The sequence below is a fragment of the Tepidisphaeraceae bacterium genome (assembly GCA_035998445.1).
GTDB lineage: Bacteria > Planctomycetota > Phycisphaerae > Tepidisphaerales > Tepidisphaeraceae > DASYHQ01.
Genome location: DASYHQ010000018.1, coordinates 1 through 55,371 on the forward strand (window position 1 = coordinate 1; position 55,371 = coordinate 55,371).

The window sequence follows — 55,371 nt, forward strand, 5'->3', positions numbered from 1 at the left end:
TCGTCGGCATCCACGTGGATGTTGCCGGTGACGACGATGACCACCGGCACCGGGCGGGCCTGGATCGTGACCGGGGCGCTCGCCAACTCGCCATCGAACGTCTCGAACTGGTAGTCGTACCCCTTGGCCGGGTCGATGCCCGCGTCGGTGAAGGGCGTGGCCGTATCGGTCGCCAGCAGCACGTAGGCGGATCCGCCGGCATCGCGACGGCTGATGCGCACCGGGTGTGTCGCGCTGTAGACGATGACGATCGACGTGCCGCTGTAGGTCGCGGTGAAGACCTCGGGCGCGGCGGGCTTGTCCGGTTCCTCCACCGTTGGCGGAAGCGGTCGGGTGGCCCTCACTAACGCCCGTTCGGACTCGTACCCCTGCGCGTCGATCGACGACAGGTAATACCGCGTCTCCCGACCGGGCAGCGACGCCGTGTCGGTATAGGCCAGCGTGCCGGCGGGCAGGTTGATCGTCTCGGGGATAGTTTCGGGAACGGTCGCCGGTTGCCCGGTGGCGTCGATCGTCTGGCGGTCCAATGAACGTTCAGCCAGCACCCGCCAGCCACTGACCGTCTCGGCGTTCCATTCCAGCAGGTTGTGCATGGGCGTGGCCGTCGCGGTGAACCCGACCGAAGGTGCCGACCGCTTCGGCCTCGTGACCGTCTGGCTCGCGCTCGTTGACGACTTCCCCGTCGCCGCGTCGTAGGCCACCACGCGGTAGCTGTACTGCGTCCCAGGGGCGGGCAGGTCGGTGTACGTCGTCGCGTTCGCCGCCAGGGTGGCGACCAGCGTCGAGGCGAGGTAGACGCGAATCTCCGTCCCAGCGGTGGCCGCGAACGTCAGGACCACGCCGTCGGCGGTCGCGTCGAGCGACGACAGGACCGGCGCGGCGGGCGCGGGGGTGCCGAGCGAGGCTAATTTGATGCCGATGGTGGGCATTTAGTGTGGTAGAATCGGGGGATGAGCGACGAAAACAGCTACCTGCCGGACTGGGGCCGAAGCACGACCGAAACGGAAATATCGCTGATGCAACAATGCTGTACGATCCAACCGGGGAACGGTTATCAGATCGTGCCAGCCGATCGCCTCGCCTATAACCCTCTCACAGCCAAGGGCGACACGTCGAACCGCCTGCTCATCATCCGACACGGAAACATGGTGGCGGTCATGCTGGAGGATTCGGAATCGTTCAAGATCGCTGAGGCTCATCCACGCGATGCGCTGTTGATGATATTGGGCGGGCAAATGTGGCTCGTGCCGCCCAATTCAGGCAAGGTCATTCACAAAGGCGAGTCAATGACGGTCGTAGAATGGTCTACGCTTCCCGCCGTGTTTCCGCCCGACAGCACGCCAGATGGGATCAACCACCAGTCATCGCCACCTGATGCGTAGCACCATTCGTCCGATAGCCGCTCGACGGCCCATCGCGGCAGCAGCTTGCGAAGTTTCTTGACGACGTGCGTCGTTCGCTTTTCGGTGTTGCCGAACATCTGTTGGGCGATCTGCCAGTCTTTCAAGTCATCGCGGAACAGCATTACTTCCACCCGGCAACCACAAAACACCACAAGCCGATGAAAGCCCACCAGAACAGCGGGTCCGTTGGCGCGGCCTTGCGGCCCATCCGCACATTCTTGGCTGAGCGCATGGCCACCACCCAGAACACGGGCAAAGCGCATAGAGTGCCAATGAGACGCAAGACGTTTGCGACGAAATGCCAGAACTGATCATCCATCATCCCGCCACAACCTTGAACTGATTGGGAAATCGCGTCTTTCCATCGACCGACGTGACGACGCCCTCAAGGTTGACGGTCATCCCCACTTCGCGGGCCTTCTCGGTCGCCAACTGCTTCTCCAACTCCGCCACCCGTCCCCGCAAGTCCGGCTTCGGCGCCCCACCGCCCGCGATGGGCGGCCTTGCCTTCACCGTCACTTCAAACACCACCGGCGTCCCCCGCTTCCCCTTGGCATCGGCCGGCGTCACCTTCACGGTGTGGACGCCCTCGCTCATCGCCGGGAAGTTCGGCACGCCCCCGTCGTCACCGAACGCCCAGAGGGGCGATGCGCCTTCCAGCCGTTCCTTCCCGCCATCCACAGAGACGTACGAGCGGTCGCCGCCCTTCAGCCAATATTCGATGTTGAACGCACCGGCGACGGTCGCCTTCGTGCATCCTTCGAACTGCTGACCGTCCTGCGTGGACAGGGCGTGACGGATGACGGTGGGGTTTGACATGGGGGTTGGGTGTAGTGAACAGACCGGACGCCACAGCGGGCCGTCCTGCGCCTGCGCGGTGGCTCGGGTGCCGCAGACGTAGCACGGCAGCCGCCGGACGCCACGTTCGGTGTAGGGGCGACGGCGGCCGTAGCGTTTGAAGGGCATGACGACAACAGGTGTTTCCGCAGCCGTTGGTATCGCAGGGAATGGGAAGGCTACTGCTTCATCGCGCCGTTGCCGTTGCCGTTGCCGTTGCCGCTCCGGTTGCGGGCCTCGGATAGCAGGATGTCCAGCTTCGTCTCGATGCGCGTCTGATTCGTCTTGCTGGCGTCCACGTCGCGCTGCACCGTCTCGATGGTCCCCTGTTGCTTTGCCACGGTACTGGCCAATGTGGCGAGCACCGATTCCAGCCGCGACTTGTCGTTCGCGTACGGCGAGTGGCGATCGACGTAGGTCTCCATCTCCTGTCGGGAGATGGTCGACTCCTGCACGTATTCCTTCAGGTCCGCACGGGTGATGAGGTTGCGACCGAGCGCAATGTAGGCGGTCAGCCCGGTCAGCACGACGCTGACCATCGCCGTGAGGGCGATCTTCATCACGTCAAGTTTTCCGTGTTCGGTCATGTGTGTCATGCGTCAAAGGGTGTGCCGTGCCGAGACGACGTATGAGATTTGTGCGACGATGGTAGCGGAAGCGACGAGTTTCGCCGACTACCGAACCGGCTCATCCTGTACAGGTTCATCCCCCACCACCGCCACCGGCACGCGCGGGCGACCTTCTGCCGCAAGCTGCGCGTCAGTCTTGGCGTAGTCGGCCGTCAGCATCTCTTCGATCTCACGGTCGAACGCGGCATCCTGCTCGGGCGTGAGCGCGCCGGACATGCGGGCGGCCCGGCGCCATGCGTCGAACGCGGCGGCGGCGGCTTTGTAGACCTCGAACGACAGGGATAGCGCGGCTAGGGCACTCGTGGCGCTCATCGTTGGACTCCGGCTTGGGCCTTGGCGGCGTCGGCGGCCAACGCTTCCAGTTTGTCGATGGCTTCCTGCAACGGCCCATCCGCCGGCCGTCGCCCCGCCGCTACGTCTGCCTTGTACTCGACGGTCAGTCGCCGCACCTCACGGATGATGTCCGGTGCCTGCTGGCGAGTGCGATCGGCCACCTGTCGCACCAGCGGCGCGTTGCGCGTCAACCACTCCGCGTTGCGGTGGTCGAACTTCCAGAACTCTTTCAGGGTGCCGACGGCGGCGACCTGCGCCCGCTCCGTGTTGACCAGGGCGACGTTCTGACCCTTCTCGACGGGCGTGATAGCGCAGCCGCTCATCGTTCCGATGAACAACGTCCCAACGGCGGTAGGCAGCGCGACGGCCAGCAGCATGAGGATGCGGATTGCGAGGTTCTTCATTGGTTCACCTTGAAGATGTCGGCGGCGGTGGGCTCATCGGCGGGCGTTACTTCGACGACGGCGGGCTTTTCGGCCTTTGGCTTTTTTATCGCACCAGCCACCTTCTTGAGCTGGGCTAATTGCTTCAGATCCTCGTCATCGACCTTGAGCGCACCCGCCTTCAGCGTGGCGATCTCTTCGGCTTGCGTGGTGACCACGCGAGTGAGCCGGGCGTTCTCTTCCAGCACGGCCTTGATGTCGATTCCGATTTCGCTCACGTCGTACTCCAAAACGAGGATGCTCTTGCCCGTCGAACTGACGCGCGTCCGAATGCCATGCAAGGGAGTGCTCATTGGACGCGAGGGTATGGCTCGTCAGCGGGCGGCGTCGTGTTCTGCGTCACCGTCCCCGTCGCGTTCGTGCCGACGTTGACGGCCAGTTTGCCATCGACCGGCACGTCCCGGTTCTTCGCGTAATCGCGAACACCCTCGGCGGCGATGGTGATGCACCCGATGGCCGTCACGCACACCAGCAACCGCCAGTCGGCGGGGAACACACCAAACATCGTCGCCAGCAGCCCCAGCGAGAACTGGTACTTGCTGTCGGTAACGACGCGCAGGAATCGTTCGATGTTTTGGGGAACGGCCATAGATGTCACACCAGTTGCGGCGACCGGCGGTAGGCGGCCCAGCGGCGGCGGATGTCGTCGCGAGGGTTTACTTTCTCGTGCTCCACGAACGCGAGGAAGGTTCGGGGGCCAAACCTGTAGACGTCGTATTTCTTCACCGCTAGATACGGACTCACTTTTTGCCCGATGCGGGGTAGTTGCCGCGTGGCGTCCGTGAAGCTGTCAGCTTCGATGCGGATAACATTGAGTCCGTCGGGGGCCACCCATGCGGGGTTACATTCGGGAAGAGAATCGTCAGGTATCGGCGTTGGGTCGTCGGGCCGCAGCTGGACGTAGTTCAACGGGACGTACTTTTCGGCCGGTTCGCTCATCTCACTCCCTCAACAACACACCGCCAACGCCGCCATCAGCCACGCGACGACGACCCAGCCCAGGGCCGCGCCCGCGTCGTCCCCGAACGTGTTGGGCGGGTGGGGCATGGGGCGGTTACTTCTGCGAACGCTGGGCGTCGCGGATGTCCTTCAGCGTCTTCTCGCCGACGCGGACGGACTTGTCGGCCAGGATCTGCTCGTCGCTCTTGTCCGCAAAGTAGGACAACGGCTTGCCGGCGAAGGTGGGCTCGTCGGCGGGCTTGGATGGCGCCTTGCCCTTCGGCGCGTTAGCCTCGGCAATGCGCCGCTCGATATCGGCGCGGTACTCTTCGTGGGACGGGGGCGGGGTAATCTCGCGGGTGATCAGGTCTTTCATGGGGTCCTCGTTTGTTTAATCTGCAGCAGCAAATCGTCGATACGTTCCAGCAGCTCGGCGGCGTATAGGTCCGGGTAGCGGTTCCGTGGAACCGTCGCCGACCGGAACGTGATGCCCAGTTGGTGCGCAACTTCCGACGCGCTCTGCGCCAGCTTTAGTTCGGCCTGCGCGCGACGCACGGCCACAGCGGTAGGGTCTGCCACGACTAACGCTCCTTATCCGTTTAGGCGATCGGGAACGGGTAGGCCGTCGGCGCGGCGTACGAGGCATTGCCGACGCGCAGGACGTGGGCCCCAACCCGATTCTTACCGCCGAAGCCGACCGCGGCGACGTAGTTGTTCTGCTGGTACGGGAACCGGCTCATGGGCTCGCCCTGATTGATCAGGCCGCGCAGCGCCGGCTGGGGGTACTCGCGCAGCGCCAACGGCTTGACCGCCGCGTCGATGGCGACGTGGACGATGTACCCGCTGGGGAGGCTGCTCCACTGCACGATGTACGTGTTCTCGTGCATCCCAATGTAGGTCATCGTGCTCGCCAGCGGCAGGTTGAGCCCGGGGGCCTGCAGCGGGTCGATCGTCTCGTCGCCAGTCGCGGGGATGACGCTGATCATGTTTCGCGTCGCGGGGGCAAAGCCAGCCAGCAGGCGGATGGCCGCAACCTGATCGGACGCCACGAACGCCACGATGCGGCTGCCGTTCTGCGGGTGCTCGATCAGATCGTTGTAGATCGCGGTGAACGGGTTGGCCGCATCGGAGATGGCGGCAGCCTGTGCGCTATAGTGGCTATCGGTCGCGGCGCCGTTGCTCGACTGGTAGACCACGTCGTCTCCGTTGGCCAGGCCGTAGACGGTCAAGTCTTCGCCCAGGCGGGGGTCGGTGAAGTTGAAGCCTGCGCCGTTGTAGAACAGCGGCGCCAGCATTTGACGACGCACCCACTTCGCGTAGGCCGAGACCATCTGGTCGAGGCTTTCCGCGAAGTCGCGCAGCGTCATCTGCTCGAACGTCCAGAAGTTCCAGCCTTCGGCGGTCCCTCCCTTGAACAGCGGTACGCCGGCGATGTACGAACCGCCGCCCTTCACCGGCTGCGGGCGACCGTTTTCGTCGAGCGCCTGAAACTCGTTGTCGGCACCGAGCCGGACCGCCAGCTGCGACTTGGTCGTCGGGTCGGCGAAGACGCGGACGTGCCGCTGGATTTCCGCATTGGCGGTGGCGACGGTCTCGAGCTGGGCCTCCAGCAACGCGACGCGGTCCACCTCACTGGCGATCACGTCGCCGTTTTCGTTCAGGTCGAGGTCCTTTTCCTGCCAGATTCCGTAAATGGGCATGGCGTGTACTCCTAAAGGGGTGTTTGCGGGTCGTGCGGTACTCGCCGCCGTGCCCATTTGGGTTAATGGTTGTTAGTTCGGGCAGTCGATGCGGACGTTCTTGTCGTACGCGGTCCCGGGCGCGACGGCGGTGCCTTCCAGCACGCGGCCGACGACGACGGACGTGGTGCCGGCGGTGTCCGCCAGCGTTCCGGTATCGGAGAGGTAGAGCGAGGCGTTGTACGCCTGCGTCACGGTGTAACCCGAGACGACGCCGTTCTTCATGCCGGTCAGGGCCTCGCCCGCCTTCACGGTGCGGAGTGCCAGGCGAGCGCCGGCGGCGTTCGTGGCGCTCGTGGCGAGGGACTGAATCCACTTGCCGCTCGTGTCCTTGCGAACGAACGTGCCAGCGGTGATGTCGGCAGCGGCGACGCCGTTGTCCTGCTCGCCCCATTCGACGACTTCGATTCGACCTGCGGTGGTGGTGGCTACGGTGGCCATGTGAGACTCCTAAAAGTGAGGGTTAAAAGCGGCTCGACGCAACGCTTGCCGCGCCGCCGTAGCCATTGGTTCGCCTGGGAATGTTAGAACCCGCCGGAGCCTTGTGGCCGTGGCTGCCGGGCGTGCCGCCAAAGCCGCTCGGGCGTGGGTTGTCTTTGATGTATTGGTCGCAGGCGGCCTTGACCGCCTTCGCGATGGCCGATTGGTCGGCGCCGGGCTGCAGGTCGAGCGTGGGCCGCACGTACCGCTCCGCCACGCCCGCGTAATCCTTGCGCGTAGGGTCAGCCAGGTAAACGGCAATCTCGCGGTCGACGGCCTTATCGTGCCGTTCCTGCGCGAGGTCGCGTTCCAGCGACTCACGCTTCGTGCGCTCGTCGGTGGCGACCTTCTCCCACTCGCCCTTGGCCTCGGCTTCCTTCCGGTCGCGTTCCGCCTTGTCGGCCGCGGCCTTGTCGGCGGCGGCCTTTTCCCACTTCGTGCGCTCGGCGGCGATGGCCGCGGCGATCTTCGCGTCGGTGTCGTCGGCCTTGGGTGGCTCAACGGGTTTCCCGGCCGGCTTGTTCTCTCCCTGCGACTCGCCCCCTTCATCGGGCGTGTCGTAATGGATGGAACCCATCAGGCTACGGTGGAACGTGTACGGGTTGGGGATTGGCTTGAACATAATTGTTTAGGGGTGAACGGTTAGCGTCGATACTCAACGCGGCAACGGCATTGGAAGGAACAGCGGCGCCCACCGGGCAGGATCATGTCGTCTATCGGAATCCAGCCAGCCTCGGTCAGTTCGACGCAACCGGGCACTTCCGGCGTCCCATCGCTGCAGGACTCGCTCGCGGCGTCGAGCACGTTGAACGCGAATCGGTAGCCGACGGCGACGTGGGACGCGTACCGCGACGCCTCGTACTGCTGCCGCGCGTCGGCGGCGTAGTACCCCGCCCTTCGGAGTACCGCGTCAGGATCGGTGTAAGTCCCGTCGGACAACGCCCGGGCGAACACGCCAAGGCGGACCAACGCGAACGCGAGGGCGGCGGCAAGTCGGCGGTCATCTTCGTCCGTCAACTGCCCCACGCCCCCGCCTGCCACGGCTGCGAGTGCGATTTGGTAAGCAATGAGCGTGTCGCGCATCGCCGATTGCCACTGCGACAGCGTGATGGACCCAGCCATCATCGCCCGCGTTGTGCGTTCGATCTCGGCGGCCATCGCATCGCTATAAGCGTCGACCGTCGCCTGTACCGCGTCGGGCAGCACGAGGCGGCGGGTGCCGATGCCGTAACGCTGTTCATCCCGAAGGAACCACCACGCGGGCGGTTGCGGGGGGACGGCTTGGCGGACGGCGTACAGCGTGGCGTCAATCATCCCCGCGTATTCGGCGGGCACGGCAGCGGCCCACGATTGGCGGGCGGCGTCACGACGTTGGCCCAGCAGGAACGGCAACAGGAATAGCCACTCATCCTCTTCCCGATCGGCCTCGGGCGTGCCGACGATCTCAAGGTCGGGGATGGCGAGGGCTTCGGCCATTACATCTCTTCGGAGGGAATCGACCCCGGCCCCGCCTTGCGGGCGATGATCGTCTCGACGTCCTCGACCGGACCGCCGGCAGCGACGGTCAACCCGGCCTGCGGGTCGGCCAGCTTGGCGAGCGCCACACCGTCGGCGATGTCGCGGGTCCGACGGGACGTTTCCAGTTCCACCTGCTTCAGCTGGTCCCACATCGTCTGCGGCAATGCCGCGCGAGGCTTGAAGCTGCCATGAAGCAACCTGCGACGAAACGCAGCGTCGGCGGCCTGCGCCGTCCCCACGCCCGTACCGTAATTGCTGATGCCCAGCAGGATGCGCCAACTTTGGGCGATCCGCAGGGCGTCCCACAGTGAGGCTTCGTAGCGGGCGCGGGCCTTGAGGATCAACTGTTTGACCGGCATCAGCAGGTTGCTGATGGATTCGCCAGACAGGCCGCTGAGGGCCTTCATGTCGGCCAGGACCATCTCGGGATAGTTCCGCATGAGCTGGCCGATCAACGACAGCCAATACTCGCGGGCCTCGCCCTGCTGTAGCTGCGGGACGATCGCCTGCAGGAACGGCGTCGGATCGTCCTTCTGTAGCTTGACGTACTTCGCGTAATGGCGGCCCATCATGAAGTTCTTGGGCGGGTCGCCGGCGCCGGCCGCCAGCCATTCGGGGTAACCGTGGTCGTAGACGCTCCACCCCTGCGCAGTGGCGATGAGGTTGATCCAGTCGATCGTCTGCCACGCGCCGTAGTGGGCGGGCAGGCCGCGGTCGCTGTCGTCGTCACCGACGTGCATCGCGATGACGATCGGACAGACGCCCAGGCGGTTCACCTGCTCGGCCGGCGTCAGTCGCTCCACGCCGTCATACTTGAGCGAGAACGACGTTTTCGTCAGTCGTTCCTCAACCTTCACGACCCGGCGTTTCTCGCCCAGTTCACCGTTGAGGATCTCATAGGCCAGCAGCACGTCGACCGCGTGCCCGCCCTTGTCGGTGTCGTAATCCTTCAGCCGCCTCGGATGCTCGAATTGGATCGTCACCTTGCGCCGGGAAGGGTCGACGGCATCGTCGCGGGCGACGACGCGCTGAATGCACGTCCCGAGGTTGGCCAGGTAGTTCTGGTAACGCTCCTTGGCGATGTCCAGTTCCGAGTCCTGCCAGATCGCGGTAATACCATCGCGTAGCGCGTCGCTCGGCGGTTCGCCCTTGGCGTCGTCGGCCAGTTCGATCTCGTCACCGAACGCGCCGCTCAGGCACGCTTGATAGGGGTCGACAATCGACTTCGTCGTCACCTGCGCGACGATCTTGGCCGTCTTGTCGTTGTCGTCGGTGCAATCCAGCCCGGTCAGGTCCTGGTAGATCGCGTCGAGTAACCCGCCCTCTTGTCGCGTCCGGTAGACGCTGCCGTGGTAACGCAACTTCCACTCGGCGTAATGGTTCGCCCACGACTGCCAATCCCACAGGAACGGCTGGTCGCGGAACCTCGCACCGTTGTGCATCGCCGTCTCGGTGCCGTAGAAGAGTGGGGAAGGCATTGGATCGGGTTAACGGCGGTGGCCGGCGGCTGCGAAGGGGTCGTGCGGGATTGATCGGCCACGGACGGACTTGAAGGCGTCGAGGTCCCAGGGCTTGCTTTCGTCGGTGAGGAACGCATACGCACCGCTCGCCCCGTCCCCTTGATCGTCGTGCGGCCCCAGCGGGAACGCGATCAACTCTTCAATGAAGTCTTCGTTCCATGCGGCGCTTTGCACGAGGAACACGTCGCCACGCTCGCACGCGGCGTTGAACGGGCCCGACCGCGTCAATTTAGAGTTACGGGGAATTCCGGTGAACCGGGCGTCGAAGCCGTCCAACATCCGCTCAAAGTGCGACTTGACGATCTTTCCGGACGCAGCCCCTTCCTGTTCGATGCGAATGGCCACGTCGCGGCCATCGGTCATCGCGTATTGCTTGATGCGATCTTCGACCACCTTCGCTGAGACGCGGGCGCGATGAACGTGAAGGATGTAATAACGGCCATCGGCCGTCCGCCCCATCTTCACGCCTGCGAGCCAGTCGGGGTCGTCGTTGCCATTCTCGCCCTCGGCGGTAGCGGCCAAGTCCCAGCAGCGGACAACCTTCGTCAGCTGCGGGACGCGATCAGCCTCGATGACCTTGAACCACTCACGCTTGAAGTAGCCGCCCTCGGGGTCGGTCGGGCGCTGCTGGAAGAGCGCAGACCACGTACGCCCTTGCTTGCGGAACGTCTCGAAGTGGTCGGCGGTAAACCATTCCTTCCACAAGCGTTCACCAATGGATCGGCCCAGCGGGTCGTCAGCGCGCTCGGCGATGGCCGGTAGACAGATGACGTGCCACACCTTGCCGTCGCGGCACCCGATCGGCCCCGACTCGCCCGCCCATCGCTCGGGCAGGATGCGCCCGGCCAAATCCTTCTTGTTCCATCGCGTCTGGACGATGATCTCGAATCCGCCGGGAATCAGGCGGGTCCGCAGATCGTCCTGATAAGCCTCAAGCGTCTTCTTTTGGATCGTCTCGCTGTCGGCTTCCTCTCGCCCCGCTACCGGGTCGTCGATGATGATGCCGTGCCCGCGGTTGCCGGTCAGACCGGACAGGATGCCGCCGGCCATGAACTCCGATCCGTTCGACAGCGACCATTGGTCCGCGGCGCTCGACTCATCGCTGATCGTAGCGCCGAAGATCGGGACATAGCCGGGGGAGCGGACGATCTGCCGGGCCCTGCGGCCCTGCTTTCGGGCGATGTCGCTGGCGTAGGATGCTAGGATGATCTTGGAGCCAGGCCGCCAACCCATGTACCACGCGGGGAAGACGACGCTGGTATACGTGCTCTTAGCCGAGCCGGGCGGCATGAACACCATCAGCCGCTGAATCTCACCACGGGCCACCTTTTCCAGATGGTCCAGTAGCAGCAGGTGATGGGCGGCTAACGTCGTCTCAACCGGCTCGAACAGCCAACCCGTCGGGTCTTCCTCGGCGGGCTTGCCGGGAATGTTGACGGCGTTAGCGAACCCGGTCAGAGACGCCCGCGCCCGCCGGCGCCTCAGCAGTTCCCGCGCTGCTTCTTGTGGCGATACGGATAAGGTCGTCGTCGCTGGCACGGTTCACGGTGACGGTTACAGTGGGGCTGCCCGGCTCTTGCACAATGCCCAGTATGCGGGCCAGCAGTTGCAGGTACGGGGCGGGGTTGTGCGTCTCGATCTGGCGTTCGATGACCGTCACCTCGCCGCCCTGCTCGATCCCCCTCTGCTTGTACTTTCGGATCTGGACGAACGCCCCCATCCGCTCGGCCTGGCGCCAGTCGATGACGGGCTGTCCCTCAGCATCCAGCGTGAGGAACGAACCCATATTCGACGCGGCAAGAGCGGCGGTCATCTCTCGCACCCAATCGGGACTGAGATTGGCGCGGGCCAGGCGACGCCCTATCGCTTCCCTAACCTTGACAAAACTCAACGTACGGGAGGCGGTCGATTCGAGGTTCCGGCGGTTGTCCGCGGCATAGCCAGCCATCTCGGCGGCCTTGGTGGCGTTACCGCCAGCGGGGCCAATGATGGCGTCTACGAACAGGCGTTGCTTGACGGTTAGGCCCTCATCGTCCCACGCGCCGTCGTCGACTTCCGGCCTCGCCTCAACATCCGGCAGCACGTACGGCTTGACTTCCGTGGCCTGTACGAGCTTCTTGGTTGTTCGCTTACCGGCCACGTCTTCACATCACTTCCAGGGGGTCGAGGGGTCAGGCGACGGCTTCGAGGCGATGGGTACGCACCCGGCCACGGGGGCAATGCCGCTGGCGTTCCAACCGTGGATACTTCGACACGGCGGCGTGCCAGTGTTGGCGGACGGTTGATTCGTCCTTCTCCATCACGGTGGCCACCTGACGGAACGACGCGCGCTCATGGACGACCAGCAATGCCACGCGGGCCTGTAGCTGCGTTAATCCCGTCTTCATGAGCACGCGAACCATCTACCAGAGGGACGGGTGCGGGGTATCGTTTGGCGTAAGTACAGCAACCGCAAGGGGTAGAAAAATTGAATTGGTACACAACTACGGACACATCATGCCCCACCGGTGGCCGGTAGAGTCAATGTCGCGGCGACGCTTGCCCCGCAACCGGGCGATTCGACGATTGAGACGACGGCGGCGAACGGCAGACATGAGCCCCCACGGGCGGTACTGATTCTGGTACGCGTCGGCTATGTGCCTCAACGGGTATCCGCTGGTGCGACTGAGCAAGTGAACGTTGTTCAATTCGAGGTATGGCCGGGGCGTGCAGAATGTCCTCATCAACATTTCCCGCGCCCGCGCGAACTCAATACCCGGCACCAACGGCGACAGCTTCAGCGTCGGGCAACTCGCCGTCGCCTTCATGTAGAGGGTACTATTCAGCCCAAAATCTATCCGAGGCTTTCCGCTCATCCCATCACCTCTTTCCGTTCTCCGCGTCCCCAATTCCTTACCTCTTCCACGTCGCTGACCGCCCTGCCCAGAACCTCTTTCGGGTCGATCCGCTCGTCCACCTGATCGCCCGTCCGCAGCACGCTGGCCCGGCGCAGGTCCGCAAGCGAATCCCGCTGCTTGTCGCTCAGGGCGGCCCACCACGGCCAGACGCCGACGAACTCGCGCCGTAGCACGTCCCAGCCGCACCGGCGGGCCTGCCAGTAGGCGTAGTGGTCGAACATCTCGGGCGGTGCCGGCGGCCAGTTGTAGTCCCACGCGATGCCGAGGAACGCGGCGTAGGGCGGGCGCCACATGCGTTTGGTCATCCGGGCGACGACCAGCCGCTCGTGGCGCTGTCGCTCCTCCCGGGTGGCCTGCTGGCGTTCGGCGGCCTCCCGATCCTTGCGCAGCTTCTCCAGGCGGCGGATGTCTTTTCGGTTGGCGACGGCTAAGGGGCTTGCCATGCTTCAATTCTACGCTATATCTGGGGCGATTCAATTAAAAACCACTAGGGGTGGGGGTTAGGCGGCCTTTTCCTGCCCGTCGTCGCGCGAGTGGTAGACGGATGGGCGGATTTAATCTGGGTAGTATGAACGAAATCATCGACCGTAAGCATGGTAACCACAGAGAGATATAACAATGTATATTTAATATATACTCATATTACTTATTCTCTTTCTATCTTTCTCTCCCTGAAAACGAGGACACCTACAGACTCTCTGTAAGAGACTCTATAGGTGAGTAGTATTTAATTAATCGGAAAAAGGGAAACGACCCCTATGAGTATATATTAATTACGCGGCCACATAAACCGTTGCTGGTGCGCCCCTTGCGGCCTTTTTCTGCGTCTTAATGATTCTAGCATTAATTACTAGCTCGTTCAGAGCTTCGGTCCGTACGCGGGGCTGCATACCTTGGGTGAGCCGGGACAGCTGCGTGGTGGTGACCCCATCGGCGCCGCCGGTCCGAATTGCTTTCAGTACGCGATTGATCTCGCGTCCGAACTCTGACGACGAAACGTTATCTTGAACGGAAATGACGAGTTGGGTGACGAGGTGTTCGACCAGGGCAACGGCGTACGCTGCCACGTCGGCCGTGACGCGCGGGGAGGTGTACTCAATGCCGCAGGCCAGGATGAGTGCGACCTTGCGAGCATGTTCGACGGCCCGTGACCAAAGGGCGTCCAGAGAACTCGAGCGATGGGCAGCTTTTTGGTCCCGGCATCGAACGACGAATCGACGGAACTCCGCTTCTGCGTCCGGTTCAAAAGGGACCAGGATGGGATGCGTGCGAATAACGGCGTCGATATTGCCAGTGTCAGGCGGTGCCGGCAGCCGTCGGACGTGCCATGCTTTTACCATCGCGAGGATTTCGGAGGGAACGGCCCCGGAAACAACGTCGTCATGTTCCTTCGGATCCGGGTCATCCGACTCGAAGATGATCATGCGGCCCAGAAAGCCGTCAGCGATCTCGTCGGGGGAGAGTCCGTCGTACAGTCGCCCTGGGACGGTTGTTCCATACAGGCACACGTTCGGCTGGTCGACCTTCTTTCGCTCGTTGTTCTTTCGGTCCGCGAAGTCTTTGCCCAGCAGGACGGTGTTAGCGGAAGAGAACATCTTGGTGAGCAGGACCGGAATGGCGCGCTGGTAGTTCTGAGCGTACTTACTCATGGTCGCGCGGATCATGTGACCGATCTCGTCCAGCTGAAAAAGAACGGTGGGCTGTGCGTGAACGGTGGAGAACAGCGCAGAATCGGACGCGATGTCCTCGCCGCCAAGGATGGCGTCGACGATGCCGGCTTCAGCACAGATTTTCTTGATGCACTTTCGCGAATGATCTTTACCCGAGCCCGAAGCCCCTACGCCCAGGCAGTAGATGTTCGTTCTCAGATCCTGAGCCGTCGCCACCTTTCGGCCCAGCATGGTGCCAAAGAACGCGAGGCTGTTGGCTAAAGCGAATACAGGTTGCGGCTTGTACGCCGTCGCGTTGATCCAGCGGCAAAGTTCGCCGACAAAACCTGGGGGGTTAAGCAGGTCGGCAGGGAAAGGGGAACGATTCGGGAGCGTGGCCGACGGTTCTATCTCCGGCTCGCTCACGTACACCACGGCGCCGGGGTTCTTCGTAAGGTGCGTGCGGGCAACGCTCGCCGCCGTGCGGGCGAGTTCGGCAGCGGACAGCGGAGCAGGGTTGTTCTCGTTCCATCCGTTCAGTTTACGCATGACCTCATGGAGGCTATCACCGGCGGTGATGAACTGCCCGGCCAATGACGCGGCGGCGGTATTGCGTCCGCCAATAGCAACGGGGGAGCCGTCGGCTTTAACGGGGCCGGCCGTGAAGGCCAGATTGCCTGCCGCCAGCTGACCGATCTTAAGTGAACCGGGGCAAAGCCAGTCCGGAAGATCGGCCAGCGGCACGTCATCGGGGTGGGACGAGCTTTCCCATTCGTAATGGTTCCCGCTCATGTGCCGACTGGGCGGCGCCACGATGTAACCCCCTTCCCCGCGGGCATCGATGCCCGGAGCGATCGCGTTGTTCGAGTTGCGAAAGCCGGGGATGTAGTTGAAAAGCAGGTGACGCCCCAAACCGCCGGTTTGTGATTCGGGGGTGTGAGGGAGAAGGCCGTGAGACGTTTCTAACTCGTCCAGGCTCGCGTCGCCGCCATGACGCGGGTCCACGTCGATCACGATAAAGGACAGGCCGGTTCGAAGCCCGATGTTGGCGTCCGGCCATCGCGTCCACCATGCGGTGATCTGCGCGGCGTCCGTCGTCGCGTCAGACAATCCGTTCTTCGTGCGCGGGTGCTTGGCTGGACTGCTGCACTCGCCCTCTTTCTTCCCCTCTGGCCGCCCGCAGCTGCAGCGCAGCTCGCCCGCCTCCCCCACGGGGTTATGCAGTGGGAAGACGAGCCAGCCGCGAGCGGTGTAGGCTAGTGCGTGTTCAAGCAAAGATCGCATGCGGTTTATCCGTTCTGAGGGTGATCGAAGTAATCTCCGGGTACTTTGTCACCTGCCGAACCATGATTGATTCGGTCAGGTCAGTCAGCCGGTGGGCCAGGAACAATGAGCCCATGGCGTCGGCTACCGTGGCTGGCACCGGCTGACCGAACCGGCGTACCCACCACTGGTGGGCCTTTGTTTTGGCGTAACCATCGTGTTCCAAGCAGATGTATTCGCGGTAACGCTCGATCGGAGTGGGGCCGTAGTAGGTAACCCGCAGTGAATCGGGCTTGCCCGGCTTCGAATGCACGTCAACGATCACGCGAGCGACATGCACCCTGAAGGATTCCGAGGATCGCAGGATTGACGCGGAGTCGGCGTGCGCATCATGCTGGCCCTCACGTGGGGGGAACTGATGATGGCACGCGGGGCATTCAACGGCGGCCGCGTGAATGATCTCCTGGCATTCAGGGCATTCTTTCGTGGGGGCTGGTGCAGACGGCTTGCCCTCGCAGACGCTCGATTCTCTCATCCGGATCGCGTCGATCGGGCCGTGTCGACGAACGTTGCCACCGAAGTCGAGAACGAGGCAGTCAGTTTTGCCGGGATGCAGCCGGAATCCTCGGCCAGCCATCTGCACGAACAGCGACGTGCTCTTCGTGGGCCGTAACATCGCGATTAAGTCGATGCGAGTGACGTCGAGCCCGGTCGTAAGGCAGTTCACGTTGCAGACGGCTCGAACGGTGCCGGCATCGAGCGCGGTGATGATTTGATCGCGTTCTCCAGGGTTGGTGTCCCCCGTGACGACGGGTGCCGTGATTCTGTACGAGGCAAGTTCCCGGCTGACGTTCTCGGCATGGGTCACCGAGCAGCAGAAGATCAACCAAGACCCGCGATCGGCCCCACGCGAGACGATCTCGCGAACGGCACCACGGACCATGTCGTCCGTGTTTGCTCGAGCCTCTAGGTCCGACACGATGAAGTCGCCGTTCGCAGTGCCCACGCCGACGGTATCGATGGCAGAAGAGGTGCCTTTCGAGCGAAGAGGCGACAGGTACCCCGCCTTGATGAGCCTCGCGATGTCGGCCTCGTAGCACACCTCATGCAAGATTTTACCCGGTCCGGTAATGAAGCCCCCGGACAATCGGAACGGCGTGGCCGTGAACCCGATCACGATCAGGTTCGGGTTCATCTTTTTGCAATCGTTGATGAATCGGCGATACATGCCCTCCCCTGTCGTGGGGATCAGGTGAGCCTCGTCGATGATCAGAATGTCGAACGGGAAAAGATCGAAGGCCCGTCGATAGATCGACTGGATGGCGGCGATCGTGATCGGTGCCGATTCGCGACGGCGCAGCCCGGCCGAATAGATGCCGACCGGCGCCGCGGGCCAGACCTGCAGTAGCTTTCGTTCCGCTTGGGAAAGAAGTTCCTTAACGTGCGCCAATATCCCGACCCGCGGGGCCGGCCACTGTGGGTGGTTGAACCAGTCGTAAATCAACGACGCAAATACAACGGTTTTCCCGCCAGCCGTCGGGATGACGACGAGCGGGTTTGTGTGCTTCTCCGCGACGTGACGATTCACGGCGTGACGAGCTTCTAACTGGTAGTCCCGAAGGATCATACTTCGTTCATCCTCGCGACGGTGGCCATGCGATCCTGTCGTTCGGACCACTCGTTAAATCGTTCGCCGATGCGGACGTGAAGGATCTTCGACGCGGCCAGCTGCGACATGTCAGCGTCAGTCAGGTCGAACGCCGTTGCCAGCATGAACGCTGGCCGGCCGTACCCCTGCCAGTACTCGCGGTACAAATTGACTTGTCGAAGCATGGCGCCAACGGAGGTCGCCCGGGACTTCACTTCGATGATCAGTTCTTGGTCGAACGAGCCGGAAGATGACTGAAAGAAAATCTTGTACAGCACGTCGAGAAAACCGATGGTCTGCTTGTAGCTGCCCTGTCCTTTTGTGAGTGGCACTTCGGTCGCGCGAGCCACGGAGCGGACCGTGACTGGCGCGTGAGCGGGAATCATTGCAGCGACCTGCGTGGCGACGTCCGGCGTCATCAGGTACTGGCAAATCCGATCGTGCAGCCCGTCGGCCTTGTCGGGGTCGGCGAACCCAAGATTGGCGATCAGTGTCCTATCCGTCGCTCGCACGGTTCCTCCTTGAAAAGCAGATATGTTGCTCACTGCAGCACCTCCACGACTTCCCCGCCCAGCGTGGATTTAGCATCTTCCACTGCCCCGGCACCGACGAGCGAGGCTGGGAGGATGGAGAGTTCGACGGAGCGATAGCCGGGGGTCTGTTTCGTGTTCCGCCACGTCGTGCCGTCGAGATTGCGATATTCCACCCAATCGCCGTCGGGCGAGTAGCCAGCGTCGATTGCCTCGGCGAACGGGATGGTCTCGGGTATGAACAGATGATCGGGGCACGCGCGGGCCTGTTCGGCTTCAGCCAGTACGCGGTTGTGTTTGGCGCAGGTCCACGCCCCCCGGCCGGTCATCTCGGCCGTCGCGTGGACGCACGACCTGCAGGTGACGGCGGGCAGTTCTTCCCCAAAGCATCGCGCCCGGTGTGGGCAGTAAACGCACGGCGGCTTAGCGGCCGATTCGGCAATGCGTGCCGGCGGGTTCTTGGCGGCCACGACCTGCCCAGCAAAGGAAAGCAGTCGTTCGGCGTCCGCACGTACTTCTTCGATGCGAAGCCGCTCCGAATAGAGCTCGTCTGTGTCTTTGTTCACCGCCAGGTACAGCCCCCGGGGCAACTCGGCCAGGAGCATGCCGACCGACAATTGCGCGAAGTGCTCCGGCTTGGCTTCCCGCAGGCCTTTACGGCGTAGTTCCGTAAAAGACTTGTTCGAGTGCGTCTTGAACTCGCAGGCGTGCCACGCCTTTCGGGCCTCGGGGACGCCCAGGGCAGCGCCGTCGATCTTGCAGACGAAATGCCCGGCGACGGCGGTGTATTCGAACTGTTGCCCGGTCGCAGGGTCGACCGTGTGAACCTCCGCGCCGATGGTCCGGAGGTTGGCCGCGAATCGCTCCTCCGCCAAGTGGCCGGTTTCGAACAGCCGAAGCATTCGGCCAGCGAAGGCTTCCTTCCCGGCCCAGCGGAAATCGAACCAGAGCTTTCGCGCGCACGGATGGCCGATCTGGGACGCGCCCAGCCGTTGCGATAGGCGGGACTTTTCCGCCTTCTCATATGCCGCGTATATCGCGGCGACTGTGGCTGAATCTTCGGGCGGTTCGGGTAACTTCGCCATGCTTTCTCCTGCTAAAGCCGGCGGTGACTGTTACGCCACCACCGACCGAAAGGGGGACGGTTACGACGCCTTTCGAGCCCATGGCGGTTTGCCGGTAGACGCCGCCGCGCCCGCTGCCGCAGGCTTGGCGACCGGCGGCACGGTGCTGCGCGGCGCCGTGGCACCCGATAGGCTCGAATAGCCCTTGATCTCGTTGCGCGGCGAGTACTGCCCATCGCCCGGCTTCACGATGACGTGAATGATGCACGGGATGTTGTGCAGCTCCGCCGAGTCCGAAACCCGCAGCTTGCCGACGGCGTGACAGATGGCCGACAGGTCCTTCCGGGCGATCTCGACCGCCGTCGCGTTTGGGTTGTCCAGGTTGAGGTTCGACCAGACCTTACGGCCCTTGAACTCACCGTCGGTGATGGTCCACGTCATCGCGAGCCGCTGCCCGGTGCCCGCGGCGGTGGCCTTCATCTCCGATTCGGTGATCATCGCTTCGTACTGGTCGGGCGGGATCGGCGTCATCGGTGCCGAGGGTTCCACGTTGTTCGCGTCAAAGTCTAAGTTTGCCATGATGTTTTCCTTTTCTGAGAGGGTTACAGTGTCCGTGTCCGTTTCGGGGCTCACGCCCCGCGTCACGCGGCCGGTGCCGCCTGCGATGCCTTGGTGACCTCCGCCATGAACTCTTGCCAGTTCATGGGGATCTCGTATGGCAGTTGCCCGTACGCGCCACGGCCGCCGCCAGGATGCGCCGGCCGTTTTTGCGTGTAGATCTTTCGCTCGTTCGTGCTCGTAGCGCGGCTCGCCTTTTTGTTGAACCCCGCGTCCTGCTTGTTCACGATCGTCTTCACGTTCGCGAACAGGATGGAATCGGCCCAGCGAAACAAGGCGTTGCTGGCCTTCTCCTGTACATCGAACAGGTAGGTGTCGTACGGGTCCGCGAGCGGATCGTTAAACACCTTTACCTTGACGTGCCCGATGATGATCGTGGCCATGCCGCGTTCCTCGCGAAGCGCGTCGAGCCCGTCCATCAGTTCCTGCCAAAGCTTCAGGGCCTCCACGTAGCCCTTGCCGAACCCGCCACCGACACGCTCGATAGACGGGACACCGGCGTTCGCGCACGTCTGTTCCCAGACCAGCCGCTCGAGCGTGCTGGCGGAGTCGATCACGACCGTCTTGTGATCGTGCTCCTCCTGGTACAACACGCGGATCGCTTCGAGCACGTCCGCGTACGACCGGGCGGTGGGGAACTTCGCCACGTCCAGGTCGTCGATGCCTTCCTCTCCCTTGATCGGAATGAAAACAGGATTCTCGGCGCCGCCGGCGAACGTGGACTTTCCGATCTTTTCCACGCCCAACAGGACGATGCGAGGGGCCTTCAAAGCCCGTCCCTTACTGATGCTGGCCAAACTGAGTGCCATGCTGTCCCTTCCTTTCAAACTTCCCGCCAGCCGTTAGGCCGCCGGGTCGTCGTGTGCGGTGGTCGCTTGTCACAGTCGTGCCGTCCGCCCACTGGTTGTGTCGATCTAAGAGCCACCGCCGCGGGTTAGGCGGCCGTGGCCCGCTCGTGGGTTATTGCATCACATCCATCGTGACCAATCCGCCCGCGGGCTTTTCCGTTTCAACCACCTGCGCCGCTGCCCTGTTCTCGCGCCGGATGGTTCGGTAGACCTCTTCGCGATGAACGCCGACGTCTTTCGGGGCAGTTATGCCCAGCCGCACCTTGTCCCCGCGGACGTCGACGATCGTGATTTCGATGTCGTCGCCGATCATGATTCGTTCCAGTCGTTGTCGTGATAAAACCAACATGGCGGCGTCCTTTCCGGTTGATCCCCTCAAGTGCTGGCCGGGCCGTGGGTGTGAGCCCGGCCAGTTGGGGAGGGGGAAACGTTGCTTCGTTACTCGAACCGGTCGCCCGTATGCTTTGCGTCCCACTCCGCCTGCTCTTGCTCGTCGGTCTTCAGCTCCGGCCGGTCGATGTCGTCCATCAGGCGATTCAGGCACCGTGCGATGTGCTCGGGGTGGTAGTGCTCCTCCAGCCGGTGCCGCCGGACGACGACCGCGGCCTGCTCGAGCGTGGGCCGTTCGGGCGCCGGCTGGTGGATCGCGGTGGTTTCGGTTTGTTGTTTGGTCATGTTCAGTCTCGCTGGTTTGTTGTTGATGCCGCTGACGATGTCCGCGATATGGTCGATCAACGCAGCCGCTCCGCTTCCGCATGCCGCGTCTTCACGAGGTCCTTCTTCAGTTCCAGCAGCCGCGTGTAGATGCCGTCGGCGGTGTCGGCCTCCAGGTCGTCCATGATGTCGGTCAGCTCGTCGGCGATATCGACCCGCGCGCACCATCGGCGGTCGACGTGGACCTTGTCGGGCTGGTACGTGCCGAACGCCGGGACGAAACTCATGCGGGGCTCTCCGCTCTCGTCAGCGAATGCCGTTGACGACCATGGGCTGTGGGGGTTAGTGTCGATCATGTCGTACCTCTCTGTTAGGTGCGGCCGTGCCGACGGGTGCTACTAACACCGCGTCGGTTTTTGTTTGCCCTGCCGGAACGTCCGGGGAGGGCCTTCAATCGCCCCACCACCCCGTTAAGGCTGGCGGGCGAACACGTGGAGTCGTCCCTACACCACCTTCATTCGCTGCCGGGGCAGGTTCGCCTTGATCTGCTGCAGCGTCACAATCGCGTCCGATGCCAACGCATCAATCTGCTCGGATTCCGGCACCGTCACGTTGTTGTCTTCCGTCGCCGCGTGAACCGCCTTCAGCGTGGCGTGTGCCTCGCCGTTGGCCCTTACCGCGTGGGCCAGCATGTCGCCGCCGTCCGAGTCGGGCGCGAAGCAGACGATCAGCCCCGTGCTGGCGAACGCCGCCTGCCCGACGTGGAGGCGGACGTCGCTCTGCATGCGCTGCAGCCACAGGTTGACGGTTCGGTAGGTGGGGTCGGTGTTGCCTGCGAGGTAGTTGTAGACCGTGCGTTCCTCGCAACCGGCCCAATGCGCCAGCTGCTTCACCGTCAGCTCGCCCGCGTCGATGTAGTGCTGTAGGGCGGCGACCAGCGATCCGAAGTTCATTGCGTTCTTAGTCATGGAAGTGAAATCCGTTTCGTGGGCCTGCGGCTATCGTTAGATGCGTTACTTAGGCGGCGGCGTTCGGGTTACGAGCGTCGTTGGCGCTCACCGGTTGGTTGCCGGTGGCGGTGAGCTGCGGCCGAAGGGATTCCAGTTGAACGAATCGCTCTTTGGCCACGTCGCGCAACGTCTTCGTGAGGGTCTTGTGGCCCCGGCGCTGTCGCTCCGCCTCAACCTGTCGCTCGAACTCTTCATCACGAATGTTGATTGCCATGATGAGGCGATTATGTAGCGATTTAGTACCGAAGTCAAATATATTTGTAGCGATTTTGTATCGCATCGCTACGCATTGTTGCCTAAATCGTTACAGTGTCGTAACTAATGAGGGAATGCCGGTGTTTGGAGACGCGTTCAATAAGTTGGTCACCGAAGAATTGCGGTGGTCGATCCGTCGTTTTTCGGCACAGACAGGATTGAGCACCAGCACGTTCAATCGCATCAAAGCGATGGACTCGCCTCGCGAGCTCTATCCTTCAACGGTTGAGAAGATTACTGCGGGGCTCGGGTGGTCAACCGCGGAGTTCAATAGCTGGTGGGCCGGCGTGCAGTACGGCGACCCCGTGCGACGGCTGCGAGCGCGCATGATCGATATGCGGGTGAGCGTCGAACAACTGGCCGACGCGACGCAGCGCGGCTTCGATGCCGTTGGCGCGGCGCTTGAGAATCCGCGCATCATGAGCCGCGAACTGTTTGAGGAACTGAGGGCGGCGCTAGACCGAATCGGTAGGGAGCGTGCGGAAGGGACCGCCAAGCCCAAGGGGGACGCGGGGGCGGGCGGGAAGTCAAAGGCGGGGTGAGGGGCGAGGGGTACGGTCTTAACTTTTTGGGAGGGTTATGTCTGACAAAATCGGCCTGAACGCGTACGTGGTGAAGATGCGTAAGCGCATGACAGCTTCGGATCTGGAAAGTTCCCTCGGTGGCCCGCACGATGCGACGGCAGTGTTCTACGACTACCTGAACCAGCGACGAACTACCACGACGAAGGTTCAGCGAACATCGACCGCGTTCTCGGTGATCCGGCTGGAGAAGGACGAGACGATTCCATCTGTGCATGGCCTTATTGAGTTTGGAGAGTACGGCCGCGCGGCTACGCTGAAGGATGTAGAAAGCGGTTCCACGACACACCGAAAAGGTAGGAACGAAAGCGAGTTCTCCCCCCGTTATTTTCGAGCCCACTTCCCGAACGGGCGAACGCGCGGTGTGTTCCTCGTTCAGCAAAATGGCAGCGACAAGACCAAGGCTACGATCGAGAACGACCTTCGGTCTTACTGCGAAAATTGCGAGCTGACCTTGGCGATGAACCCGCTCACTCACCAGGAGGCGCTGGAGAAGTTTCTAGGCCAGGGCCAGGCCAAGACCCTTCGCGTTACTCGTTATGTTCGGAATCAATTTTCGGACGAGATTCTGAGGGGAATGAAGGTTGATGGCGAGCAGCTGGATCAGGGCGCCGAGGTGGAAATTGTGATTCGACACTCCAATCTGGTCAAGCGAATCGGAGCCGCCGCGCTCAGTGTGTCACAGCGGGCAACCGCCGCAAGGGATCTGATCGAAATCGCTGGATTGGACGGATACGATGATGTTGCGGTCGACGTCCAGCTGGCAGGAAAGACCCGAAAGATGAGTTTGACAAGTGCTGGTGGGACAGCTATGCGATACGACGTGACGAACGATATTGAACTGGACGGGGACGGACACCCAACCTATTCGTCAATAGACACTTACGCGAAAAAATTATGTCGAGACTTGGTGGACAAAATCGTCTAGAATCCATGCCATGACACGGTTCTTCAACATTGGACCGATTGTCTGGGACCATTTCCGTCCCTTCCGTTTTGGGGAGAAACGGCAAACGAGTTTCCAGCACATCGCCGTCTTTCTCGTGATTCCGATCCTATTCGGGGTCGCGCTATCGTTTTGGAAGCCGGCCGGAGCTCGCTCACAGCAGGCCGCGTTCATGACTGCCTACTCCTTGGTGGCGGCCGTGATGCTGGCTCTTTTGCCGGTCGTCCAAAGCATTCTTGGTTTTACCCCTATCGACCGAGAGCGAGTGTTTTTGGAGCGAGATAAGCCACTTTGGAGAGAACAGGTCATTCGCCTTCAGGTGTTACGAGAGCTCTACTCTGAGATCTCGTTTGCTGTCCTAATACTTGTCGTATCGTTGGCTCCAGCTATGGCTGCAGGCGCTAGCGCTCTGCCGCTTTGGGCTCTTCAGGGGTTGAGTGCTTTCGTCTACTCCGTCGGATTCTCTGCTGCGATCGCTTGCGTACACATAATGACCAATGTGTATCTGGTTTTGGATGCGCAAGCCAAAGAGGCGACTCGCTTTCTCGACAAGGCGAACCCTGACGCCGCTCATCCCTCTCAAGAGAATCGGATGTCGAGCGGTTCATCTGCGGCATGAAAAAGGCCGTTCCTCCCTGAACGGCCACTGCGTCAATCTACCCCGCCGCCACCCCGTACTTCTCCGGCTCCGACGCCAGGCAGTACAGCACCGTCGCCCAGAACCGCAGCGGCGGCACGTCCGGATCGCCCGTCAACAGGTGCGGGTATCGTTCCTCAAACGAGCGTACCAGCGCCTTGCGCGCCGCCTCGCTGCCCAGCCCGTAGACGTGGATCAACTTCAGTTCGAACTGCATGGCCGACGTCGGCGTTTCATCTGTCGGTTCGACCCCGCGCCGTTCGATGTCCTCGTGTGTCTGCACCGTTGAACGCGGCGTCCGCTTCATCCGCTCGGGGTTCAACTCCCCTTCCACGTAGATCCCGCCCAGCTGCTCGGGGAACGCCAGCCGCAGCACGCCGGCCTCGGCGCACTTGCCCAGCATCGTGTGGGGCATCGTCCGCCAGCAATCACTTTCCGGGTTCTCGCGTTCGCCCCATCGCACCGTGTGCGCGTACAGGAACCGCTCGCCGTTCAACAGCCGGTAAGCGTACGCGGTGGCGCTGACGAGCCTGCCCTCGCCGTCCTCCGCGAACTTCGTGACCTCGTTGCCAGCGTACTGGCCGGTGCGGTGCGCGATTGTGCGGATGCCCTCGATCGTCAGTTCGAACTCGACGACGCGATGCCCCGCGGCGCCGGGGCAGTCCCGGAATTTGGGGTAGACCGTCCTGCTCCAAGCGTTGAGGTTGTGCTTCGCGCAGAAGTCCAGCATGTGCCGGTATTCCTCGCGGGACAGTTCGGGGAACCGGCTACGGCGGTGCGCCTCTTCCGATTCCGTCAGTACCACCTTCACGCCATCGTCGGAACTCTTAGCCATCACGGCCTCCCGTTGTAAATCCCCATCCGTGGATGTGTTCGGTCTTCTACAGGGAGGGATTATACTCCATAAGTACGGGAAGTGTTAGGATAAAGTCACTTATCCCCACCCTGTCCACCAAGATTGTGTTTCTGGCCCGAACCGGGATAGGCTACGCCCCATGCTCCGCCGCCTCTGGTCGATCCTCGCCACGTTCGCCCGCGACGTCTACGACTTCGCGTTCCCGCCGTTCCACGAGCCCCCGCCGCCCGGCGGCTTTCCCGTCGAGACGCCGAAGAAATCCGAGTAGCCGATTTGCCTCCCCGCCGTTCGTAGCGTATCGTGACCCCGTCACAGTCACCGGAAGCGGGACTTGCGACTGCATACCCCGACCGAACGCCGTCCGCCTACCTCGCACAAGAGAGGTGGGCACGCGATGGAACCCTACTACAGCGAAAACGGAATCACGATTTTCCACGGCGATTGTCTAGAAGTCGCTGATGGGCTGGAGAGTGATTCCGTCAACCTGATCCTAACCGATCCGCCGTACAGCAGCGGAACGCGCCGTGAGGGTGCCAAGGGCGTCCGCAAGAGCATGAACCGTGAGACGGCGGACGACGCGTGGTTCGGGACTGACTGCCTTACAACCAACGGCTTTCTGTGGCTGATGCGAGGTTGCGCTCGCGAGTGGCGGCGACTGTTGAAGCCCCACAGCCACATACTGAGTTTCATTGACTGGCGGATGAATCCTGCGCTGGCCGGTGCGATCGAGACAGCGGACCTGCGACAGTCCGGCGTGGTCGTGTGGGACAAGATGATGATCGGCATGGGCGCGTGCTTCCGAAATCAGCACGAGTTCATCCTGCATTTTACATACGGCGTGGGACGCGAGCCATTCCGCCGGGACTGCCCCAACGTGCTGCGCTACCCCGCGATTCGCGGCGGCCTACATGACTGCGAGAAGCCCGTCGACCTGCTGTCGAAGTTGATCGAAGTGACAACCGACGCAGGCGAAACGGTCTGCGATTTTTTCGCGGGCAGCGGTTCGACTTTGGTAGCCGCAAAGGCTGTCGGGCGGTGCGCGATCGGCATCGAATCGGAAGAGCGATACTGCGAGATCGCCGCCAACCGCCTGCGCCAAGGCGTTCTCTTCGGATCGGAGGTGGCCTAATGGAACGGCTCCTATCGACAACCAAAGCAGGCGAGGCGCTGGGCGGCCTCCATCGTAACGACGTCTGTCGTTTGATCCGCGACGGCAAGCTCACCGCTAAGAAGCTGGTGGTCCGCGGCCGTGGTGGTAAGCCGCGCTACGCCGCCCCCCAATCCTCCATCGACCAGTTCATCCGCGAGATGCCCGACGCGAAGGGCGACGCGCGGCCGGTTCGGCGCGCGCCTCGTCGCGGGAACCTGCGCGACGTGATTGAGTTCGTTTGACGTCCCCGAACAACTGACGCTCCACATGACTCGCCACCTCTCCCAACTTCTCCCGCAGATCGCCGCGGATGTAATACTCGTCCACCGGGTAGCGGAACCGTCGGCCCATCACGACCGCGATCAGGTCGGAGTCGACGTTGGCGCCCACCATCAGCGTGCGGCCCATCGCGCGGAGCGTCTTGAACCCGGCGCGGTACCGCTCAAGTTCAAGCCCCGCCACGAACCGCTGGAAGTTCTTGCCGATCGTGTCGTTTCGCCCCGTCGTCAGCAGGCCCCGCTCGTCGCTGGTCGTTCGAGCCGCGTTGCACCGTTTCCCCTGCTCGCTCAGGAAGAACAGGTGCGGCTCGGCAGGCGTGATGCCCTTCAGCTTGAACAGTTTATCGCGATGCGCCGCGCTCGCGTCCAGCGCAGCCCACACGACCGCGGGCAACGCCGCGACGCGCGGCCTGTTGTTCTTCACGCGAGGGAAGACGACGACGCCCTGCTCGCGCTTGAACGCCTGCCGTGGGACGGCGGAGCAATCGTCCGAACCGAAGCCGGCGAACAGCGCCAGCAACATCTGCGCGTACAGGTGCGGATTGCGTTTCTTCCCCTTGGCGGCGGTCAACATGGTTCGCAGGTCGTCGACGGACCACGAACGGGCGCCGTGCTTCAGGTCGCGATCGTTGCGGTCGCGATCGATCCGCGCGGCCGTCGGCGGGTCGAAGTCGTCGCCGTAATCGGGGGACCGCATCAGGTGCTTTCGAGCGGCCACGTCCAGGGCGGCGCGAACGATGACGATGTGACGATGGGCCGCCTGCAGCCCACGCCCGACCGCTCGTGCCCGAATGGCGGTGAAGTGCTTGCCGGGCGCGGGGTCGCCGGGGTAGCCGGCGCAGAACTCTTCCAGGTCGGTGGCGAACGAGGTCGATTCCTTCAACTTGCGATCCAGCTCCATCCGGCACTTGGCGAATTGGACGGCGCTCAGTTCCCCATCGTCGAGCCGCTTCTTCTGCCGCGTCAGGTAGAGATTGACGGCGTCGCGCAGCGTGTACCGTTTGCGAGCGGCCACGACGCGGCCCATGCCCGTACGCTCGGCTTCCAGATCCGCCTTGTACTGGTCGTAGCTCTCCATCGCGTCGGCGGTGTACCGCAGTTCGCGACCGCGTCGCTTGCACATCCAGTAGCCGCGAACGTGCCAGTACAGGGGAAATTCGGGCCACGGCTTGGCGGGCTTGTTCGTGGTCGCGGGTGTGCGAACGGGTGTGCGATCGTCGCTCATGCCCTCATGTTGAACGAAATCGCCCGGAAAAACAACGCGCCTGCGAACGCTGCCAACGTCCCTGATAAGGACGAGGTCGATGGTTCGAATCCATTCGGGCCCATTTGTGGAAGCAGGCCGATCCCCATGGATCGGCCTTTTTTATGCGCCGGTGTTCCGCAGCCGCCTGCATCCTTACGCAAATGCTGGCTTGACCCTGGAACGGCACCCGCGAATCATGGGGCGGACGCGCACAAAGGAGCCGCCGATGTTGAAATCTGGCGTTGTCGTTTTAACCGCCCCATCGCCGGGCCAGTTGGCCGAGTCCCATGGCGCTTACGTGAAGGTGGACGGGCGCGAGTGCCTGTTGCGCAGCGTCGAGCTGTTCCTGAACCGCGACAACGTGAAACAGGTCCTGCTGGTGATCGATCCGGAACGGATGGATGAAGCCAAGCAAAAGTTCGGCGCGCACCTGGGCTTTTCGGGCGTAAAGGTGGTCAGCGGTGGGCCGCGCTGGTTGGACCAGATCGCCGCGGCCCAACCGAGCGTGATCGGCGAGGCGACGCACGTCATCGTGCACGACGCCGCCCGGCCGGTGGTGCCGTTTTCCGATATCGATTCCTTGATGGAAGCCGCGGCGCAGCACGAGGTCGTCGGCCTCTGCACACCCGTGCGGACGACGCTCGTGGAGACTGACGAGGGTGGGCACCCCATGGCGTACCACCTGCCCGACCGCTACGTGCAGTTGCTGACGCCGCAATGCTTCAGCGTGGGCAAGTTCGCCGAGATGGCCAAGACGAAGATGGAACTGCACGCGTCGACGGTACACCTGCTGAAGGGGTCGCCGTTCAACATGCGCGTGGGCCACGTGGGTGATGCGGTGCTGGCCAAGGCGTTTCTGGGCATGTTGCCGAAGCCGAAGAAGTCGCCTCTGAATAATCCGTTCGAGGAAGCGCAGTGGTGATGGGGTGCGGAAGAAGTGGGCGGTGGCGGTGGGCAGTCGCGAGTACATTCTCTGTACAACGCCCCCCATCGTCATCCTGAGAGGCTGTTAAAGAACACGCTCGCGTCCGTTTCGTCTGCCCGTTAACCACTCCCCTCCCCGCTCACTTGACAATTTCCGTGCCGCGACGACGCTTCGCCGCGTCGGTTTGGGACACGGAGATACGTCTATTTACCTGCTGCTTATCCAAATTGCGGTGATTTTAATCGCGAGCCGATTGCTCGGCATGCTCGCGCTGCGCATCGGGCAGCCGCAGGTGGTGGGCGAGATGCTGGCCGGCATCATGCTGGGGCCAAGCCTGCTGGGGCTCATGTCGCCAGAGACGTTTCAGAGCCTTTTCCCGGCCGACTCGGTGGGCGCGCTGAACGTGCTGGCGCAGGTCGGCATCGTGCTGTTCCTGTTCCTGATCGGGCTCGAGCTGGACCCGAAACTCGTGCAGGGCAAGCGCCGTAGCGCGCTAATCATCAGCACGGCCAGCATCGTCGCGCCGATGGCGCTCGGCATCGGGTTAACGTTCTACCTGTTCAACCGGCACTACGACCCCGCGACCGACGGCTTCCTGTCCGTGTCACTTTTCATGGGCGCCGCGATGAGCGTGACGGCGTTCCCGGTGCTGGCCCGCATCCTGACTGAGCGCAACCTGCACAAGACCCAGATCGGTGCGATGGCGATCACCTGCGCCGCCGCCAACGACATGATCGCCTGGTGCCTGCTGGCGTTCGTGGTCGCTATCACCACCGCCGACGGCACGCTGCTGGACGCCGGTCGGACCGTCCTGCTATCGCTGGTGTACATCACAGTCATGGTGATGCTCGTCCGGCCGTTCCTTCAGCGGTTGCAGGGGTTGCACGACAGCCAGGGGCGGCTGAGCCAAGGCGTCTTCGCGCTGATCCTGTCATTGGTGCTGGTGAGCGCGATCGCGACGGACCTGATCGGCATCCACGCGCTGTTTGGCGCGTTCATGCTGGGCGCGATTATGCCAAAGGGGTCGCGGTTCGTGCATACGCTCAACGAGAAGCTGGAGGACGTGACGGTCGTCTTCCTGCTGCCGATCTTCTTCGCCTCGGCCGGTCTTGAGACGAAGATCGGCCTGCTAAATAGCGGGGCGCTGTGGGTCGACGCGATGCTGATCATCGCGATCGCCTGCGCGGGCAAGTTCGGTGGATCGGCACTGGCGGCCCGCGCCTGCGGCATGCCGTGGCGCGAGGCGTCGGCGATCGGCATCCTCATGAACACGCGCGGCCTGATGGAACTGGTGATCCTGAAGGTCGGCCTGGACCTCGGCGTGGTCACCCCGCCGGTCTTCGCGATGCTCGTAATCATGGCGATCGTAACCACTGCACTCACGACGCCGGCCCTTGCGTGGGCGTATCCCAAGCGATTGATGCAGCCCGCATCGCCTCGGCCCGCGGAGCCAGCGGGGGCCAGCGAGACGCCGTCACCGCACAAGGGATACTCCGTGCTGATCCCGGTCGCCTCACCCCGCAGCGGTGGGCCGTTGGTGCAGTTGGCGAGCCTGATCACGGGGCGAACGAGCGGCCGGATCATCGCGCTGCACTTGCGCCGCCCGGTCGAACGCGACGCGTATCGCACCGGCCTGGATGACTCGATCACCCCCGCTCAGGACGAATCGCTGGAACCGCTGCTGGCACGGGCCAGCGCGCAGCAGATCCCGGTCGACCCGCGCACGTTCACCAGCGTGGACGTGCCCGGCGACATCGCGCAGGTAGCCTACGACGAGCGATCGAACCTCGTGTTGATCGGCTTCCACAACCCGGTCTTCGGCCAAGCGCTGCTTGGTGGCACGGTGGCGCGCGTGATGCACGACACCGATACCGACGTCGCCGTCTTCATCGACCGCGGCTTCCGCCAGCCGCGGCGCCTGCTGGTGCCCTTCCTCGGCACCTCGCACGACCGCCTGGCGCTGGAACTGGCCGACCGCATCGGCCGGGCGGGTGAGACGTCGATCACCGTGCTGCACGTGGTGGCCCCCAAGAGCGCCAACGCCACCACGCCCACCGGCGCACGGCACGCGGTCGAGCGCGTCTTCAACGATCCGACCCAGCCGCGCCCCGTGGAGGTGCGCACGATCGAGAGCGAGACCCCGGTGTCGGCCGTGCTCGAAGCGGCCGGTGAGTTTGACCTTGTCATTATCGGCGTTTCGGAAACGTGGGGCCTCGGCAGCCGCCTGTTCGGAATGCGCGCCGAACGCATCGCCCGCGACTGCGTGTCGTCGCTGCTCATCGTGCGCAAGCATTCCCATCAAACGGCTGAAGCTTCCAAGCGCTAGCGCCCAGTCCACAGCCCTTTCGCTACGTCGCCCCGATCGATCGCAGGTAGGCCGCCGCTGTGGGCTTGTTTTCGTGAATCGCCCAGCCCAACGGCGTGCTGTTCCAGAGCGTGTCGTACGTATTAAGGTTCGCGCCGCTGGCCACGAGCAGTTTCAGCATCTCCACATCGTCGTGGATCGCCGCCTGATGCAACGGCGTCGAGTGGACGTGCACGAGCAGGAACGCGTTCGCGTCCGCACCGGCATCCAGACAAAGCCGCGCCGCCTCATGCTGGCGGTTGATGCACGCCATCGATAACGCGGCGTGACGCTCCCCGGCGTCGGCAGTCGGCAGCAGGCGCGTAAGGTCGTCGTTGCGCCCAAGGCCGGCGGCGATCGAGGCGGTCATTGGTAGGCCCTGGTTCACCATCGCCTGCACCGGCTCGCGCAGCGCATGGCCAAGGGTGATGTGGATCGCGTGCGGCGTCACCTGCGCGCCGCGCGACAGCAGGAGGGCCATCAGTGGTTGCTGAAGGCCCTGGTCGCGGGCGGGGTCGCTGGTCATCACCAGTTCGAGCGTGTAATCGAGGTCCGCCCGCTTGGCGCCTGCGTCGATGATCGCCGCCGCGCAGTCGACAATGTTGGCGGGCATAACCGCCATCAACGTCGGGTTGTTCGCGACAAACCAGAGCAGCTTCGGGTCCTTGAAGTACCCCGGCTGATAGCACTCGGGCTCTTCCGCGGCGTCACTGGCCAGGTTCGGATGATCGGAGAGCAGCCGCTTCAATGTCGCTAGGTCGCCAGCATGAACGGCCTGTACCGCCGACTTGAAATGTGGATCGCGAATCACAGGGCGATCCAGCAGCTCGATAATCTGCTCGCGGTCCGCCGCGACGCCACCGTCCCGGGCGTAGTTGATCGGCGACTTGCCGTTCTTGTCACGCAGCCACTCCTTGGCATTGTGGCGGAGCAACAGTTCCACCATCGCCAGCGGCCCGCGCCACGCCGCGAAGTGGAGCGGGGTCGACCGGTCCTCGCACTCGCGTCGTGGGTTAGCACCGGCAGACAAGAGACGCGACGCGATGGCGATTCGATCCGCTTCGTTCGCACTCGACTGACACGCCAGCCACAGCGGTGTGTTGGTAACACCTGTTGGCGAGTCGGCGGCCACGCCCATCGCCAGTAGCGCATCTATGACGGCCACGCGCCCTGCGCGGGCCGCCGTCTGCAAGGCGGTGAATCCAATAGGCCCCCGTGCGTCGGCTAGCGCCGAGTCGTCGCGCAGCATTGCGATGGCCGCGTCGTCGTTGCCGAGGTAGATGTGCGTGAACACCGTATCAACCGCCCCACCTTCCCGAAGCACCTGGCGGACCGCCTCGACGTTCGGTGGCGTTGCCAACCCGCAGAAGGCCAATTCGTACGGCGTGATATTCTCGCCATCCACAACTTCCAGCCTCGCCCCGCGCGACATCAGCAGCCGCAAGACGTCGACCAGCCCCCGGTCGGCCGCCAAGTGCAGTGGCTTGCGCGGGGCCGAGCATTCGTTGGGGTCCAGCCCACTGTCTAGCAACAGCGTCACCATTTCCAGCGACTTTGCCTGAAAGATCGCCGGTGGCCAGAGCGCGGGCGTCAGCAGGTTCTGATCAGCATCGATCATCGTCCGTACCGCTTGCACGTCGTCTCGCGCAGCAGCCTGTGCTATGGCGTGACGGCGGTCCAACGCGCGCACGATCGTGAGTTCCTCGATCGCCCGGGGCTTGTAGTGGGCATGCTTGGGGTCAATATCTCGCGCTGCCTTCTCGGCGTACTCCAGCGGCGTCATCGGTGTCCTGGTCGGGTCGAAATCGCGAACCGCCCAGCCGGCGTGGCCGCGCCACGTCGCGCGAACGCTCATGTCGATGTGCTGCCCGACACGCGCGGCGAGATATTCCAACATGTACAGGTTCCGATCGCCGTTCGTGTTGATCGCGTGGAAGATCGGCGTTTGCCCCCCAACGCCGTCGATCATGTCGGCACGGGCATTGACGTCGGCGTATCTCTTGAGCAGTTCCTCACAGCACTCGATCTCACCGAACTCCACGGCACAGTGCAGCAACGTTGCCCCGGCCAGCCGGATGTTACCGTGGGGCATGTCGGTGATTCGCTTCGATATCAACGCCCGGTCCGCATTCAGCAGGTCGGCCAGTTGCTTTGCGTCGCCCCGATGGATCGCCAGAACGGGCGGCGACAGTTCCGGCGGAACGTACGCGCCGTGCTGCAGCAGCAGATCGATCCCACGGTGCTTGGCGTCGTTGTGACCTCGGACGTACGTGCCGGTCCACGCCACCAGCGGGCAAGTGGCGCCGTACTTCGTATCGACGGGTGGAAACGTGACGTCGCAGCCGGCGTCGAGCAGCCACTGCAACCCCAGCACGTCCAGGCCCTCGCCCACGCCGAACACGATCGGCCCATAACCGCTGCCGTACTGCCCGTCGGGGTCGGCGCCGTGATCGAGCAGCAGGTCGAACAGTTCCCGGCGGACCTTCACCACCTCCGGCGCGTCGCCGCCGTACCACACGGCGTTGGCCAGGCCGGCGTCCAGGTCGTGCTGCGTGAAGTCGCCACCGGTCAGGATCGCCCGCACCTTCGCCACGTCGCGCGCACGCACGGCCCTGGGCAACGGCTCGACCTCGCGCTTCACGTCGATCGTCTGATCCGCCCCGCGGTTCATCACCTCGACGACGCGCATCAGCTCGGCCCAGTTGCGGCAGCCGTAGCCGCGCGCCAGGCGGTGCTGCGCATCGGCCAACTGGATCGCCTCCAGCTTCGCCAGCCGTTTGGCCTGCTTCTTCAGATTCTCGATGGACGGTTTGACCGGCAGCCGTCTACGCGGCGGCGGCGGTGACGACGACGACGGACCGTTGGACGTGGACATGACGAACCCTTTCCGCAAGTTCGCCCGTGTCCGCTAATCGGGTGAGGAGGAAAAGGTTGTATGTACGAAACGCAGTACGGCAAGGCGGGCTTGGCCCTTCCCGCGGACGGGTGGCCGCCTGATCGGCCTCGGCTGTTGTACCGCGGTGATGAAGCGGTGTCGAACGAAATCGCGGGATCGATGCTCATGATCACCGCTTCATCCGTGCGGTGCACATACTTCGCCTGTACACTACGGCCGTGTCATCCTTCCTGGACCTCATCCGCGCCTTCAACGACGCCTCGGTCGAGTACGTCATTGTCGGTGGTTTAGCGACGATCCTGCACGGTCACCAGCGGTTGACGGGTGACGTTGATTTCGTCATCTCGCTTGATCCGGACAACGCCCGGCGTGCGGTTGAGGCGATCGGTGCGCTAGGATACCTCCCGCGCGTGCCCGTGAACCCGCGCGACTTCGCCGATGCCGATGTTCGGCAGTCGTGGGTGCGGGATAAGGGACTGATGGTCATGTCGTTCTTCGACCCGAAGAGCCCGCTGCTCGACGTCGACCTGTTCGTCGACTACCCCGTTCCTGAAACCGAGTTGTGGGCCGATTCGGAAGTGAAGGACGTCGGCGGTCTACCCGTGCGGGTCTGTTCAATCAATCACCTGATCGCGATGAAACTGAAGGCCGCACGGGCGAAGGATTTGGAGGACGTGCGCGTGCTGCGCATGATTCAGGCCGATGGATAACGTCACGCCTACGCCCGCACCCGACGCGATGGCCGAGCAGGAACGTCAGCAGATCCTGTACAAGGCTCGGCATACGACACCGTTGCAGCGCATCATTTGGCTCGAGGAGACGCGCAAGCTGCTGGCGCCCTATCTGTTGCGCGGAGAAAAAGCCCGCGCAAACGCAACTGGGGGGACGACGGCAGGTCACACTAGCGCGCCTGGATGATCGATTGCGGCTCAGCTTCTCCGCCGGGGGGACAAAGCTAAGCCGCAAGCGGTACTCGCGAGGCGCGGTCGGTTGAACTCTTCCGCGCCCTCGCGTATCCTTTTGCCACCTCCCATAGCCGTGGGCACGTCGTCCCGGCGGGAACCTATCAACGACCGACCCATACCGGCCTCGGCTGGGGGTTTGGTGTCTAGGAGTACGTTTCGATGTCGATCACCGCTGAACTGAAGAGCCAGATTCTGTCCGATCACAAGCTTCACGAGAAGGACACCGGTTCGCCGGAAGTTCAGATCGCGCTGCTTACCCGGCAGATCACCGAGCTCACCGACCACCTTCGCACGCACAAGAAGGATCACTCGTCGCGCCGCGGGCTGCTGAAGATGGTCAGCCGGCGTAACAGCCTGCTGAAGTACCTGACGCGCGAGGATCGCACGCGATACTTGGCGATCATCGCCAAGCTCGGCCTGCGTAAGTAAACTTTTCAAAGATCGGGGCACGCAACAGCGTGCCCCGATCTGTTTTATCACCCGCCGTTCGCCATCGGCTTCGTTCCTCTCGGCCTCGGGACGAACAGTGACGGCAACGATCGCGGGTCTTTTGCTTTACCGAGGGAGCGGACTGATCGAGGATCGAAGATAGGTGGTCTGGAATTGCGAATTGCCGATTGCGGAGTGCGGATTGAAAGACAGGCATGCAGCCCCTTCACTCCGCACTCCGCACTCCTCAATTTGCAATCTTCGGCTCCCCTCCCCTCGACCTTCGATTCATCCCTTCCTCGACCACACGACAACTTGAGGCCGCGGAGAATCCACACTTATGCCACAAGCCATTCGAGTTGAACGCCAGATCGGTGGACGGACGCTGTCGATCGAGACCGGCAGCTACGCCAAGCTCGCCGCCGGCGCCGTCACGGTGCAGTACGGCGACACGGTCGTCTTCGGTGCCGTCGCCACCGCCAACCCGCGCGAGGGCATCGACTTCTTCCCGCTGCAGGTCGACTACCGCGAGCGCCGCGCTGCCGCTGGCAAGTTCCCAGGCGGGTTCCTGAAGCGCGAAGGCCGCCCCACCACCAAGGAAATCCTGACTGCCCGCCTGATCGATCGTCCGCTGCGCCCGCTGTTCCCCAAGGGGTTCATCGACGAGGTGCAGATCCATTTGAACGTGCTGTCGTTCGATGGCGAGAACGATCCCGACATCCTCGCCGGCATCGCCGCCAGCGCGTGCGTGGCCATCAGCGAGATCCCGTTCATCACGCCGACCGCGCACGTGCGCGTCGGCAAGATCGAGGGCAAGCTGGTCATCCAGCCCACGATCGAGCAGGTTGAGTACAGCGACATGGACCTGGTCGTCGCCGGCACGAAGCACTTCGTGAACATGATTGAGGTCGGCAGCCGCGAAGTGCCCGAGGACGACGTCGCCGACGCGATCGAGTTCGGCCACAAGCACGTGGTCGAGATCGCGAAGATGATCGAGGAACTGGCCAAGAAGTGCGGCACCGTGAAGAACGAGAACAAGTACGCCGCCGATCCCAGCGTCGCCGAGACCGTGCGTGCCAAGGTCTACGATCAGGTGCGCGAGGTGAAGGGCAAGGCCGGCAAGGCCGACCGCGCCGAGGCAACCAGCGCCGTGCTGACGAAGCTGTTGCTGGAAATGGCCCCGCCGATCACCGATCCCAACGCGTCGTACGGCGCGATCATCGCCCAGAAGACGCAGGCCAAGAAGATCCGCGCCGCCTTCAGCGAAGTGGAAGAATCGATTACCCGCGAAGCCATCCTGTCGGGCGTCCGCCCCGATGGCCGCGGGTTCAACGACATCCGCCCGATCAGCTGCGAGGTCGGCATCCTGCCCCGCGTGCACGGGTCGGCCGTCTTCACGCGCGGCGAGACGCAGGCGATGTGCACCGTCACGCTCGGCACCAGCAGCGACGAGCAGATGGTCGACGGGCTGATCCCCGAGTACAGCCAGAAGTTCATGCTGCACTACAACTTCCCCAGCTACAGCGTGGGTGAGGTTCGCCCGATTCGCGGGCCCGGCCGTCGCGAGATCGGTCACGGCGCGCTCGCCGAGCGTAGCCTGATCGCCGTCCTGCCGCCGATCGACGTCTTCCCCTACACCGTCCGCATCATCAGCGACATTCTCGAGTCCAACGGCTCGTCGTCGATGGCTTCCAGCTGCGGCGGCTGCCTGGCGCTCATGGACGCCGGCGTGCCGATCACCAAGCCCGTCGCGGGCATCTCGGTCGGCCTGGTTCAGGAAGGCGACAAGTACGAGCTGCTGACCGACATCATCGGCGAGGAAGACCACTTCGGCGACATGGACTTCAAGGTTGTCGGCACGACCGATGGCATTACCGCCATCCAGCTCGACATCAAGACCGAAGGTATCACGCACAAGATCATTCGCGACACGCTTCACCGCGCGAAGGAAGCCCGCCTGAAAATCCTGGCCGAGATGGCCAAGGCCCTACCCGCCCCCCGTAAGGAGATCAGCGAGTACGCCCCGCGCCTGCTCACGATCAAGATCAACCCTGAGAAGATCGGCAAGATCATCGGGCCCGGCGGCAAGAACATCAAAGCCCTGCAGGAGTCGACCGGCGCTCAGGTCGACATCGAGGACGACGGCACGGTTTACATCTCCTCGGTGGACGGCGCCGGCGCCGAGAAGTGCCGCGACATCATCGAGGCGATGACCGCCGAGGTGAAGATAGGCAAGATCTACACCGGCACGGTCGTCAGCATTAAGGACTTCGGCGCGTTCGTCGAGATCGCCCCGGAGACCGATGGCCTCTGCCACGTCAGCGAGCTGTCCGACAAGTACGTCGAACGCGTGATGGACGTCGTGCAGATGGGCCAGGAGATCAAGGTGAAGGTGCTGCTGATCGACGATCAGGGCCGCATCAAGCTAAGCCGCAAGGCCGCGATGCAGGAACTGGGCGAGAGCGACCCCGATCCCGCTCCGCGCGAGCAGCGCGAAGGCGACGAAGCCCCCGCCGGTGACGGTGGCGGCGACCGACCCCGCGGTGGCGACCGTGGTGGCCGCGGTGGTGGTGGCGGTGGCCGCAGCCGCGGCCCGCGCCGGGACTAAGGCGCACACTGGCCGTGCCGCTTTAGCGGTTCGGTCTTAAGCTTTGCTACAAATCAGGGAGGACGCCCAACGGCGTCCTCCCTTTCTGTTCAGAACGCGCCACCGTTATTTGGAAGCTGGCCGCACTGTAAATGCGAAGGAGGCTGATTCGTGGCGCAGGAACTACCGTGGCGGAAGGCCATTGAAATCGTGTTGGCGTCGTCGCCGGCCCCCTTGCACTATCAGGAGATCACCAAGCGCATCATCGACCAAGCCCTTCGCACGTCGCTGGGAGCGACGCCAGCCGCCACAGTGAATGCGCAGATGGCCACGTCCATTAAGCATGACGGGTCAGCATCCCCATACGTGCGCGTAGCGAAGGGAACCTTCACGCTTCGGAACAGCTCTGCCGACGTTCCCATTGTTCCCGCGAAGCTAACGCCTGATGTTGTTGAGTCGGAGGAAACAGAGGAACAGTACGAGATTATCACCTCGTTCGGCATGTTCTGGCGCCGCGCAGGCGTAGAGTGGAGCGCGACACCCAAGCTGCTCGGCATGCAGCAGATCGGCACCACGCCGGTCGACTTCTTCAAGCAGTTGGGCATTTACTTGCTTTATGATGGCCGGGAGGTGATCTACGTCGGTCGCACTACCGATCGGCCGCTTGGCCGGCGGCTTTATGAGCACACGCTCGATCGCCTATCGACGCGGTGGGACCGCTTCTCGTGGTTCGGGCTTCTTCCGGTATCGGATAAAGGTCAACTCGGCCATCTGCCTGTAACTTTCGAGGCCGCCAATCTCATCCCTGCGCTGGAAGCCATTTTGATCGAGTCGCTCGAGCCGCGTCAGAACCGAAAGCGTGGCGACGATCTGGCCGCGGTGGAGTATGTCCAACGCGTCGACCCCGAAATTGAGAAAAGACGCATGAAGGCGGCGCTGGACGCCGTGGTCAACAAGCTATAGCCATCCAGAAGCTATCTCTCGTGAAGGGCATTTCCGCAACCTCGAACATGGTCATTGCCCGCATTAGCTGTTAGCCCTTTCTTCGCCTGCGGCTGAGCGAGGGGATGATCGCCCCACCCAAGTTGACCACGGTCATCTCCGGCAACGCGAACGCACGGTCGCCGCTGCGGATTGCGCGCACGAGGGATGCGGCCACCTTAAACGGGGCGACGAGGTTGCGGACGGGGGAGGGGTTGGCGGTGAGCGGGTTGGGGCGGAAGAGCATCAGCGTGGCGTCGTCGGCCTCGATGTGGTGCCCGCAGCGCGTCTCGATCGCGTTCAGCAGGCGCGGGATGAGCGTGGCGGCGTCGTCGATCGCAACGCGCTGCACGACGTCGCGCAAGCCCTCCAGGTTCAGTTGCTGGCCCGCGTCGTCGAGGATCTCCATCAGCGAATCCGTGTAGCACAGGACCAGGTCCCCCTCGTCCAGCGTAACGTCGAGCTGCTGGTAGGCCACATCAGTCATGATGCCCAGCGGGAAGTTCGTGAACGATCCGTCGTCGGCCATCTCGTGGTCCAGGAACTGCCACTGCCGGGTCGCCGCCCGATAGATGAGCGGTGGTGGGTGGCCGGCGTTGCAGAGCGTTAACGTCGACGTGGGGGCGAAGTACGTCGTAACGACCGCGGTGGCGAAGATGTTGACCGCCGACCGCGCGGCGAACTCGCGGTTCATGCTCGCGACGAACTGCTTCAGCTCGAGGTGGTTGACGTGCTGACGCATCAACTGCCGCAGCGCCTCGGCCAGATCGGCGACGCCGACGCCATGACCGGAAACGTCCGCCACGAGCAACCGCGTGATGCGCCCGGTGGCACAACTGGAGACGTAGTAGACGTCGCCCCCGGCCCCGGCGCCCTCATATGGCTTGGAGTAGACCCACGCGTCCAGCCCGGCCAGATGGACGCTGCTGTCGACGGCTTGGTTGCCGCCCCACACTTCCATGCATTGTAAAACGTGACCGTCGGACATGAGTTGCTCGGGCTGAAGTGCGATGCTACCCCATCGTAGGCAACCCGCGAGCGTCGCGACGCAGTTAAATCTTTACGCGTCCCAACTTCATATGTAGCGTTGGCCGTTTAGCCGCGGGCTTGCCCGCGGCTAAACGTGGCTCTAGTCGAAGGTGATGCGCTCGCTTTACCAGCTAACTCAGCCACTGGGTCTCGCGGCACCACTTCACGTACTTCCCAATCCCCTTCGTCAAGGGTGTCTGCGGGTCGTAGCCCAGCAACGTCTTCGCGCGGCTGATGTCGGCGACGTAGCGCGTCACCTCGCCCGTGAGCGGCTTCTCGTACGTCGCGATCGCGTCGCGGCCGACGGCGGTCTCGATCAGGTTCACCAGGTCGAACAGCGTTTGCCCTTGGCCGTAGGCAAGGTTGATCGTCTGGTTGGTGACCCGGCGGGAATGCAGCGCGTCGATGCCGGCCAGCAGGCCGCTCACGCAGTCGTCGACGTAGGTGAAGTCCAGCATCTTATCGCGCCCGTAGACGCAGATCGGCTCGCCGGCGGCAATCTTGCGCACGAAGAGCGGGATCACGCGCTCCATGCGTTCCAGATCGTTGTCGAACCGGCCATAGACGTTGCTAAAGCGGAAGACGAGCACCGGCAGGCCGTAGCACTTGGCGTAGCTGTAAAAGAACGCCTCGCCGGCGATCTTGCTGGCGCTGTAGGGCGACTCCGCGACGACGAAGTCGGCCATCGATTCGTCTGTCACGTGCCGCCGCACGTCGCCGTACACCTCACGGCTGCTGCCGAAGATGATCGGCGTCTTGTTGCGACGCGCCAATTCCAGCGCCGCGAACGTCATGTCGACGTTCTCCAGCGACTTCTCCGGCTCCTTCACGAGCTGGTGAACTTTCGCCCAAGCCGCCAGGTGAACGATGACGTGCGGCGTGGTCGGCACTTCGACCGGACGGTTCGCTCGAGCGGCCGCCACGAGGTCGACAGTGTGCGTAGGAAAGTCGTTGGTCCAGGCGTTGGGACGCTTGTCGATGCCCAGGACACTGTCGCCGCGCTTCAACAGCGACAGGGCGAGGTTGGTGCCGATCTGCCCCGACGAACCGGTGATCACAACGTTCATGGGTCGCATCGTCGGCGATGGCAATGGCAGCGTCAATTGGCCGGGCTCAGTGGTGGGTTAGGCGCTGTCGGACGGATCGGATTGAAGTGCCCAGCCATGGTAGTTGTCATCCCGAAGGGACGGTAGCGACCTGAGGGATCTCGAACGCTAAGCGATTGATGTCAGTGGGAGATCCCTCGGTTCGCTACCGCTCCCCTCGGGATGACAACTGCGGTTATGGCCACCTATGTTGATCGGGCGGAGAAGCCCCCGGTGACACAAGATTTCTGTACGGAACCTAGTGCTGATGGCCACCCGGCCCGTGCACGTGGCCGTGCTGAACCTCTTCGGGCGTGGCGGCACGCACGTCGACCACCTTCACGTCGAAGTTCAGCGTCTGCCCGGCCAGCGGGTGGTTGGCGTCGATCGTGATGTTCTCATCGTCCACCGCCACTACCGTCACCACCTGCGGGCCCTCTTCCGTCTTGGCTTGAAACTGCATACCGGGCTTGATGTCGGTGGCCCCGCTGAACATCTTGCGGGGCACGGGTTGAATCAGCTCCTGGCGCTTCTCGCCATAGCCTTCACCGGGCGCCACTTGCAGCTTGAAGGCATCACCGATCGCACGGCCCTCGAGGCCGCGCTCCATGCCGGGAATCAGGCCACCGTTGCCATGCAGGTAGACCAACGGCTGGCCACCCTGCGAGGTGTCGAGCACGTCGCCGGCGTCGTTAGTGAGCGTGTAGTCGATCGAGACGACCGTGTTCTTCGCGACCTGCATGGGGCGGCTCCAGTTCGAGTTTCGGCCAGCATAAAACGCGGCAATGCCAAAGTCGACTGACTGGCGCCTTCGCCAGAATGCGCCACTGCGGCGTCGCCCCAATAAAAACGACCTGCCCGAAATGAGCCGGGCAGGCCGAAGGAGGAGTTCAATTGTAGGACCTGCACTTACCGGCGACTGCCGAGGATGCGCAGGATCGACAGGAACATGTTGATGAACGCGATGTACAGCACCAGCGAGCCGACGATCGCGTAGCGACCGAGCAGTTCCGGCTGGCCGCGCAGTTGCTCGGCGGTCTGCTTCAGTTGCTGCGTCTGGTAGGCGGTTAGACCGATGAACACCGCCAGGATGCCGTAGGTGATGACCCACGACAGCGCGTCGTTGGCCCAGAAGACGTTCACGAGTGACGCGAGGAACAGGCCGATGAAGGCCATGATCAGGAACGAGCCGATGCCCGTGAGGTCACGCTTGGTCACGAAACCGTAAAGGCTCATGGCGCCGAACGTGCCGCCGGTGATCAGGAACGCGCCACCGATGGTGCGCATGTCGTACACGATGAAGATCGGGGCAATCAGCGCGCCTAATAGGGTGGCGTACAGCAGGAAGAGCGCAATGCCCGCCGCTGCGCTGATGCGCAGGGCGACGGTCTGGACCAGCATTGCGATGCCGAAGAGGGCCAGCGCGATCACCACGGTGAACGCGCGACCACCTTGGAAGATGTTCATGATCTGCGGCGTCTGCGAAACGTAGTACGACACTGCCGCCGTCAGCGCCAGGCCGACCGCCATCCAGGCGTACACGGTGTTGAAGAACGAGAACGTGACTTGGCTGTCGGTGCCGTAGTCGAGTTCAACTCGACGCGTCTGCGGAAACTGGCTCATCGTGCTCCCATTTTGTTCGATGTTCGAAGTTTGTAACCCGGCTGATTATAGCAGACCGTGCCGGACTACTCCACGATTTGAGCCGCGGGAGACATTATAGGCTATGGGGAAATTTCTACAGGGACGCGATGCGCTACTCGTGCCGGACGCCAACGCGCGGGGCAGTGGCGGGTTGGGCGGTCGGGGCAACGTTCACGGCCTGGCCGGCCTCGGCCTGCTTTAACTTCTGCAGCAGGCGCAGCTTCAACTCCTGCAGGTCCGCACGCGTGGAATCATCTTCGTTAATGCGTTCCAGCGATCGCTTCCACGTCGCCGTCGCGTCGTCCTTCTCCTGTTGGCGGTAAAACGCGTCACCAAGATGGTCGAGCACGATCGGGTCGGCCGTCTCCGATGCGTCGGCGGCCATCTGGAGGTACTGCTGGGCGTCGGTGAACCGGCCGCGCTTGTAAAGCACCCAACCGAGGCTGTCGAGGTACGACGCATTTGTCGGATCGGCGTTCACGGCAACGCGCACCATCGATTCAGCCCGCTCCAAGTTGCGGCCAGCGTCGGCCAGCGCGTAGCCCAAATCGTTATTGGCCGGCGCGTGCTTGGGGTCCTGCTTCACGGCAACCTCCAGCAGTTCCTCGGCCGTCTCGGGCTGGCGGATGCCGGTGTAGAGGCCGGCGAAGTAGTAGAGTGCATCCGCATCGGCGCCGCCGGCTTCAACGGCGTTCGTGCGGAGCGCGTCCAGCACCCGGGCGGCGTCGGGGAACCGCTGCATCTGGGCGTACGTTTCGACCAGCATCTCGCCGGCGACGTAGTTCGACGGGTCGGCGGCGCGCAGCGCTTCGAGCTTGCTCACGTACGCCTCGATGCGTCCGTTGCTCACGTAGAACCCGTACAGATCGGCCAGCACCGCGGAGTTGGACGGGTGCTCGTTCACCAGGTTCAGCAGCACCTCCTCGGCCGCCTCGTTGTGGCTGGACTGGCGGAAGACCGACGCCTGCAGCAGCCGGGCGTTCACGTTGCTTGGGTCGGCGGCGAGCCAGCGCGAGACGATCTTCACGGCGGCCATCGTGTCGCCCCGCTGCAGGTACTGCGTGAAGAGCGAGGTGTAAGCGGCCTCGCAGGTCGGGTGGTCGCTGATCAGCTTCCACAACAGCCCCTCGGCCTTTCGTACATCACCGGCGGTGGCGTGCGCCCGGGCGGCGGTCAGGATGCGATCGGGCGAACTGCCACCGGCGCGCACCGCCTCGCTCAGCGTGGTCGCGGCGGCGGTGGCGTCGTTCTGCGCCAGCTGCGTGAGGCCCTGAAGCTCCATCGCGAGCGCCGCGTCACCGCCCCGCTTGGCGCGGGTGGCTAAGGCGCGGCTCAAGCGCTGCTTTTCCTGGAGATCGCTTACCTCGTCGGCCCAGATCTGTCCGTGAAGCGCCCGGTACGCCGGCGGGAACACCGGCAGTTGCGCCACGGCACGCTCGAGCGTCTCGCGCACGGTGGCGCTGCGGCCCATCTGCTGGGTTGATTCGGCTTGGAAGTACAGCTTGGCCGCCCGTGCCTCCACCGGCACGTCGAGCGCCGCCACGTCGGCCACGCCCAATCGTTTCGGCCGGGCGAGGCGCGTCAGGTCGTCCCAGAGCGGCGCCAGTTCGCTGGTCGATTCCGGCTGCTGCGCGATCGTGCGCAACAGCAACGTTGCAGCGGCCTTCACGTCGTTCTTAGCGTCGTAGACACCGAACAGCCGGCGGGTGATCTCGATGTTGGCCGACTGCTTGCCCAGCGCTTCGACGAGGATCTGCGTCGCCTCGTCCTCGTGCCCTTCGGCCCGCAGCGTGTCGGAAAGCGCGAACAGGATCGCGCGGTCGGTCGGGTTGGCGTTGGCAAGCCGGCGCAGGTGAACGAGCGCCCCACCGTCACCACTGTTGGCGCCGCGCCCGATCTCGCGCATAAGTTCGACCGAGGCCCGGCTGGCGCGAAAGCGCGTGAGCAGCTCGACCGACCGCGCCATCGCTTCATCCGAGCGGCCGACGAGCTTCAGCAGCCGGGCGACGCGCGCCTGCAGATCGAAGTTGTCCGGGGCCTCGCTCGCGACGGGTTCCAGTGCCGCCAGCGCGCGCTCGTACTGCCCGCCGGCCTCGTACAGCCGGCCGATGTCCATGGCGATCAGGTCGGGGTTGGCGACCAGCAGCGCCAGTTCCGGGTCCTTGCGCAGGCTAAGGTCGCGCGTCTTCACGCGGCTCAGCAACCGTTCGTAGCGCTCGATGGCCGCACGCGAGTAGCCGCCCTTCTCCAGCGCCTTGGCGAGGAACAGATCGGTGGTGGCAGCGACATCTTCATGTTCACGGTAGCGGGGCGTGGCCATCGCCAGCCGCAGGTGCGCGATCGCACGCTGCACGTCGCCCTTGGCCAGGTACTGCCGGCCAAGCTCGACGCGCGTATCGGCGTTGGTGGGATCGAGTTCCGACGCCGTCTCCAGCGATCGGATCGACTTGTCGTTGAACGTGCCTTCGCCCAGCTGCGCCTCGGCCAACAGCAGGTAAGGCGCCGGTGACAGTGGGTCGATGCCGATCGCCTGTTCGAGCTGCTTGATCGCAGTGAAGCGCTGCCCGTCGATCAGGCTGCGGCGGGCCTGCGCGTACAGCATGAGCGCCTCGGCCGGGGCGGGCTTGGCCGCTGCGCGCGTGGTGGCCGGCGCCGGCAGTGCGGGGCGTGGCTCGATGTCGTCCAACGCCAGCGCCGCCCGGCGGGTGGTGGTGTCGCTGGGTTGATCGAGCCGCAAGCCCGCCCCTTCACCGAAGAAGCCGTTGCGCGGCTTCCCCTTCACCCGGCCGGCGACGGGATCACTCGACGAAGTCCCACAGCCAGCGACCGCGGCGGACAGGGCGAGATACGTCAGGGTGCGAAATGCGCTCATCGTGTCACCGGTTTGGACACGGGAGTATAGCAGTTGGTGAGGGAGATGGGGCAGAATGTCCGATGACCGAGCCCGAATGAACAATCAAATCCCAATGGCTAAGCTCCGATGACCAATGAACCTGCTGTCCTTGGTCATTCGGATCTGGGCATTGGGGTTTGGGATTGGGACTTTCCGGCCGTTTGAAAATACCCTCACCTCGCCTCTCCCGGAGTACCGGGAGAGGGACCGGAGCGCCCAGTCTGGCAACTACCGCTGTCCCGTCGCCAAGCCCGCGTTAGTCAGGTACGCGTAGCTATCGCGAACCGCGTCCATCATCTTGTCGTTGCCTTCGACGTAGTTATCCAGCTCGACCACCAGCCACTTCAGCACGTTGGGGTCGGCGGCGGCGATGGCGGCCTTGTTGTCGAACTTGCCCTTGCCGACGGCGGTGTTCGGTTGGTCCTTCACCAGGGGGCCGTCCTTCACGTGCACGATCGGAGTGCGGCTGGCGTACTTGCGCAGCACTGCCGGCACGTCGACCGCGCCGAAGTTGCTGGCCCAGTACAGGTCCAGCTCGGCGCCGAGGGTCGGGGCCTGGTCGAAGAAGACGTCCCACGCGTACCGCCCGTCGTGCTTGATGTCGAATTCCCAGTAGTGGTTGTGATAAAGCTGTTGCAGCCCGTGTGGCTTAAGCAACTGGGCGGCCGTCTCGTATCGCTCGGCCAGCGCCTTGATCGAAGATTCATCCTTGAACTTGTCGGGACCATCGCTACCGATGAAGTGCGTGATGCCGGTTTCCTTGGCGATGTCGATGAACTGCTGCACGTTGTCCGCGGTCGGCACGGCCCACCAGCTGGAAAATTTTAAGCCACTTTCGCGATACAACTGCCGCGTGTCGTCGGTGAGCTTTCCGCCGCCCCCTTCGGTCGCCACGTAACCGATCTGGCCGATCTCGCGAATCACCTTCACCCGGTCCTCGGGCGTCTTGGTTAAATCGCGAACGGTATACATCTGGATCGACAGGGGATAGGGCATAGCGGTGGCCTCCGAGAGTGAAGATGATGAAGACGTGAAATGATAAAGACATGAAACATGAAGAGATACCCCAAAGGCCTCTTCATGTTTCATGTCTTCATGTTTTCATCCGCTGTCTATCCTGCGCTGTCCTCGTCGCCACCGATGACCTTCGGCACCTTGAAGAACGGGCCATCCGTATCCGGGGCGTTCTGCAGGACCTTTTCGAGCGGCAGCGAGGGCGTCACCACGTCTTCGCGCAACACGTTGGCAACGGGCAGCGCGTGGGCCATCGGTTCGACGCCGGCGACGTCGGCCTTACCGATCTGGGCGACGTACTCCAGGATGCCTTCGAGCTGGCCGGTCAGCTTCAGCAGCTTTTCCTCGGGCAGCGCAAGGCGGGCCAGCTTGGCGACGTGGCGGACGGCTTCGGGGGTGATCTGCGACATGATGGGAATGTAACCGACCAGACGTAAAGACGCGAAGAAGACAGCAGCGTTGCCGCCGTCTTCTTCGCGTGGAGTTTCGTTCAGATGGCCAACCGCAGCGCCGCGAGCGGCGCGGGTCAACTACGCGGCCGCTTCTTCGGGCTTCTTCCAAGTGCGGCGGACGGGCTTCACAACGTAGCCCATGCGCAGCGCCTTGGCGCTGACCTTGATGCGGACGACCTGACCGTCGATGACGGCGCGGACTTTCTGGATATTCGGCTTGAACTTGCGGGCGGTGATGCCCGTGATCTTCGTGCCGACACCACCCAGATACTTCGCTTTACCGCGATGGGTGATCTGCTTACCGAAGGTCGTCTTCTTGCCTGTAAATTTGCAAACGCGTGGCATTTTTAACCTCTGCTGTCCGGAAAAATCGAGCGGGCCATAGTAAACCGCACCGCGACCGATTGCAAGCGATGGAGCACGGAATGGTTAAAGCGTAATGCAACCCGGCACATTGCTGGTGCAAACGCTTTCAGAATCGAATATACTGATCTTTGCTCGTCATATCACGTCTCGGGTTCGACAGGGAGGCTAGCATGTCGCAGGTAACGCAGCAGACGATGAAGTGCGCCGCGTGCGGGCTCAAGTACCCGTGGTCGCCGCAGACCGCCGGTCGGAAGATCAAGTGCAAGTGCGGCACGATCTTCGTCGCGCCGACGTCGCTGTCAGCAGGTCCCGCCCGCACGACCACGCCCAAGGTCAGCGCCGCGGTCGCCAGGATTGCCGCCGCCCGCCCGGCGGCTCCACCGGCGGTCGGGCACGCAGATGTTTCCCCAATTTCGCGTCGGCCCGCCACGCCCACCGCCCCCACCGCGCCGATTGCGCCCGTCGAGGAACCGGTGATCGACCTGGAAGATGAGGACGAGCTCCCCGACGCAGCCGGCGACCTCTACGACATCGCCGACGACCTCGCCGCCCCACCGCCACTGCCCAACCCCGCCGTGCCCGCTGCGGCCACCACCGTAGCCCCGGCCCGGCCCGCCGGGAAAGCGCCTGCGGGCAAGGGGAAGGCCAAAGGCCACGTTCCGGCGTTCCCGGGCTACGCCCCGAAGAAAATCGACGATTCCGACGAGCAGAAGGCACAGATCAAAAAACTGTTGATCCCGCTGGTGGGCATTGCACTTCTGGTGGGCGTGGTATTTGGCGCCCGCCAATTGGTGGGTGAAAGCCAGGCCGACTACACCACCTTGCCCGGCGACGACGGTGAGTTCCAACGCCTCGCCGACCGCGACGGCGCCTTCGAGGCCCGCGAGTGGCTGGCCGCCAATAACGCGCGCGGCGTCGTCGGCTTCTTCTGGACCCGCAACAAAACCTCCATGATGCTCGACCGCTGGTACAACGATGGCGCCAAGAAGGTCCTCGCCTTCGGCACCAGCCCCATGACCGCCTCCATGGCGATCGAATTGCCCGACGACCCGACCCAGCGTAAGACCTTCATCGACTACGCCAACCAATGGCGCCGCGAGAAAGAGCGCGGCAAGCCCCCAGTGACCGACGTCGGCCAAAAGTACGTCATCATCCGCTTCCTATGACGTGACCTCGCGACGGCCCCGGATCACCCGACAATCGCTCCGGATCCGCGGCCCAACCGCGGCAACTTGCATCCGTAACGCGAACCGTTATCTTACCCAACCCGCTCCACGCATCCCGGCGTAGTGCGGCGGCAGCGTTCGGGGTGTAGCTCAGCTTGGTAGAGCGCTTGGTTCGGGACCAAGAGGCCGCAGGTTCAAATCCTGTCACCCCGACTTCTCGATTGAATACGAAGCCCTTCGACGGACACGTCGAAGGGCTTTTTCGTTGGCCGGACGACCCTTTAGGTGAGCGGACGAAACCTGTCACCTCGCGCGCCCTTGTCATCCCGATGGGAGCCTCAGGCGACCTGAGAGATCTCGCATGGCCGCGAACCGTCCGTGGTTCGAGATCCCTCAGGTCGCCAAGGCTCCCTTCGGGATGACACGTCCCTGGTCAACGTCGGGGTTTTGTCCGACAGCCTGTACGCCCCGTTGCCCCTCGCGGGCGACCCTCCCGCAACGTAAAGGCCCGGCCAAAGCGTGATTGCTTCGGCCGGGCCTGGTGGTTCCTGGATTGGATTCCGCGCGAGTCGACGGGCAGCGGGCGTTAGGCCGTCTTGCGCAGGTGAAGGTCGGGTTCGGGCACGTTCGGCAGCGAGATCTCGCGGGCGTTCACCTTCCGGTAGCCCAACTGCAGCATGACCTCGAGCACTTCGGTCCACGAGGGAAACATGCGCTTGTTCACCTTCTTGTACGTCTCGATCGCCATCACGAACTCGAACTGCTCGGCGGTCATCTCGCCCTCTTCGGCGCTGCGGCGGTCGTCACTGCGACGCCGGCCGGGGCCACGGCGACGTTCCAGACCGGTATCCGACCGGCGATCTTCCACACCGCGCCGTTCCGGCCCTTCGTACGCCGCTGCGTCCGCAGGGGCGGTGCGTCGTTCCAAGCCGCTCCGGCGTTCCACCACGGTCTGCCGGCGATCGGGGCCCTTGCCCTCCCGCTTTTCCGGGGCAGCAGCGGGACTTACATTGGTGTCGTCAGAGTTGGCCATAAGTGCGATACCTCTGAACCCACATCGTTCATTTACCGCACTCACTTAAGCGCCCCGGCCGGTATAAATCGTTACGAGCCCCAGATTCCCCCCGTTGGCAGGGAAGTTTTCGGCCTATCGGTACAAACGGAAACGACCCAGTTGGCTTGAGAAAGCAGCCCGACTAGCCGCCAAACTGTCATCCTGAGGTACTCCGAAAGATCTCTTTCTTCCGGACGTGAATACGGGGGGGAGATCCTTCGGAGTACCTCAGAGGGTGTTTATTAAGTCTGGCCCCTCTCCCATGTACTCGTAGGGAGGCTGGGAGGGGGTGATCTCGAACGACGACAAGTGTCAGCCGTTCGAAATCGCCCCCTCCCAGCCTCCCCCGGCGTACCGGGAGAGGGGCCGGAGCGAGTCCGTCCGGCTTAATAAACACCCTCTCAGGATGACGTTTGCTTCGTGTAGTACGCAAGTCCAAACGAAAGAGCCCTCCGACGCGTTCGTCGGAGGGCTGAAAATCGTCTCTAATCGGGGCGACAAGATTTGAACTTGCGGCCTCCTGGTCCCAAACCAGGCGCTCTACCAAACTGAGCTACACCCCGGATCTCGACTCCTGCCGACCAATCATAGGACTGCACCGGCAACGGTCGCCAGCGTATCAGCCCGCACTGCGGGCGGCAAGGTCGCGGCAGGTCGCGAGGAATGGAAACACAGGTCGCGGCTCACCCCGCCAGCATCTGTCATGCTATCGCGGGGCGTCGATGCGAATTAGAATGATGACACCATGAGCATTGTTTCCGAGATCCTCGAGTACAACCGCAAGTTCATTGAAAGTAAGGAGTACGAGTTGCTTCGTACCGATCGATTTCCGAACAAAAAGCTGGTCGTGCTGGGTTGCATGGACACCCGGCTGGTGGAACTGCTGCCGCGCGCGATGGGATTCCGTAACGGCGACGTAAAGCTGGTGAAGAACGCCGGCGCGATCGTGTCGCACCCCTTTGGCAGCGTGATGCGAAGCATCCTGCTGGCGATCTACGAGCTGCACGCCGAGGAGGTGCTGGTGGTGGGTCATACCGGTTGCGGCATGATGGGCCTGAGCTGCGAGCGCGTGATCGAGAAGGCGCGGGCACGCGGCGTGTCGCAGGACGTGCTGTCGACGTTGCGCCATGCGGGCATCGACCTCGAGCATTGGCTGACCGGGTTCAAGTGCGTCGAGGACGGCGTGCGCAACAGCGTCGACGTCATCCGCAACCACCCCCTGCTGCCACGCGACGTCGCGGTTCATGGCATGCTGATGGACTCCGACACCGGCGCGCTGGCGAAGATCGTCGAAGGATACGGGATGCGCACGGAGTAGTAACGTCGTCTACGACTGCGGTCACATAGGGGCAAGCCTCCGTACCCGCCCGCTTACGTTTCGACGTCATCCGCATTGCCTCCCTCTCCCGGTACTCCGGGGGAGGGCTGGGGAGGCAGCGTTTGTTCCAATCAACAAGTATGGCCCGGACAGCGCCCTCCCAAAAGGCTGGCGGATAGAATCACTACGTTGGTCGGCGACGTGTCATCCCGATGGGAGGCTTGCCAACCTGACCCATCTCCCAAGGGTAAGAACCGTCCGTCGTTTGAGATCCCTCAGGTCGCCTGAGGCTCCCTTCGGGATGACATGCGCGCGCGGGGCGACAGGTTCTGTCCGCTAGCCTAATCCCCCACAGCGTACCGGGAGAGGAGGTCAGTCAATTTCCGCCTCAATTGCTGGGTATTTCCGGGCTAATTCAGCGCCAAGCCTGCCGCACCTCGCCTACACTTGGCGGCGGAGGCGGCGCCGTCGCCTGAGCCGCCGTTGTGGGGAGCGCAGTACGAGAAACGCATGATCCGCTCAAAAACTTTCTCAGACTCGAACCCGACGCGCCGCGTGCGCAGCAGCGCGTTCACGCTCGTTGAACTGCTGGTGGTCATCGGCATCATCGCGATCCTGATCAGCATCCTGCTGCCCGGCATCGCCAAGGCGCGCGAGGCGGCCAACCGGGCGGCGTGCCTGAGCAACCTGCGGCAGGTTCACCTGGCATTCCACCAATACGCGCTCGCCCACCGCGACCGCGTGCCGGTCGGCTATCGCACGGATTCCAAGCAGTTCAACAGCATGGTCTACACCATCACGGCAAGCGAGTGGGTGCTGTTCGGCCTGCTGCAGCAGGCGGGGCTCATTCCGCAGGCGAAGGTGCTGTTCTGCCCGTCGGAGACGAACGACAAGTTCATGTTCGACACTGCTGCCAACCGCTGGCCAGAGCCCAACACAACGCCGACGGCGAACGTGCAGTCCGGCTATGGCACGCGGCCGGAAGTTCAGATTCCCGACGATCTCGCGGGTCAATCGCTGTCGGTGTTGCCGCGCCTGACGCAGTTCGGCAACCGAGCGATCTTCGCGGACCTAACGTCGGCGCGCACACGCGTGGTGACGCGCCATCGCCGGGGTGCGAACGTGCTGTTCGCCAACGGTGGCGCGAAATGGATTGAGCTGAGCGCGTTTGACCAACCGGCGGCCAACTGGCCGGAACCGTCGTTCCCACCGGCCACTACGTACAACGCGACGCAGGACCGAATCTGGACGGCGTTCGACCGCCAGTAGACGCGCGGCCGCGGCAATCGCACGCCGTCGTCACACCTTGAGTACGACGCAACCGGTCATGGCTTGCAACAGTGTGATGATGGAGACCGTGATCAACGTCTCCTGCAGTTCCAGGTCGAACAGCGTCGCAAAGCTGATCCAATAGACGACGACGACGACGTGCAGCCCGGCGATCGCGCCGCGGACGCCTTCGGGGTCGAGGCGCAGGCAGCCGTAGAACAGCGCGCTGGCGAACAACGCCACACCCACGAGCTTGATCGCCGCCGACGCCGGCGTGCCGAAGTTCAAGCTGAGCATCGCCGCGGCGGCGAACATCGCCAGCACCATCGCGACCAGGTTGGCGGCGGTTAGCGCCCCCGCCATCACCAGCGTTTGCCCCACTGCCGCCCCGCGCGCGGGAAACACCGTCACCAGCACCAGCCAGCCAACGACGCCCATCAGCGCGAGCGCCATCGGGACGTAGCGTTCCTTCCAGGCCGACGGCGCGTCGTCCTCATCGGTCTGCGCCACCTTACGTCGGCGATGCGCCGCGTATGCGCCGAACGGCGTGGCCTGCGCCGACGTCGCGGCTGGGCGCGGATCGGTGGATGAAACGGGTGCGGTGATGACCGTCGCGCGGGGCACGTGCGAGTGGACCGCGGGATCGACTTCGGGGTACAGATCGATCTCGTCCGACGCCGGCACCTGTTGCGCGGGCGCGGCGGATGGCGCGCAATCGTGCGGCGCGGAAAAAACGCTCCCGCACTTGCACCGCACCTGTCGGCCGGCCAATTGCGGCTTCCAAGTGAACTGCTTGGCACACGCTGGACATGAAAATTTCGTCACGTGCCGTCCCTCCGTTCCCCTCGTATCGGCATCATTCCGCACCGTACCGGAACGGTTAGAATAGGGCAAATTACTCCAAATTTACCCGCGATTACCTCCGTTTGGCGGCACGGATGCAACGTGGCGCGGCAGATCGGGTAATCTTCCTACCCGATGACCGATACGCTGACCGCTTGCGTCCCACCAACCGCCCCTCGCGCGGCGTCGCCGACGCCACGGCAAATCGTGGTGGCGCGGGGTCGGAACGTGTCGCGCCTGATCGCAACGATCGTGCTGCTGGCAACCTTCGCCGGCTGCATGTGGATGTACACGCGGCACAACGCGTTCCCCATTCAGTATCACCCCGACGAGGACAGCAAAGCGACGCAGATTCTGTCCGAGGAAGGCGAGCGCAACTTCAACCACCCCCAGTTGTTGCTGGAGACCACGCAGTGGGCCGTGCACTGGCTCGATACGCCCGCGGATCCGCAGGCGGTCGTGGTGGTTGGCCGGACGGTATCGGCAACGCTGGCGGCGATCGCGGTGGTGGCGCTGTCGCTGTGCGGCTACCTGATCGCCGGATTGCCCGGCCTGATCGCAGTCACACCGATGGTCGCGCTATGCCCGTTTTTGCTGGCCTACTCGCACGCGATGAAGGAGGACGCCTCGCTCGTCTTCGGCACCGCGATCGCGGTGCTGGGCGCGTGCCTGCTTTGGGCGTGGGGCCGGCGCCCCGCGCTGCAATGGCTGGCGGTGGTCGTGCTGGCTGCGGGCGTGGCGCTGGCAAGCTCGGCCAAATACGTGGGCGTGGTGACGCTGGCGCTGGCGGTGCTCGCATTACCATTCGCGCCGCGCGCCTCGTTTGTAACCGCGGTGCTCAGGCCGGTGGCCTTCATCTCGTATGTCCTGCTGCTGTTGATCGTCGTCAACCATCGCGCGCTAAGCCATTTCGAACAGTTCAACCGCGGACTTGACCGCGAGTTCGAGCACAGCACGACGCACCATTCGGGCCTGACCATGGCCCAGCCGAATGGGTACACGCTGGCGATCGCGCTCGACCAGACGCCGACGTACGCAATGGCGCTGCTGGCGATCGGGCTGCTGCTGTCGATCGGCTGGTGGCGCGGCCGGCTCGGGTGGGACCGCTGCATCTGGCTGTTCACCGGCATCTTCCTACTGCTGTTATCGCACGGCGTAATCCCAATGCCGCGCTACGCGCTGCCCATCGTCGTCCTCGCCGCGCTGCTGGCCGGGCTGGCCGCGGCGCGGTTAGGGCAGTTCATCGGCAAGCCCTGGGGCGTGTGGGGCGTGCCGATCGTTGTCGCGTGCATCACTGTTGCAGTTCAGTTGCCGCGCTGCCTGGATTACGTGCGGCAGTTTGGTGACGACAGCCGACAGCGCCTGCGCGAGTTCGTGCTGACCCAGGTGCCCCGCGGCAGCTACATCTTCGCCGACAGTTACGCGGGTTTGGATGCGCCCCCGTACGACCTGAAGTACGACGGCCTGAGCGATCACGTTCGCGTATCGTCGCGCTTCACCGCCGGTGACGGCGGGTCGCTGGAGAACCTGCGCCGCCGGGGCGTCACGCACGTCGCGGTGGCGAACCTGATGCACGAGCGTTACTTCGACCCGCACGTCTTCCCGGTCAGCGGCTACGAGTACCAGTACAACCGGCACCGCGGCTTCTACGAGGAACTGTTCCGCGACGGGAAACTCATCTGGTCGCAGGAGGCAAGCTACCCGATGCGCACGTACAACAACCCGCAAGTTCGGCTTTACAGCATCGAGCGCGAAGACTGATTGAAGCGAAATCGGATCGGCATCGCTCGACCATCCCACGCGCCCTCTAAGCGGCGGCCATCAATAACCCGCAGCAAAGTACGCAACGAACGCCGCGGCCACCACGTACATCAACGGGTGCACCCTGCGGAAATGACCGGTCAGCAGGTTCAGCACGACGTACGCCACAAACCCGTAGCCAATGCCGTGGGCGATGCTGAACGTCAGCGGGATCGTGAGGATCGTGATGAACGCCGGCACGGCGTTTTCGAGCCGCTTGAAGTCGATCTCGGCGACCTGGCTCATCATCAGGAAGCCCACCAGGATCAGCGCCGGCGCCGTCGCGCTGGCGGGGACCACCGTCGCCAGTGGCGCCACGATCGCCGCCAGCAGGAAAAGC

Annotated in this window: 62 protein-coding genes and 2 tRNA genes (1 of these 64 only partly in view); 18 read left to right on the plus strand and 46 right to left on the minus strand. The window is 63.4% G+C overall.

What is annotated here, in order from left to right:
* Nucleotides 1-929 (minus strand): hypothetical protein (locus VGN72_06500; GenBank protein ID HEV7299000.1); only part of this gene is annotated, 929 nt, incomplete at its 3' end.
* Nucleotides 930-950: 21 nt separating this feature from the next.
* Between VGN72_06500 and VGN72_06505 the strand changes: the two genes are divergently transcribed.
* Nucleotides 951-1,382, plus strand: coding sequence for a hypothetical protein (locus VGN72_06505; protein HEV7299001.1), 432 nt, complete (start codon nt 951-953; stop codon nt 1,380-1,382).
* 142 nt (nt 1,383-1,524) lie between these two features.
* On the opposite strand, the gene VGN72_06510 is transcribed toward VGN72_06505, so the two are convergent.
* The 30 genes from VGN72_06510 to VGN72_06655 all read right to left on the minus strand — a co-directional run bounded on the left by VGN72_06510 (nt 1,525) and on the right by VGN72_06655 (nt 22,236).
* Nucleotides 1,525-1,725, minus strand: coding sequence for a hypothetical protein (locus VGN72_06510; protein ID HEV7299002.1), 201 nt, complete (start codon nt 1,723-1,725; stop codon nt 1,525-1,527).
* Complete coding sequence (locus tag VGN72_06515) at nt 1,722-2,222, minus strand: hypothetical protein (protein ID HEV7299003.1); 501 nt, start codon at nt 2,220-2,222, stop codon at nt 1,722-1,724. Before VGN72_06515 ends, VGN72_06510 begins: the two co-directional genes overlap by 4 nt.
* 197 nt (nt 2,223-2,419) lie before the next feature.
* Entirely contained in the window at nt 2,420-2,827 is a 408-nt protein-coding gene (locus tag VGN72_06520; protein ID HEV7299004.1) for a hypothetical protein, read from the minus strand.
* Between the two features lie 87 nt (nt 2,828-2,914).
* Nucleotides 2,915-3,181, minus strand: coding sequence for a hypothetical protein (locus VGN72_06525; protein HEV7299005.1), 267 nt, complete (start codon nt 3,179-3,181; stop codon nt 2,915-2,917).
* Complete coding sequence (locus tag VGN72_06530) at nt 3,178-3,606, minus strand: hypothetical protein (protein ID HEV7299006.1); 429 nt, start codon at nt 3,604-3,606, stop codon at nt 3,178-3,180. Before VGN72_06530 ends, VGN72_06525 begins: the two co-directional genes overlap by 4 nt.
* The gene (locus tag VGN72_06535; protein ID HEV7299007.1) at nt 3,603-3,863 is read right to left on the minus strand and encodes a hypothetical protein; all 261 of its coding nucleotides are present in this window, start codon (nt 3,861-3,863) and stop codon (nt 3,603-3,605) included. The genes VGN72_06530 and VGN72_06535 overlap by 4 nt, the downstream gene beginning before the upstream one ends.
* A 71-nt stretch (nt 3,864-3,934) precedes the next feature.
* Nucleotides 3,935-4,234, minus strand: a complete 300-nt coding sequence (locus VGN72_06540; protein ID HEV7299008.1) for a hypothetical protein — start codon at nt 4,232-4,234, stop codon at nt 3,935-3,937.
* 5 nt (nt 4,235-4,239) lie between these two features.
* Complete coding sequence (locus VGN72_06545) at nt 4,240-4,584, minus strand: hypothetical protein (GenBank protein HEV7299009.1); 345 nt, start codon at nt 4,582-4,584, stop codon at nt 4,240-4,242.
* A gap of 115 nt (nt 4,585-4,699) precedes the next feature.
* Nucleotides 4,700-4,960, minus strand: coding sequence for a hypothetical protein (locus tag VGN72_06550; protein HEV7299010.1), 261 nt, complete (start codon nt 4,958-4,960; stop codon nt 4,700-4,702).
* Complete coding sequence (locus VGN72_06555; protein HEV7299011.1) at nt 4,957-5,163, minus strand: hypothetical protein; 207 nt, start codon at nt 5,161-5,163, stop codon at nt 4,957-4,959. Before VGN72_06555 ends, VGN72_06550 begins: the two co-directional genes overlap by 4 nt.
* Before the next feature lie 20 nt (nt 5,164-5,183).
* Nucleotides 5,184-6,284, minus strand: a complete 1,101-nt coding sequence (locus VGN72_06560) for a hypothetical protein (GenBank protein HEV7299012.1) — start codon at nt 6,282-6,284, stop codon at nt 5,184-5,186.
* A 72-nt stretch (nt 6,285-6,356) separates the two neighbouring features.
* Nucleotides 6,357-6,764, minus strand: coding sequence for a hypothetical protein (locus tag VGN72_06565; protein HEV7299013.1), 408 nt, complete (start codon nt 6,762-6,764; stop codon nt 6,357-6,359).
* A gap of 22 nt (nt 6,765-6,786) precedes the next feature.
* Complete coding sequence (locus tag VGN72_06570) at nt 6,787-7,425, minus strand: hypothetical protein (GenBank protein ID HEV7299014.1); 639 nt, start codon at nt 7,423-7,425, stop codon at nt 6,787-6,789.
* A 20-nt stretch (nt 7,426-7,445) separates the two neighbouring features.
* Nucleotides 7,446-8,279: a hypothetical protein gene (locus tag VGN72_06575; protein ID HEV7299015.1), complete on the minus strand. Its 834-nt coding sequence runs from the start codon at nt 8,277-8,279 to the stop codon at nt 7,446-7,448.
* A complete protein-coding gene (locus tag VGN72_06580; GenBank protein HEV7299016.1) occupies nt 8,279-9,799 on the minus strand; it encodes a hypothetical protein in 1,521 nt (506 codons plus the stop codon). The genes VGN72_06575 and VGN72_06580 overlap by 1 nt, the downstream gene beginning before the upstream one ends.
* Nucleotides 9,800-9,808: 9 nt before the next feature.
* Nucleotides 9,809-11,380 carry a phage terminase large subunit gene (gene terL, locus VGN72_06585; protein ID HEV7299017.1) on the minus strand — a complete coding sequence of 524 codons (1,572 nt, stop codon included), beginning with the start codon at nt 11,378-11,380 and terminating at the stop codon, nt 9,809-9,811.
* A complete protein-coding gene (locus VGN72_06590) occupies nt 11,283-11,981 on the minus strand; it encodes a terminase small subunit (GenBank protein HEV7299018.1) in 699 nt (232 codons plus the stop codon). The genes terL and VGN72_06590 overlap by 98 nt, the downstream gene beginning before the upstream one ends.
* A gap of 31 nt (nt 11,982-12,012) precedes the next feature.
* Nucleotides 12,013-12,228, minus strand: coding sequence for a hypothetical protein (locus tag VGN72_06595; GenBank protein ID HEV7299019.1), 216 nt, complete (start codon nt 12,226-12,228; stop codon nt 12,013-12,015).
* Between the two features lie 464 nt (nt 12,229-12,692).
* A complete protein-coding gene (locus VGN72_06600; protein ID HEV7299020.1) occupies nt 12,693-13,181 on the minus strand; it encodes a hypothetical protein in 489 nt (162 codons plus the stop codon).
* 330 nt (nt 13,182-13,511) lie between these two features.
* The gene (locus tag VGN72_06605) at nt 13,512-15,671 is read right to left on the minus strand and encodes a bifunctional DNA primase/polymerase (protein HEV7299021.1); all 2,160 of its coding nucleotides are present in this window, start codon (nt 15,669-15,671) and stop codon (nt 13,512-13,514) included.
* Nucleotides 15,655-17,277: a DEAD/DEAH box helicase family protein gene (locus VGN72_06610; protein HEV7299022.1), complete on the minus strand. Its 1,623-nt coding sequence runs from the start codon at nt 17,275-17,277 to the stop codon at nt 15,655-15,657. Before VGN72_06610 ends, VGN72_06605 begins: the two co-directional genes overlap by 17 nt.
* Nucleotides 17,274-17,810 (minus strand): hypothetical protein, encoded by a 537-nt coding sequence (locus VGN72_06615; GenBank protein HEV7299023.1) that lies wholly within the window; start codon nt 17,808-17,810, stop codon nt 17,274-17,276. The genes VGN72_06610 and VGN72_06615 overlap by 4 nt, the downstream gene beginning before the upstream one ends.
* Before the next feature lie 29 nt (nt 17,811-17,839).
* Complete coding sequence (locus VGN72_06620; protein HEV7299024.1) at nt 17,840-18,913, minus strand: hypothetical protein; 1,074 nt, start codon at nt 18,911-18,913, stop codon at nt 17,840-17,842.
* 60 nt (nt 18,914-18,973) lie between these two features.
* A complete protein-coding gene (locus VGN72_06625; GenBank protein HEV7299025.1) occupies nt 18,974-19,471 on the minus strand; it encodes a DUF669 domain-containing protein in 498 nt (165 codons plus the stop codon).
* 62 nt (nt 19,472-19,533) lie between these two features.
* Entirely contained in the window at nt 19,534-20,319 is a 786-nt protein-coding gene (locus VGN72_06630; protein HEV7299026.1) for an ATP-binding protein, read from the minus strand.
* 151 nt (nt 20,320-20,470) lie between these two features.
* Complete coding sequence (gene csrA, locus VGN72_06635; protein ID HEV7299027.1) at nt 20,471-20,707, minus strand: carbon storage regulator CsrA; 237 nt, start codon at nt 20,705-20,707, stop codon at nt 20,471-20,473.
* A gap of 89 nt (nt 20,708-20,796) precedes the next feature.
* On the minus strand, nt 20,797-21,033 hold the full coding sequence (locus VGN72_06640) for a hypothetical protein (protein ID HEV7299028.1): 237 nt from the start codon (nt 21,031-21,033) through the stop codon (nt 20,797-20,799).
* 56 nt (nt 21,034-21,089) lie between these two features.
* Nucleotides 21,090-21,299 carry a hypothetical protein gene (locus tag VGN72_06645; protein HEV7299029.1) on the minus strand — a complete coding sequence of 70 codons (210 nt, stop codon included), beginning with the start codon at nt 21,297-21,299 and terminating at the stop codon, nt 21,090-21,092.
* A 216-nt stretch (nt 21,300-21,515) separates the two neighbouring features.
* Nucleotides 21,516-21,980 carry a hypothetical protein gene (locus VGN72_06650; GenBank protein ID HEV7299030.1) on the minus strand — a complete coding sequence of 155 codons (465 nt, stop codon included), beginning with the start codon at nt 21,978-21,980 and terminating at the stop codon, nt 21,516-21,518.
* A 49-nt stretch (nt 21,981-22,029) separates the two neighbouring features.
* Entirely contained in the window at nt 22,030-22,236 is a 207-nt protein-coding gene (locus tag VGN72_06655) for a hypothetical protein (GenBank protein HEV7299031.1), read from the minus strand.
* A gap of 115 nt (nt 22,237-22,351) precedes the next feature.
* Between VGN72_06655 and VGN72_06660 the strand changes: the two genes are divergently transcribed.
* From VGN72_06660 to VGN72_06670, 3 genes are read left to right on the plus strand one after another with little or no spacing between them, the layout of a single operon-like run.
* Nucleotides 22,352-22,819, plus strand: a complete 468-nt coding sequence (locus tag VGN72_06660) for a hypothetical protein (GenBank protein ID HEV7299032.1) — start codon at nt 22,352-22,354, stop codon at nt 22,817-22,819.
* Nucleotides 22,820-22,856: 37 nt separating this feature from the next.
* Nucleotides 22,857-23,786 carry a hypothetical protein gene (locus VGN72_06665; protein ID HEV7299033.1) on the plus strand — a complete coding sequence of 310 codons (930 nt, stop codon included), beginning with the start codon at nt 22,857-22,859 and terminating at the stop codon, nt 23,784-23,786.
* Nucleotides 23,787-23,796: 10 nt separating this feature from the next.
* Nucleotides 23,797-24,423, plus strand: coding sequence for a hypothetical protein (locus VGN72_06670; protein ID HEV7299034.1), 627 nt, complete (start codon nt 23,797-23,799; stop codon nt 24,421-24,423).
* Nucleotides 24,424-24,460: 37 nt separating this feature from the next.
* Here the strand turns inward: VGN72_06670 and VGN72_06675 are convergent, their stop codons facing one another.
* Nucleotides 24,461-25,276 (minus strand): recombinase RecT, encoded by an 816-nt coding sequence (locus VGN72_06675; GenBank protein HEV7299035.1) that lies wholly within the window; start codon nt 25,274-25,276, stop codon nt 24,461-24,463.
* Between the two features lie 160 nt (nt 25,277-25,436).
* On the opposite strand from VGN72_06675, the gene VGN72_06680 reads away from it, so the two are divergent.
* Complete coding sequence (locus tag VGN72_06680) at nt 25,437-25,565, plus strand: hypothetical protein (protein ID HEV7299036.1); 129 nt, start codon at nt 25,437-25,439, stop codon at nt 25,563-25,565.
* 126 nt (nt 25,566-25,691) lie between these two features.
* A complete protein-coding gene (locus VGN72_06685; protein ID HEV7299037.1) occupies nt 25,692-26,426 on the plus strand; it encodes a site-specific DNA-methyltransferase in 735 nt (244 codons plus the stop codon).
* 168 nt (nt 26,427-26,594) lie between these two features.
* Here the strand turns inward: VGN72_06685 and VGN72_06690 are convergent, their stop codons facing one another.
* Nucleotides 26,595-27,950: a hypothetical protein gene (locus VGN72_06690; protein ID HEV7299038.1), complete on the minus strand. Its 1,356-nt coding sequence runs from the start codon at nt 27,948-27,950 to the stop codon at nt 26,595-26,597.
* Nucleotides 27,951-28,197: 247 nt separating this feature from the next.
* Here VGN72_06690 and VGN72_06695 point away from each other — a divergent pair, with 247 nt between their 5' ends.
* Together VGN72_06695 and VGN72_06700 are read left to right on the plus strand one after the other, a co-directional pair.
* Nucleotides 28,198-28,893 (plus strand): 2-C-methyl-D-erythritol 4-phosphate cytidylyltransferase, encoded by a 696-nt coding sequence (locus tag VGN72_06695; GenBank protein ID HEV7299039.1) that lies wholly within the window; start codon nt 28,198-28,200, stop codon nt 28,891-28,893.
* A gap of 235 nt (nt 28,894-29,128) precedes the next feature.
* The gene (locus VGN72_06700) at nt 29,129-31,222 is read left to right on the plus strand and encodes a cation:proton antiporter (protein ID HEV7299040.1); all 2,094 of its coding nucleotides are present in this window, start codon (nt 29,129-29,131) and stop codon (nt 31,220-31,222) included.
* 22 nt (nt 31,223-31,244) lie between these two features.
* On the opposite strand, the gene VGN72_06705 is transcribed toward VGN72_06700, so the two are convergent.
* The gene (locus VGN72_06705; protein HEV7299041.1) at nt 31,245-34,115 is read right to left on the minus strand and encodes an ankyrin repeat domain-containing protein; all 2,871 of its coding nucleotides are present in this window, start codon (nt 34,113-34,115) and stop codon (nt 31,245-31,247) included.
* A 239-nt stretch (nt 34,116-34,354) separates the two neighbouring features.
* Between VGN72_06705 and VGN72_06710 the strand changes: the two genes are divergently transcribed.
* The 5 genes from VGN72_06710 (at nt 34,355) to VGN72_06730 (ending at nt 39,080) form a co-directional block, all read left to right on the plus strand.
* A complete protein-coding gene (locus VGN72_06710; GenBank protein HEV7299042.1) occupies nt 34,355-34,846 on the plus strand; it encodes a nucleotidyl transferase AbiEii/AbiGii toxin family protein in 492 nt (163 codons plus the stop codon).
* Nucleotides 34,839-35,054 (plus strand): hypothetical protein, encoded by a 216-nt coding sequence (locus VGN72_06715; protein ID HEV7299043.1) that lies wholly within the window; start codon nt 34,839-34,841, stop codon nt 35,052-35,054. The genes VGN72_06710 and VGN72_06715 overlap by 8 nt, the downstream gene beginning before the upstream one ends.
* 206 nt (nt 35,055-35,260) lie before the next feature.
* Nucleotides 35,261-35,530 (plus strand): 30S ribosomal protein S15, encoded by a 270-nt coding sequence (gene rpsO, locus VGN72_06720; protein HEV7299044.1) that lies wholly within the window; start codon nt 35,261-35,263, stop codon nt 35,528-35,530.
* Nucleotides 35,531-35,870: 340 nt separating this feature from the next.
* On the plus strand, nt 35,871-38,138 hold the full coding sequence (gene pnp, locus VGN72_06725) for a polyribonucleotide nucleotidyltransferase (protein HEV7299045.1): 2,268 nt from the start codon (nt 35,871-35,873) through the stop codon (nt 38,136-38,138).
* A gap of 150 nt (nt 38,139-38,288) precedes the next feature.
* Nucleotides 38,289-39,080 carry an HTH domain-containing protein gene (locus VGN72_06730; GenBank protein HEV7299046.1) on the plus strand — a complete coding sequence of 264 codons (792 nt, stop codon included), beginning with the start codon at nt 38,289-38,291 and terminating at the stop codon, nt 39,078-39,080.
* A gap of 70 nt (nt 39,081-39,150) precedes the next feature.
* Here VGN72_06730 and VGN72_06735 read toward each other — a convergent pair whose 3' ends face one another.
* The 8 genes from VGN72_06735 to rpmB form a co-directional block, all read right to left on the minus strand.
* Entirely contained in the window at nt 39,151-40,086 is a 936-nt protein-coding gene (locus VGN72_06735) for a PP2C family protein-serine/threonine phosphatase (protein ID HEV7299047.1), read from the minus strand.
* Between the two features lie 172 nt (nt 40,087-40,258).
* Nucleotides 40,259-41,194 carry an NAD-dependent epimerase/dehydratase family protein gene (locus VGN72_06740; GenBank protein ID HEV7299048.1) on the minus strand — a complete coding sequence of 312 codons (936 nt, stop codon included), beginning with the start codon at nt 41,192-41,194 and terminating at the stop codon, nt 40,259-40,261.
* A 277-nt stretch (nt 41,195-41,471) separates the two neighbouring features.
* Entirely contained in the window at nt 41,472-41,954 is a 483-nt protein-coding gene (locus VGN72_06745) for a peptidylprolyl isomerase (GenBank protein ID HEV7299049.1), read from the minus strand.
* Between the two features lie 167 nt (nt 41,955-42,121).
* A complete protein-coding gene (locus VGN72_06750; GenBank protein ID HEV7299050.1) occupies nt 42,122-42,835 on the minus strand; it encodes a Bax inhibitor-1/YccA family protein in 714 nt (237 codons plus the stop codon).
* A gap of 133 nt (nt 42,836-42,968) precedes the next feature.
* Nucleotides 42,969-45,728, minus strand: a complete 2,760-nt coding sequence (locus tag VGN72_06755; protein HEV7299051.1) for a tetratricopeptide repeat protein — start codon at nt 45,726-45,728, stop codon at nt 42,969-42,971.
* 249 nt (nt 45,729-45,977) lie between these two features.
* Nucleotides 45,978-46,745 (minus strand): sugar phosphate isomerase/epimerase, encoded by a 768-nt coding sequence (locus tag VGN72_06760; protein ID HEV7299052.1) that lies wholly within the window; start codon nt 46,743-46,745, stop codon nt 45,978-45,980.
* A 116-nt stretch (nt 46,746-46,861) separates the two neighbouring features.
* Nucleotides 46,862-47,173, minus strand: coding sequence for an Asp-tRNA(Asn)/Glu-tRNA(Gln) amidotransferase subunit GatC (gatC, locus tag VGN72_06765; protein ID HEV7299053.1), 312 nt, complete (start codon nt 47,171-47,173; stop codon nt 46,862-46,864).
* 120 nt (nt 47,174-47,293) lie between these two features.
* Entirely contained in the window at nt 47,294-47,560 is a 267-nt protein-coding gene (gene rpmB / locus VGN72_06770) for a 50S ribosomal protein L28 (protein ID HEV7299054.1), read from the minus strand.
* 191 nt (nt 47,561-47,751) lie between these two features.
* Here rpmB and VGN72_06775 point away from each other — a divergent pair, with 191 nt between their 5' ends.
* Nucleotides 47,752-48,747 carry a hypothetical protein gene (locus VGN72_06775; GenBank protein ID HEV7299055.1) on the plus strand — a complete coding sequence of 332 codons (996 nt, stop codon included), beginning with the start codon at nt 47,752-47,754 and terminating at the stop codon, nt 48,745-48,747.
* Between the two features lie 139 nt (nt 48,748-48,886).
* A tRNA-Pro gene (locus tag VGN72_06780) sits at nt 48,887-48,960 on the plus strand.
* A 373-nt stretch (nt 48,961-49,333) separates the two neighbouring features.
* Here VGN72_06780 and VGN72_06785 read toward each other — a convergent pair.
* Nucleotides 49,334-49,780, minus strand: a complete 447-nt coding sequence (locus VGN72_06785) for a hypothetical protein (GenBank protein HEV7299056.1) — start codon at nt 49,778-49,780, stop codon at nt 49,334-49,336.
* 510 nt (nt 49,781-50,290) lie between these two features.
* A tRNA-Pro gene (locus tag VGN72_06790) sits at nt 50,291-50,364 on the minus strand.
* A gap of 182 nt (nt 50,365-50,546) precedes the next feature.
* Between VGN72_06790 and VGN72_06795 the strand changes: the two genes are divergently transcribed.
* Together VGN72_06795 and VGN72_06800 are read left to right on the plus strand one after the other, a co-directional pair.
* Nucleotides 50,547-51,119 (plus strand): carbonic anhydrase, encoded by a 573-nt coding sequence (locus tag VGN72_06795; GenBank protein ID HEV7299057.1) that lies wholly within the window; start codon nt 50,547-50,549, stop codon nt 51,117-51,119.
* Between the two features lie 510 nt (nt 51,120-51,629).
* Entirely contained in the window at nt 51,630-52,388 is a 759-nt protein-coding gene (locus VGN72_06800) for a DUF1559 domain-containing protein (GenBank protein ID HEV7299058.1), read from the plus strand.
* Nucleotides 52,389-52,418: 30 nt separating this feature from the next.
* Here VGN72_06800 and VGN72_06805 read toward each other — a convergent pair whose 3' ends face one another.
* On the minus strand, nt 52,419-53,213 hold the full coding sequence (locus VGN72_06805; protein HEV7299059.1) for a hypothetical protein: 795 nt from the start codon (nt 53,211-53,213) through the stop codon (nt 52,419-52,421).
* Between the two features lie 153 nt (nt 53,214-53,366).
* Here VGN72_06805 and VGN72_06810 point away from each other — a divergent pair, with 153 nt between their 5' ends.
* Entirely contained in the window at nt 53,367-54,992 is a 1,626-nt protein-coding gene (locus tag VGN72_06810; protein ID HEV7299060.1) for a hypothetical protein, read from the plus strand.
* A gap of 60 nt (nt 54,993-55,052) precedes the next feature.
* Here VGN72_06810 and VGN72_06815 read toward each other — a convergent pair whose 3' ends face one another.
* Nucleotides 55,053-55,371, minus strand: partial view of an NCS2 family permease gene (locus VGN72_06815; GenBank protein ID HEV7299061.1) — the end only. Its footprint extends 971 nt past the window's final position; the window shows 319 of its 1,290 coding nt (coding positions 972-1,290); its start codon lies beyond the right edge, outside the window — the gene reads right to left on this strand; it ends in the stop codon at nt 55,053-55,055.

Bases quoted from the DNA above. Each gene is read 5' to 3' on its own strand.
- VGN72_06505 (HEV7299001.1), top strand. From the start codon at position 951: ATGAGCGACGAAAACAGCTACCTGCCGGACTGGGGCCGAAGCACGACC.
- VGN72_06510 (HEV7299002.1), bottom strand. From the start codon at position 1,725: ATGATGGATGATCAGTTCTGGCATTTCGTCGCAAACGTCTTGCGTCTC.
- VGN72_06515 (HEV7299003.1), bottom strand. From the start codon at position 2,222: ATGTCAAACCCCACCGTCATCCGTCACGCCCTGTCCACGCAGGACGGT.
- VGN72_06520 (HEV7299004.1), bottom strand. From the start codon at position 2,827: ATGACCGAACACGGAAAACTTGACGTGATGAAGATCGCCCTCACGGCG.
- VGN72_06525 (HEV7299005.1), bottom strand. From the start codon at position 3,181: ATGAGCGCCACGAGTGCCCTAGCCGCGCTATCCCTGTCGTTCGAGGTC.
- VGN72_06530 (HEV7299006.1), bottom strand. From the start codon at position 3,606: ATGAAGAACCTCGCAATCCGCATCCTCATGCTGCTGGCCGTCGCGCTG.
- VGN72_06540 (HEV7299008.1), bottom strand. From the start codon at position 4,234: ATGGCCGTTCCCCAAAACATCGAACGATTCCTGCGCGTCGTTACCGAC.
- VGN72_06545 (HEV7299009.1), bottom strand. From the start codon at position 4,584: ATGAGCGAACCGGCCGAAAAGTACGTCCCGTTGAACTACGTCCAGCTG.
- VGN72_06550 (HEV7299010.1), bottom strand. From the start codon at position 4,960: ATGAAAGACCTGATCACCCGCGAGATTACCCCGCCCCCGTCCCACGAA.
- VGN72_06560 (HEV7299012.1), bottom strand. From the start codon at position 6,284: ATGCCCATTTACGGAATCTGGCAGGAAAAGGACCTCGACCTGAACGAA.
- VGN72_06565 (HEV7299013.1), bottom strand. From the start codon at position 6,764: ATGGCCACCGTAGCCACCACCACCGCAGGTCGAATCGAAGTCGTCGAA.
- VGN72_06570 (HEV7299014.1), bottom strand. From the start codon at position 7,425: ATGTTCAAGCCAATCCCCAACCCGTACACGTTCCACCGTAGCCTGATG.
- VGN72_06575 (HEV7299015.1), bottom strand. From the start codon at position 8,279: ATGGCCGAAGCCCTCGCCATCCCCGACCTTGAGATCGTCGGCACGCCC.
- VGN72_06580 (HEV7299016.1), bottom strand. From the start codon at position 9,799: ATGCCTTCCCCACTCTTCTACGGCACCGAGACGGCGATGCACAACGGT.
- VGN72_06595 (HEV7299019.1), bottom strand. From the start codon at position 12,228: ATGAAGACGGGATTAACGCAGCTACAGGCCCGCGTGGCATTGCTGGTC.
- VGN72_06600 (HEV7299020.1), bottom strand. From the start codon at position 13,181: ATGGCAAGCCCCTTAGCCGTCGCCAACCGAAAAGACATCCGCCGCCTG.
- VGN72_06605 (HEV7299021.1), bottom strand. From the start codon at position 15,671: ATGCGATCTTTGCTTGAACACGCACTAGCCTACACCGCTCGCGGCTGG.
- VGN72_06610 (HEV7299022.1), bottom strand. From the start codon at position 17,277: ATGATCCTTCGGGACTACCAGTTAGAAGCTCGTCACGCCGTGAATCGT.
- VGN72_06620 (HEV7299024.1), bottom strand. From the start codon at position 18,913: ATGGCGAAGTTACCCGAACCGCCCGAAGATTCAGCCACAGTCGCCGCG.
- VGN72_06625 (HEV7299025.1), bottom strand. From the start codon at position 19,471: ATGGCAAACTTAGACTTTGACGCGAACAACGTGGAACCCTCGGCACCG.
- VGN72_06630 (HEV7299026.1), bottom strand. From the start codon at position 20,319: ATGGCACTCAGTTTGGCCAGCATCAGTAAGGGACGGGCTTTGAAGGCC.
- csrA (HEV7299027.1), bottom strand. From the start codon at position 20,707: ATGTTGGTTTTATCACGACAACGACTGGAACGAATCATGATCGGCGAC.
- VGN72_06640 (HEV7299028.1), bottom strand. From the start codon at position 21,033: ATGACCAAACAACAAACCGAAACCACCGCGATCCACCAGCCGGCGCCC.
- VGN72_06645 (HEV7299029.1), bottom strand. From the start codon at position 21,299: ATGAGTTTCGTCCCGGCGTTCGGCACGTACCAGCCCGACAAGGTCCAC.
- VGN72_06650 (HEV7299030.1), bottom strand. From the start codon at position 21,980: ATGACTAAGAACGCAATGAACTTCGGATCGCTGGTCGCCGCCCTACAG.
- VGN72_06655 (HEV7299031.1), bottom strand. From the start codon at position 22,236: ATGGCAATCAACATTCGTGATGAAGAGTTCGAGCGACAGGTTGAGGCG.
- VGN72_06660 (HEV7299032.1), top strand. From the start codon at position 22,352: ATGCCGGTGTTTGGAGACGCGTTCAATAAGTTGGTCACCGAAGAATTG.
- VGN72_06665 (HEV7299033.1), top strand. From the start codon at position 22,857: ATGTCTGACAAAATCGGCCTGAACGCGTACGTGGTGAAGATGCGTAAG.
- VGN72_06670 (HEV7299034.1), top strand. From the start codon at position 23,797: ATGACACGGTTCTTCAACATTGGACCGATTGTCTGGGACCATTTCCGT.
- VGN72_06675 (HEV7299035.1), bottom strand. From the start codon at position 25,276: ATGGCTAAGAGTTCCGACGATGGCGTGAAGGTGGTACTGACGGAATCG.
- VGN72_06680 (HEV7299036.1), top strand. From the start codon at position 25,437: ATGCTCCGCCGCCTCTGGTCGATCCTCGCCACGTTCGCCCGCGACGTC.
- VGN72_06685 (HEV7299037.1), top strand. From the start codon at position 25,692: ATGGAACCCTACTACAGCGAAAACGGAATCACGATTTTCCACGGCGAT.
- VGN72_06690 (HEV7299038.1), bottom strand. From the start codon at position 27,950: ATGAGCGACGATCGCACACCCGTTCGCACACCCGCGACCACGAACAAG.
- VGN72_06695 (HEV7299039.1), top strand. From the start codon at position 28,198: ATGTTGAAATCTGGCGTTGTCGTTTTAACCGCCCCATCGCCGGGCCAG.
- VGN72_06705 (HEV7299041.1), bottom strand. From the start codon at position 34,115: ATGTCCACGTCCAACGGTCCGTCGTCGTCGTCACCGCCGCCGCCGCGT.
- VGN72_06715 (HEV7299043.1), top strand. From the start codon at position 34,839: ATGGATAACGTCACGCCTACGCCCGCACCCGACGCGATGGCCGAGCAG.
- rpsO (HEV7299044.1), top strand. From the start codon at position 35,261: ATGTCGATCACCGCTGAACTGAAGAGCCAGATTCTGTCCGATCACAAG.
- pnp (HEV7299045.1), top strand. From the start codon at position 35,871: ATGCCACAAGCCATTCGAGTTGAACGCCAGATCGGTGGACGGACGCTG.
- VGN72_06735 (HEV7299047.1), bottom strand. From the start codon at position 40,086: ATGTCCGACGGTCACGTTTTACAATGCATGGAAGTGTGGGGCGGCAAC.
- VGN72_06740 (HEV7299048.1), bottom strand. From the start codon at position 41,194: ATGAACGTTGTGATCACCGGTTCGTCGGGGCAGATCGGCACCAACCTC.
- VGN72_06745 (HEV7299049.1), bottom strand. From the start codon at position 41,954: ATGCAGGTCGCGAAGAACACGGTCGTCTCGATCGACTACACGCTCACT.
- VGN72_06750 (HEV7299050.1), bottom strand. From the start codon at position 42,835: ATGAGCCAGTTTCCGCAGACGCGTCGAGTTGAACTCGACTACGGCACC.
- VGN72_06755 (HEV7299051.1), bottom strand. From the start codon at position 45,728: ATGAGCGCATTTCGCACCCTGACGTATCTCGCCCTGTCCGCCGCGGTC.
- VGN72_06760 (HEV7299052.1), bottom strand. From the start codon at position 46,745: ATGCCCTATCCCCTGTCGATCCAGATGTATACCGTTCGCGATTTAACC.
- gatC (HEV7299053.1), bottom strand. From the start codon at position 47,173: ATGTCGCAGATCACCCCCGAAGCCGTCCGCCACGTCGCCAAGCTGGCC.
- rpmB (HEV7299054.1), bottom strand. From the start codon at position 47,560: ATGCCACGCGTTTGCAAATTTACAGGCAAGAAGACGACCTTCGGTAAG.
- VGN72_06775 (HEV7299055.1), top strand. From the start codon at position 47,752: ATGTCGCAGGTAACGCAGCAGACGATGAAGTGCGCCGCGTGCGGGCTC.
- VGN72_06785 (HEV7299056.1), bottom strand. From the start codon at position 49,780: ATGGCCAACTCTGACGACACCAATGTAAGTCCCGCTGCTGCCCCGGAA.
- VGN72_06795 (HEV7299057.1), top strand. From the start codon at position 50,547: ATGAGCATTGTTTCCGAGATCCTCGAGTACAACCGCAAGTTCATTGAA.
- VGN72_06800 (HEV7299058.1), top strand. From the start codon at position 51,630: ATGATCCGCTCAAAAACTTTCTCAGACTCGAACCCGACGCGCCGCGTG.
- VGN72_06810 (HEV7299060.1), top strand. From the start codon at position 53,367: ATGACCGATACGCTGACCGCTTGCGTCCCACCAACCGCCCCTCGCGCG.